This is a genomic window from Sphingobacterium sp. WOUb80 (genome assembly GCF_050058145.1).
Taxonomy (GTDB): domain Bacteria; phylum Bacteroidota; class Bacteroidia; order Sphingobacteriales; family Sphingobacteriaceae; genus Sphingobacterium.
In genome coordinates this window covers 6,113,172-6,170,842 of record NZ_CP165617.1, presented here as the reverse complement: position 1 = coordinate 6,170,842, position 57,671 = coordinate 6,113,172, and the positions used below count along the sequence as shown (strand labels likewise).

Annotated in this window: 32 protein-coding genes and 5 tRNA genes (2 of these 37 cut by a window edge); 21 read left to right on the top strand and 16 right to left on the bottom strand. The window is 39.5% G+C overall.

Annotated features, from left to right (window positions below; all coding sequences use genetic code 11):
• The 11 genes from rplA to AB1Z56_RS25435 all read right to left on the bottom strand — a co-directional run.
• A protein-coding gene (gene rplA / locus AB1Z56_RS25485) for a 50S ribosomal protein L1 (protein ID WP_046672240.1) crosses the window boundary here: on the bottom strand, nt 1–418 show its 5' portion. It extends 281 nt beyond the left edge of the window; the window shows 418 of its 699 coding nt (coding positions 1–418); the start codon lies at nt 416–418; the stop codon falls past the left edge of the window.
• A 22-nt stretch (nt 419–440) separates the two neighbouring features.
• Nucleotides 441–884 (bottom strand): 50S ribosomal protein L11, encoded by a 444-nt coding sequence (rplK, locus tag AB1Z56_RS25480; RefSeq protein ID WP_070566323.1) that lies wholly within the window; start codon nt 882–884, stop codon nt 441–443.
• A gap of 267 nt (nt 885–1,151) precedes the next feature.
• A complete protein-coding gene (locus AB1Z56_RS25475) occupies nt 1,152–2,735 on the bottom strand; it encodes a S41 family peptidase (RefSeq protein WP_426790468.1) in 1,584 nt (527 codons plus the stop codon).
• A gap of 70 nt (nt 2,736–2,805) precedes the next feature.
• On the bottom strand, nt 2,806–3,351 hold the full coding sequence (gene nusG / locus AB1Z56_RS25470) for a transcription termination/antitermination protein NusG (protein ID WP_046672242.1): 546 nt from the start codon (nt 3,349–3,351) through the stop codon (nt 2,806–2,808).
• Nucleotides 3,352–3,371: 20 nt separating this feature from the next.
• Nucleotides 3,372–3,566, bottom strand: a complete 195-nt coding sequence (gene secE / locus AB1Z56_RS25465) for a preprotein translocase subunit SecE (protein WP_028072657.1) — start codon at nt 3,564–3,566, stop codon at nt 3,372–3,374.
• Between the two features lie 23 nt (nt 3,567–3,589).
• A tRNA-Trp gene (locus tag AB1Z56_RS25460) sits at nt 3,590–3,660 on the bottom strand.
• Between the two features lie 163 nt (nt 3,661–3,823).
• Complete coding sequence (gene tuf / locus AB1Z56_RS25455) at nt 3,824–5,008, bottom strand: elongation factor Tu (RefSeq protein WP_075991174.1); 1,185 nt, start codon at nt 5,006–5,008, stop codon at nt 3,824–3,826.
• 72 nt (nt 5,009–5,080) lie between these two features.
• Nucleotides 5,081–5,152: transfer RNA gene (locus AB1Z56_RS25450), tRNA-Thr, on the bottom strand.
• Nucleotides 5,153–5,247: 95 nt separating this feature from the next.
• Nucleotides 5,248–5,320 (bottom strand) — tRNA-Gly (locus AB1Z56_RS25445).
• 50 nt (nt 5,321–5,370) lie between these two features.
• Nucleotides 5,371–5,451: transfer RNA gene (locus tag AB1Z56_RS25440), tRNA-Tyr, on the bottom strand.
• 26 nt (nt 5,452–5,477) lie between these two features.
• A tRNA-Thr gene (locus AB1Z56_RS25435) sits at nt 5,478–5,550 on the bottom strand.
• A gap of 326 nt (nt 5,551–5,876) precedes the next feature.
• Between AB1Z56_RS25435 and AB1Z56_RS25430 the strand changes: the two genes are divergently transcribed.
• Nucleotides 5,877–7,040, top strand: coding sequence for a polymerase (locus AB1Z56_RS25430; RefSeq protein WP_426790467.1), 1,164 nt, complete (start codon nt 5,877–5,879; stop codon nt 7,038–7,040).
• 197 nt (nt 7,041–7,237) lie between these two features.
• On the opposite strand, the gene AB1Z56_RS25425 is transcribed toward AB1Z56_RS25430, so the two are convergent.
• From AB1Z56_RS25425 to AB1Z56_RS25410, 4 genes are all read right to left on the bottom strand, one after another.
• Entirely contained in the window at nt 7,238–7,756 is a 519-nt protein-coding gene (locus tag AB1Z56_RS25425; RefSeq protein ID WP_286833220.1) for a hypothetical protein, read from the bottom strand.
• Nucleotides 7,757–7,880: 124 nt separating this feature from the next.
• Nucleotides 7,881–9,200, bottom strand: a complete 1,320-nt coding sequence (locus AB1Z56_RS25420) for a sensor histidine kinase (protein ID WP_426790466.1) — start codon at nt 9,198–9,200, stop codon at nt 7,881–7,883.
• 3 nt (nt 9,201–9,203) lie between these two features.
• Nucleotides 9,204–10,565: a sigma-54-dependent transcriptional regulator gene (locus AB1Z56_RS25415; RefSeq protein ID WP_286833225.1), complete on the bottom strand. Its 1,362-nt coding sequence runs from the start codon at nt 10,563–10,565 to the stop codon at nt 9,204–9,206.
• 32 nt (nt 10,566–10,597) lie between these two features.
• The gene (locus AB1Z56_RS25410; protein WP_426790465.1) at nt 10,598–11,977 is read right to left on the bottom strand and encodes a TolC family protein; all 1,380 of its coding nucleotides are present in this window, start codon (nt 11,975–11,977) and stop codon (nt 10,598–10,600) included.
• A gap of 589 nt (nt 11,978–12,566) precedes the next feature.
• On the opposite strand from AB1Z56_RS25410, the gene AB1Z56_RS25405 reads away from it, so the two are divergent.
• The 18 genes from AB1Z56_RS25405 to AB1Z56_RS25320 all read left to right on the top strand — a co-directional run bounded on the left by AB1Z56_RS25405 (nt 12,567) and on the right by AB1Z56_RS25320 (nt 54,092).
• Nucleotides 12,567–13,820, top strand: a complete 1,254-nt coding sequence (locus tag AB1Z56_RS25405) for an efflux RND transporter periplasmic adaptor subunit (protein WP_286833229.1) — start codon at nt 12,567–12,569, stop codon at nt 13,818–13,820.
• Between the two features lie 82 nt (nt 13,821–13,902).
• Nucleotides 13,903–16,278 (top strand): ABC transporter permease, encoded by a 2,376-nt coding sequence (locus AB1Z56_RS25400; protein ID WP_286833232.1) that lies wholly within the window; start codon nt 13,903–13,905, stop codon nt 16,276–16,278.
• Between the two features lie 30 nt (nt 16,279–16,308).
• On the top strand, nt 16,309–18,675 hold the full coding sequence (locus AB1Z56_RS25395; protein WP_286833235.1) for an ABC transporter permease: 2,367 nt from the start codon (nt 16,309–16,311) through the stop codon (nt 18,673–18,675).
• A 90-nt stretch (nt 18,676–18,765) separates the two neighbouring features.
• Nucleotides 18,766–19,443, top strand: coding sequence for an ABC transporter ATP-binding protein (locus AB1Z56_RS25390; RefSeq protein WP_286833369.1), 678 nt, complete (start codon nt 18,766–18,768; stop codon nt 19,441–19,443).
• A 44-nt stretch (nt 19,444–19,487) separates the two neighbouring features.
• Nucleotides 19,488–21,893: an ABC transporter permease gene (locus AB1Z56_RS25385; protein ID WP_426790464.1), complete on the top strand. Its 2,406-nt coding sequence runs from the start codon at nt 19,488–19,490 to the stop codon at nt 21,891–21,893.
• Between the two features lie 136 nt (nt 21,894–22,029).
• Nucleotides 22,030–24,405 (top strand): ABC transporter permease, encoded by a 2,376-nt coding sequence (locus AB1Z56_RS25380; protein ID WP_426790463.1) that lies wholly within the window; start codon nt 22,030–22,032, stop codon nt 24,403–24,405.
• 63 nt (nt 24,406–24,468) lie between these two features.
• A complete protein-coding gene (locus AB1Z56_RS25375) occupies nt 24,469–26,889 on the top strand; it encodes an ABC transporter permease (protein WP_426790462.1) in 2,421 nt (806 codons plus the stop codon).
• A 37-nt stretch (nt 26,890–26,926) separates the two neighbouring features.
• Nucleotides 26,927–29,398, top strand: coding sequence for an ABC transporter permease (locus tag AB1Z56_RS25370; protein ID WP_426790461.1), 2,472 nt, complete (start codon nt 26,927–26,929; stop codon nt 29,396–29,398).
• Between the two features lie 48 nt (nt 29,399–29,446).
• On the top strand, nt 29,447–31,855 hold the full coding sequence (locus AB1Z56_RS25365) for an ABC transporter permease (protein ID WP_286833246.1): 2,409 nt from the start codon (nt 29,447–29,449) through the stop codon (nt 31,853–31,855).
• A gap of 65 nt (nt 31,856–31,920) precedes the next feature.
• Nucleotides 31,921–34,302, top strand: coding sequence for an ABC transporter permease (locus AB1Z56_RS25360; RefSeq protein WP_313268262.1), 2,382 nt, complete (start codon nt 31,921–31,923; stop codon nt 34,300–34,302).
• A 32-nt stretch (nt 34,303–34,334) separates the two neighbouring features.
• On the top strand, nt 34,335–36,698 hold the full coding sequence (locus tag AB1Z56_RS25355) for an ABC transporter permease (RefSeq protein WP_426790460.1): 2,364 nt from the start codon (nt 34,335–34,337) through the stop codon (nt 36,696–36,698).
• A gap of 284 nt (nt 36,699–36,982) precedes the next feature.
• Nucleotides 36,983–39,304 carry an ABC transporter permease gene (locus tag AB1Z56_RS25350; protein ID WP_426790459.1) on the top strand — a complete coding sequence of 774 codons (2,322 nt, stop codon included), beginning with the start codon at nt 36,983–36,985 and terminating at the stop codon, nt 39,302–39,304.
• Nucleotides 39,305–39,336: 32 nt separating this feature from the next.
• Complete coding sequence (locus tag AB1Z56_RS25345) at nt 39,337–41,697, top strand: ABC transporter permease (protein ID WP_286833259.1); 2,361 nt, start codon at nt 39,337–39,339, stop codon at nt 41,695–41,697.
• 98 nt (nt 41,698–41,795) lie between these two features.
• Nucleotides 41,796–44,189 carry an ABC transporter permease gene (locus AB1Z56_RS25340; RefSeq protein WP_426790458.1) on the top strand — a complete coding sequence of 798 codons (2,394 nt, stop codon included), beginning with the start codon at nt 41,796–41,798 and terminating at the stop codon, nt 44,187–44,189.
• A 49-nt stretch (nt 44,190–44,238) separates the two neighbouring features.
• Nucleotides 44,239–46,629 carry an ABC transporter permease gene (locus AB1Z56_RS25335; RefSeq protein WP_426790457.1) on the top strand — a complete coding sequence of 797 codons (2,391 nt, stop codon included), beginning with the start codon at nt 44,239–44,241 and terminating at the stop codon, nt 46,627–46,629.
• A 33-nt stretch (nt 46,630–46,662) separates the two neighbouring features.
• Nucleotides 46,663–49,068, top strand: coding sequence for an ABC transporter permease (locus AB1Z56_RS25330; RefSeq protein WP_426790456.1), 2,406 nt, complete (start codon nt 46,663–46,665; stop codon nt 49,066–49,068).
• A 194-nt stretch (nt 49,069–49,262) separates the two neighbouring features.
• On the top strand, nt 49,263–51,668 hold the full coding sequence (locus tag AB1Z56_RS25325; RefSeq protein ID WP_426790455.1) for an ABC transporter permease: 2,406 nt from the start codon (nt 49,263–49,265) through the stop codon (nt 51,666–51,668).
• 27 nt (nt 51,669–51,695) lie between these two features.
• On the top strand, nt 51,696–54,092 hold the full coding sequence (locus AB1Z56_RS25320; protein ID WP_309364360.1) for an ABC transporter permease: 2,397 nt from the start codon (nt 51,696–51,698) through the stop codon (nt 54,090–54,092).
• Between the two features lie 144 nt (nt 54,093–54,236).
• Here the strand turns inward: AB1Z56_RS25320 and AB1Z56_RS25315 are convergent, their stop codons facing one another.
• Nucleotides 54,237–54,860 (bottom strand): hypothetical protein, encoded by a 624-nt coding sequence (locus AB1Z56_RS25315; RefSeq protein WP_313268239.1) that lies wholly within the window; start codon nt 54,858–54,860, stop codon nt 54,237–54,239.
• A gap of 196 nt (nt 54,861–55,056) precedes the next feature.
• On the opposite strand from AB1Z56_RS25315, the gene AB1Z56_RS25310 reads away from it, so the two are divergent.
• Both AB1Z56_RS25310 and AB1Z56_RS25305 read left to right on the top strand, forming a co-directional pair.
• Nucleotides 55,057–55,281 (top strand): helix-turn-helix domain-containing protein, encoded by a 225-nt coding sequence (locus tag AB1Z56_RS25310; protein WP_070566237.1) that lies wholly within the window; start codon nt 55,057–55,059, stop codon nt 55,279–55,281.
• A 204-nt stretch (nt 55,282–55,485) separates the two neighbouring features.
• On the top strand, nt 55,486–57,671 hold the 5' portion of the coding sequence (locus tag AB1Z56_RS25305) for an ABC transporter permease (RefSeq protein WP_426790454.1). The gene runs 256 nt beyond the window's last position; 2,186 of the gene's 2,442 nt are visible here — the first part of the coding sequence; it begins with the start codon at nt 55,486–55,488; the stop codon falls past the right edge of the window.

Below are 57,671 nucleotides of genomic sequence, written 5' to 3'. Positions count from 1 at the left end.
GGTTAGGCATCAAGTTTCTTGGACCTAAAATACGACCCAATTTACCAACTTTAGCCATAACACTAGGCATAGTAATAATGATATCAACGTCAGTCCAACCACCTTCAATTTTGCTGATGTAATCATCTAAACCTACGTAGTCTGCACCTGCCGCTTTAGCTTCTTCTTCCTTATCAGGAGTACATAAAACTAAAACACGAACAGTTTTACCAGTACCGTGAGGTAATGTTGCAATACCACGAACCATTTGATTTGCTTTACGAGGATCTACGCCCAAACGAACGTCGATATCCACAGAAGCATCAAATTTGGTCAATGAGATTTCTTTAACTAAAGCCGAAGCTTCTTTTAAAGAGTATGCTTTACCAGCTTCAATTTTGGATAGTGCCGCTTTTTGATTTTTTGTTAATCTAGCCACTTTTCTTAAATTGATTTCTTAATTAATTGTTCCAAGGAGCATTACCTGATACAGTAATACCCATACTACGTGCTGTACCAGCTACCATTTTCATAGCAGCCTCTACAGTAAATGCATTTAAATCAGGCATTTTATCTTTAGCGATTGTCTCAACTTGTTCCCAAGTGATAGCCGCAACTTTTTTACGGTTAGGCTCGCCAGATCCACTTTTTAATTTCGCAGCGTCTTTCAACTGAACTGCTACCGGTGGAGTCTTGATGATAAAATCAAATGATTTATCAGCGTAAACTGTAATGACAACAGGCAATACTTGACCTGGTTTGTCTTGCGTACGAGCGTTGAACTGCTTACAGAAATCCATGATATTCACACCTTTAGCACCTAATGCAGGTCCTACTGGAGGTGAAGGATTCGCAGCTCCGCCCTTAACTTGTAATTTTACTAACGCACTGACTTCTTTTGCCATTTTGTTTTGAATTTAATTTTGTTAAATGTCTGTTAGTAAGTTGGAAGCAAATAACGTAACATTCATCGGCCAGGACGTAACACCCCAACCGAGGTGCAAAGTTAATAAGAAGATTTGAATCCTGCAAGTATCTAACTTTTAATTTTTCAGGAATTTATGTTTTTTTTTATATCCTAGCCCAGATTACACATCTTCCTACAAAAAAATCTTTACACCTTTCTAAATCTTAACACTAGAATTATCGATTTTAACAAATTTACATCAGTTCTACTGTACTCTAATAGACTTCAACACCTTATCCAATACCTGATCCTTCCCTTTGATAACATCATCAACATTTCGTACAATGGAAACATCCGGCATAACACCCCGCCCGGCTTCGCTTACATGATAATAAGGCTTCACGTCCATTAAGCCAAAGCGCCACCTTAAATGGGAGTTTGGCAGTTTCAGTACAGGAAGAACTCCCGCAACCGTGCCACTAGCAGCCCCGCCAGTCTCTTCACCAAAGAAAACAGCACGTTTCCCAACTTTCAGATTTGTAGCAATTAAACTCGCCGCAGAAAAAGTCCCGCCATCGATCAATACAAATAAATCACCGCGATAGCGATTCGCCTTTGATTTTTCAATTTTGCTTCCCGTAAGATGGGTGTAATTTATTCCATCTTTGGAAAACGTCTTTGTCCAAGATACTACAGCACTTGGTATAATAAATGGTGATAAAATGGGATAAGACCAACCCGGCAATCCTTTTACCTGATAAAATGGTAAGTTGAATTTTGAGGTGATAACTGCCGGCTGAACAAATTGGAATTTATCCTCTTCCACTAAGTAACTGTATAATTCACGGACATCGGACAAACGTCCGCCCAAATTGCCACGAAGATCCAAGATCAGGTATTGTACAGAATTAAGCTCCAGTCGATCAAAAATTCTTCTATAGGCTTCTTTTGGACGCCCATACGAAAAGTCAACCACTTTCAATAAAGCAACACTACTATCGCCTTTGACAGGGAAAGAGAGCTGTTTACTCATTCTTTTTAGATTGGCATTATACCCAAAGATTTTACGCTGCTTTTTTAAATCACTTTTCTTCTGATCAGGTTGGCTCACTTTTTTCACAGCCTTGGTCGTTATCTCTGATTTAGCCTTTGTATCGACACTATCAAACCTTCTTACAACAGTCCGCTGGTACGTGCTATCGGCATCGGAAAACAAGATCGCAATAGAATCCCGATAGCCCAATTCCAATTGGTAATACCGCGGTAATAAACGCTCAAAAGCCTGATCTATAAATGTCGTATTATAGCCGTCCGATGTAAAGGTTGGACGATATTTTGTATACAGATTTTGTGGTTGTATCCCCTCAACGGCAAGAATTTTAGAACCTACTACCAAGGTCGAATCTAAGGTCCCATTTTTTGAGAGATAGAGTGTATTTTCTTGCCAATGAAATCCCAATTGTGAGAAAGGACCCTTACTTTTTTGGTAGCGTACTTTATCCTTACCTTTCGGATCAAATTTTGAAATAAGGGGACTCAGCGTCATATGCCCCTGCCGAACTTGGGCGAGTACGGATGCTAATGCCAGCTGAAACTGATTGGGCAATAATGGCTGGCGGATCGTTCTACGAAGGCTGTCGAACTTAATCTTTAACTGATCTTCCCGCACATATAGAAACAGGTCCGGATGCATCTTCCACAGGTTATGCTCAACATAGTTGATATCTTGCTGCATAGCTTCCACCGCCAGGGGAGTTTCAATAAATCGATTGTACTTCTCGACATTTGCACAGCTCAGCAATGTTAGCACATACATCAATACGAATAGATAAATAGTTGGCCTTTTCATTTGTAGTAAGATACAAAAAAAAGCCTTCCAATTTTCATGAAAAGCTTTTCTCTATCGTTAATTACTAATCTTACTCTTTTTCTACTTGCATGTAGTTTAGTTCAAGTGGCGTCTTACGACCGAAGACTTTCACCATCACAATTAATTTCTTTTTATCTTCGTGGACTTCTTCGATTTCTCCGGTAAATCCGTTGAAAGGACCATCGTTTACTTTCACTGTTTCACCCACATAGTAAGGAACGTTAATGGTTTCACCTTGCTCGGCCATTTCATCCACTTTACCTAGGATACGATTTACCTCTGCTTGGCGCAAAGGAACTGCATTACCTGCTTTATCTCCCAAGAAACCAATTACACTATTGATATTTTTGATGATGTGCTCTAACTCACCGTCAAGAGCTGCTTCCAATAAAACATAACCAGGATAGTAGTTACGCTCTTTAGCAACTTTCTTACCATCGCGCATCAAGTAGTATTTTTCCATTGGGATCAACACCTGAGGAATCAAGTGCTCAATACCTAAACGGCTAACTTCGGCATCAATATATTGCTTTACTTTCTTTTCTTTACCACTTACAGCACGAACTACGTACCACTTTAAACCTTGATCTGCCATAAATAAATACGATTGAAAAATTAAGAAGCAATACCGTACAAGAATTCTAACCCTACACTTGAAGCTTTATCCATTACAAAGACAACCAATGCAATAAGAAGAGAAGCAACAAGTACAATAACAGCTGAACTTTGTAACTGAGACCATGTAGGCCAAGTCACTTTCTCAGTGATCTCTACATAAGAGTCTTTAAAAAAATCAAGTACTTTTGCCATTTTAGTTTATCTGTTTTTATAAGCACGGGCACCAGGACTCGAACCCAGACCAAAGGTTTTGGAGACCTTCGTTCTACCTTTAAACTATGCCCGTGTATTTCTTATTTTGTGATGCAAATATAGTGTTTTAAACCACTTTCTGCAAATCTTTTTTCACTTTTTTTTATTTTAATCCGATAAATCGCTTATCGAAAAAATAAGCTAATCAACCTCAGTTGATTAGCTTATTCTATGTGATTCTAAATCTTTATTAAAGACTAGATAATTTCAGTTACCTGACCAGCACCTACTGTACGACCACCCTCACGGATAGCGAAACGTAGACCTTTTTCCATTGCAATAGCAGAAATTAATTTCACGCTGATTGTAACGTTATCACCTGGCATAACCATTTCAGTACCTTCTGGTAAAGAGATCTCTCCAGTTACGTCAGTTGTACGGAAATAGAATTGAGGACGGTATTTGTTGAAGAATGGAGTGTGACGACCACCTTCAGCTTTTGACAATACGTAAACCTCAGCTTTGAAATGATCGTGAGGAGTTACTGAACCTGGTTTACAGATAACCATACCACGTTTGATATCAGTTTTCTCAATACCACGTAACAATAAACCTACGTTATCACCAGCCTCACCGTAATCTAAGATTTTACGGAACATCTCAACACCTGTTACTGTAGATTTCAAGTTCTCAGCACCCATACCTAAGATCTCAACTGGATCACCAGAGTTGATTACACCTCTTTCGATACGACCTGTAGCAACTGTACCACGACCTGTGATCGAGAATACGTCTTCTACTGGCATCAAGAAAGGTAAGTCAGTCAAACGTGGAGGAATTGGAATGTAGTTATCTACAGCATCCATTAATTCCATGATTTTCTCAACCCACTCAGGCTCACCGTTCAATGCACCTAAAGCAGAACCTTTGATTACAGGGATATCATCACCAGGGAATTCGTAGAATGATAATAACTCACGAACTTCCATTTCAACTAAGTCTAACAACTCAGGGTCATCAACTAAGTCAGTTTTGTTCATGAATACTACTAACGCAGGAACACCTACTTGGCGAGCCAACAAGATGTGCTCACGAGTTTGAGGCATAGGACCATCAGTCGCAGCAACTACGATGATAGCACCGTCCATTTGAGCAGCACCAGTTACCATGTTCTTAACGTAGTCAGCGTGACCTGGACAGTCAACGTGTGCATAGTGACGGTTAGCTGTAGAATATTCTACGTGTGCAGTATTGATTGTGATACCACGCTCTTTTTCTTCAGGAGCAGAGTCAATTGAATCAAATGAACGAGCTTCTGACAAACCTTTATCAGCCAATACTTTAGTGATAGCAGCTGTAGTTGTAGTTTTACCGTGGTCAACGTGACCGATAGTACCAATGTTTAAGTGTGGTTTACTACGGTCAAATTTCTCTTTTGCCATGTTTATGCGAATTAGTAATTATAAATTATTTCTATTTGTTATATACTCTTGCTTAACTTTTACACAAGTACGAGCCAAAGATGGGATTTGAACCCACGACCTCTTCCTTACCAAGGAAGTGCTCTACCCCTGAGCTACTTCGGCTTACTAAAAAACCTTATTTACGTATTAATGCCCCCACCTTTAGATACATTATTATCAAAGAAGATAGAGACTAAATTTAATACTTGAAAAATTTGAGCGGAAGACGAGGTTCGAACTCGCGACCTATAGCTTGGAAGGCTATCGCTCTACCAACTGAGCTACTTCCGCTTAATAATTAGAAACTAGAGTAAATCTAACACCCTAATTAAAATAAAGTGTGGAGGGAGAAGGATTCGAACCTTCGAAGCCGAAGCAACGGATTTACAGTCCGTCCCATTTGACCGCTCTGGAACCCCTCCAGACCTGTAACTTTCGTTACATTTAGAGCCTCTTATCGGAATCGAACCAATGACCTACTGATTACAAGTCAGTTGCTCTACCAGCTGAGCTAAAGAGGCTTCTAATATCTTTATTTAAACTTACATTCTATCAACGTCTGACCAAGTATTTCTACCTTTTCAGCGAGTGCAAATATCGAATTTACTTTTGATTTCTGCAAGTTTATTTTTTATTTTTTTTCATTTAAAGAACTAAGCAAACTTTCGTTGTTTTGAACCGTTGTTCCCTTGTTTGCTGATGCAAAGATAGACACAAAACTCACTTTACAAAAATATTTGTCAAAAAAAAAAGACAGTTTTTGGCAATTATACTGATATGCAGCACAATAATTTTTCATTGCATATTTACCTATTTTGGTTATTTGGCTAATATACTATCTTTGGGCATGCAAATTTTACCGCAATCACTTTCAAAACTTACCCGATACTCCGTACTATTTACGGTACTTTTAATGGGATCGGCCGAATTGAAAGCTCAAAATATTATTCAAAAATTGAGTAAAAAATTTCTTTCCGCTGAAAGAGATTCTACACGTTCCGGTAGTTTTATGGTTTTACCGGCCGTTGGTTATGCGCAGGAAACGGGCGTCGAATATGGTCTGGCAAGTGCTTATAATTTTTATCTGGACAAATCTGATCCCAAAATCCGCACCTCCACGGTAATGGTCATGGGAACCTTTACATCCAACAGTCAGTCCAACTTTAAACTGCAGACAGACCTTTGGACTAAAAACAACGACTATCATCTGATTAGTGAAATACGCTACCGTAATTGGCCCTTTAACTATTATGGTGTCGGCATGGACACCTGGAAAGCAGATGAAGAACGCATTGATCAAAAATTATTTCGCGTTAAACTCGAAGCTGAGAAAAAAATCAGCAACAACCTCTATTCTGGTATCAACATTCAATACGATAACTTCACCATTCGTAGCGACAGCGCCGATCGCATTTTCAATCATTCCGATCTTATTGGAAAGGATGGCGGACAACAACTCCTCATAGGTCTATCGCAATTGTTTGATAATAGGGATAACGTTTCTTATACGACAAAAGGTTATTATGCCAAATTACGGTTGGCATATGCTCCCAAATTATGGACAAGTACTGATTTTACAGGGGCAAACCTCGATGTTGATCTCCGTGGCTTTATTCCTCTGCACAACCAGGTCACCCTGGCCCTGCAGGGAATCTTTCGTTCCACATTTGGGAAAACCGTTCCATTCTACAACTACCGTGAACTAGGCGGAGACATGATGATGCGCGGTTATTACCTCGGACGTTACCGGGACAAGAATTACCTGGCCTCACAGGCTGAACTGCGTTATCGCTTTCATCCACGCTTTGGCATCGTTGGATTTTCGGGCCTCGGATCGACCTTTTCCAAGGAAAATAGCAGCCGATATGTAGCCAGCTATGGTGGCGGTTTACGCTATTTCTTTAGTCTCGAACATAACAGCAGTATTCGCTTTGATTATTCCTTTGGTGAACAAAGACCTGGAGAAAAACGTCAATCGGGCTTCTACCTGTCCCTAAGTGAGGCTTTTTAATAAAAAAACATATCATAAAGAACAGCATCCATAATATCTATTGATGGATGCTGTTCTTTATTAGTAACAAACGAAATCGACTTTCCTATCCCTACTTCTTCTCAATTCCCACAAGTTTTAAATAAAATATTTTATGTCCAACGGAATGCTGTTGATGACTACCCCACCATCAACCAGGCAATGGTAGTAACTACAGTTTAAAATCGGATCAGAAAATTCTCTTTCCGCTGTTCTTTCCTAAAGTAAACCAAACCAATCCGGTATAGATCGATCGTAATCACAACACGATTATCCTTTTTCAGGTTATTCCAATAGGCTTCTCTTTTCGCTGATAAATGGGGCTCATTTATAATTAGTATATCCCGGTCTCGAACGTTTTCCAAAACTTTCAGGTCAAGATCATCCAGATCGATATAATAGATATGCCGGTATGCATAGCTTCCACACTGCTCCTGCAAAAGGCTCCGATAACTTTCGAGCGGACGATCGCCCCAATAGCTAAAATCATCGTAAGCAAATGTCTTTAATAATCGATCGATTAATGCATACTTTTTCTGTTCTACCTTGCTTTCGTTTTGAATAAATTGGGGTAATTCTGAAACACGCGCTTTGGAGGTCTTTTGATAGATCACCTCGTCAACCAATTTATAGACAAAAGGAGAATGGGTCCCATGGCGACTATGGGATACAAAATAATGCCGCCAATACTTAAGCATGTAGTTCATTTCGCTGCAAACATCGCTAAATTTTATGATTTTTCACATGGAACATGAGGTTTTTAGTACCAATGAATACATGCTATTAAATTAGAAAAGCGACAGGTCAGAGGGAATGATATCGCTAAAACTGGAGGACAAAAACACTTCCCTCTCCCTCCGTGCTATTGAGAAAAATAGTCCCTTTGTGCAATAACATGATCTGTTTGCTTAGGGTCAAGCCGACACCTGTACCCGTTTTCTTTGTCGTAAAAAATGGCGTGAAAATCTGTTCCTGGAGATCGGCAGGAATTCCGGCCCCATTATCTTCAATCCGGACCTGAACCTTACCGTCTACTTCGAGAGCAGATAAACTGATATAAGCCTCTTCCCTATTTTTTACTGCATCAATTGCATTCAGCATCAGGTTAATAATAACCTGCTCGATCAAATTGACATCTGCAGATAAAATTAACCGTGTATTTTTAAGGATAATATCTACGTCAATATTTTTCTGGATCAAGGTTGGTTCAAGCAGCTGATAGATATGCTCAAATAACTGCGAAATTTGGATCGGCGCTAGCTGAGGCTGATCGACCTTATTGATCATACGATAACTCTTCGCAAAATGTAAAAGTCCTTCGCTACGACGTTTGATGGTGGAAATACCTGTTTTTAGATCATCAATATCTTCAGCTCCTTTAAAATGGTCCAAACGACCGTTTAAGGTTTCAGCAAGTGAGCTGATCGGAGCAATAGAATTCATAATTTCATGTGTCAGTACGCGCAATAATTTGTGCCATGCCTTTGTTTCTGTTTCATCAATTGCTTCATTGATATTTTGGTACACAACAATGCGAAACAAAGCATCCTGTGTCTCAAAGCTTGAGCTTTGAATCAATAATTTAATTTTCCCTTTACTTGACTGAACGGACTCCATTTGTTGCTGCCCATTTTCAAGTAACATGGTTTTTTCATAGAGATCGTTATTTTTTTTCTTTAGCCCGGTAATGTTTCCGAGATGTGGTAAGTGAAACAGCTGCTTAAATGCTTCATTTACCCACATGACCTTACCACTATCCATCTCATAAAAAATGATCGCCGAATTCAGCATATTGATCACACGGTCCAGGTATTGATGCTGAATTTCCTGTTTAATGCTGATCTCTTTATAGGTCTCGTTGATCTGGTTAAAGGCGAGGAAAAGCTTTCCCTCTACTGATTTTGTATTTTTCACCAAAAAACGTCTGGTAAAATCGCGGTATTTTACCGCTTCTGAAAATTCAATCAACTGCCTGGTCAAAAAATTATATTGTGCATATAGATTAAAGCCCAGATAAAGCATAATACAAAAGATCAAAGACGCCTGGACGTATTCACGTTTTAGCAGCAAATAGGCACTCACAAGAGCTGCTGCCAGCAGTAATATAATCTTGATGGTATTTAAGATTTTCCCGTGCCTCATCGACTAAATATCATATTTCTCCAAACGTCTATAAAGCGCTGCTCTTGTGAGCCCTAATTCCTTTGCTGCTTTACTGATATTTCCATTGTAACGCTCAATCGCAGATTTGATTGCTTTACGTTCCAATTCTTCCAAATTTTGACTGCTGGGACTAGATTCGACAACGGGACTATCTACTTGTTGCTCGATAGGCGAGAAAAAGAGGTCATTTCCGGCAATGCTGAGCTGGTCTGCCATAATAACAGCGCGCTCGATACTGTATTGGAGTTCTCGGACGTTACCCGGAAAATGATAGGCACACATTTTCTTAACCGCATCCGATTCAAATCCTTCAATCCGCTTATTGTATTTCTTCGAATAGATATCGAGAAAATGATCAGCCAATAGTTTGATATCCTCTCCCCGCTCACGCAACGGGGGTACCTGAATTTCTACGGTATTGATCCGATAAATTAAGTCTTTTCGAAAACGACTCTCATCCGCGAGTTGTTTCAGCGGTACGTTCGTTGCTGAAATTAAGCGGATATCAACCGGGATTGGTTGATAGGAACCCAACGGTGTCACCTGTCTATTCTGCAGTACAGTCAACAATTTGGCTTGTTGCTGCAAAGAGATATTGCCAATTTCATCGAGGAACAATGTCCCTCCATTCGCCGCTTCGAATCGCCCTTGACGGTCTTCACGTGCATCCGTAAATGCCCCCTTCTTATAACCGAAAAGCTCGCTTTCAAACAATGTTTCCGTCAGCGCGCCGACATCAACCTTAACATAGGTCCGATCTGAACGTAGTGATCGTCGCTGAATGGCTTGGGCAATCAGGTCTTTACCTGTCCCATTTTCCCCTAATATTAATATATTGGCATCTGTAGGCGCTATTTTCTCCAACTTGTATTGCAGTTCATCCATAACAATGGAGTTACCAATCAAATCAGGGCTGTTCGCACTGCTGAGCAAGGAACTTTTACTTTTCTTTTCTTTATTTTTTGATTCTGCAAGCGCGCTTTCGATTGTTGCCAGCAATTGTTCATTTTCCCAAGGTTTGACGACAAAATCAGATGCACCTTGTTTCAGCGACTTTACAGCGAGATCAACAGCTCCATAAGCTGTAATCATAATCACATGTACCTGTGGAAATTTCTCTTTGATTCGTGACAACCAATATAGCCCCTCATTGCCTGTATTGATCGTGCTTTTAAAATTCATATCTAAAAGCACCAGATCATAAGGTGTTTTCTCCAGATGTGCAATTAGATTCTCCGGATTAGGTTCAACTTGAATATGACTGACTTTAGGTTTAAGCAAGATTCTTGCCGCAGTTAATAAATCCTGGTCATCATCCACGACTAAAATAGATGCTTTTTTCATACTTCCTGACTTCATTGAAGATACTAAGATAACTATAAATTCAACGAGCCTGCGTAATAATCATTGATATATTTTTGCAGCAGCCATTCATACTGCTTGACGACCAATTGAATCTGGCTGTTGTCGAATTTGTTTTTTGCTGTCAAAAAAATCACTGAATTACTATTTCCCAACTCGAAAACTACCTTGGCAATACGAAAAGATTCCGCGTAATTTTCATTTTGACTGCGCAATTGTACAATCATATTATTTGCATTCTCCAAATTAAATACAGCTTTAGAGGTTTCAGCACGTAGATTATTTAATTCCATCTCTTTCCGGAATTTTGCAGATTCCAAATCTAATTTTGCTAACTTAACTTGATTTAGGACCTGAAATCTATTAAAAATAGGTATAGAAAGCCCCAAAGAAATAGACTTCCCCAGGTTATTATTTACCTGATCCCAAAATTTATCTGTTTTCGTATTTGAAAAATTTGAATTCATTCCAGCTCCTAGACTCAGCGATGGCCAATATGCTGCCTTGGCCACCTTAATGTTCTTTTCTGCAGCCTTAATTCGCCAATCCAAAGCAGGAATATTCGGCAAAGCTTCCGTCGCAAGTTGAAAAAGCTGTTCGGAAGATAACCTCCGTCCATCTTCCACATATTCTGGTGGCTGCAAGTCTCCGAGCTGTTGTTCATCTATATTTAAAAAGTTCGCTAATTTAACTCGATAAGCATATAATAGCTGTCGATTATTCTGAATTGTGTTCATGTCATTGGCGAGTTGCCCCTTCAGATCAAAATAATCACCAGGACTAATCGCCCCTTCCTTATGCATGGCCTCAGCCCTATTTACCTGTTCTTTGGTCACTTCTGTCTGCATTTCAGACTGCTTAAGCACATCTTTAGCCGTAAGCACTTGGATGAAACAGGTAATAACATCTAAACGTAATGCGTTTATCTGTGAATCGAATTCAAGTTTACTGGCAGACTTTGCATCCGCCTTCATACGGATATCATAAAGCAAACCCAATCCTCTAAATAGCGGAATATTAGCATCGATACCATAACTTCCAAATTCACTATTACTATTCACATATTGTTTTGTCGATTCATCAAAGAATCTACCAAAACTAAACACATGATTCATATTTGCATTCATGTTTGGCAATCGATTCGCTTTAGCCTGTGCCAAATTCACCTCCGCACGTTTCACATCCAGTTCATTCTGCAGTAAGCTTGGATTGGCTTTTACAGCCAATTGTATACATTCAGCTAAGGTTCGCTTAGTCATTTGTTTATCGTCGCTCCTCGCAACTGTTGGTGTCCCCGTCGCTCTTTCCGATAGTCCTTGCTCAGCCTGTTGCGCTTCTGCGCCGGCATAACTCAATAAAAAGCATAAGGTAGTATATATATAGATTCTCTTCATATCCATTTTTTATTTTTTTGCTGACCATCGCCATGCCAAACAACTAAAACATTAAATATCAAATTAATACAAAAATTCAATTTTGAAAAATGTTCATTAATGGACAGTCGGTGTGCGTAGTTGGACAATTAAAATCAACAAGGGTATAAATAGTAGAATGACAGGGATCAAATTTGGCATTTATTCGTTTTTTTATCGAATATACATCGGTGCTTGTTCGGGTTTTATTCGGTTACAACCGAAGAAACACCGAACAAGCACCGAAGAAGCACCGACTAAAGTCCGAATAGATACTGCTGTTAAGTTACCATCTTAAAAGATCAATAGGACTACGAATAAGATCAGGGAAATACCGAGTAAGGATATTTTATCAAAAACCCTTAGACCTCACCACAACCTGTGGTTATAGTTATTCAGAGTGCCTCAGTTACCACAATAGATAGCAAAAAACGACAGTTGTACGTCTTCGTACAAGAAGTGTCCGCTATCGAACACCGATCGCTAAACAAAACAAAATAAACAACTATAAATCAGTATATTAAATTATTGGCACAGCTTTCATAGTTACATACGAAATTGATATTAAATTATGGACAGACCTTTAGAAAAGAAGAAGTGGAATAGCAAACGTATCATGACCATTGTAGGGGTTGCTGGTTTAGTTGGCTTAATCAGCGCCAGCTTTTATTTTACATCTGGTAAAAGCAAACTCAATGTAGAAGCTGACCGCATCTCTATTGTCGAAATAAAAAACGGTAACTTTCAAGAATTTATCCCCATAAACGGTACAGTACTTCCGATTAGTAGTATATATCTCGATGCTTCTGTGGGTGGACGTGTAGAGGAAAAATTTGTAGAAGATGGTGCTATCTTGAAAAAAGGAGATGCCATCATGCGCCTATCCAATACGGATCAGGAGCTCACTCTGGTTCAACAAGAAACGCAAGTTTTGAATTTATTGACACAGTCCCAGATTGCGCAAACCAATGCCCAACAAGCTTCCATTAATAACCGCAACCAAATGGCTGATGTGGAACAAGCCTACAGAGAAGCAGAACGTGTATATAACCTCAATAAAAAATTGCTCGCTGAAAAAGCGATTGGAACACAAGAATTCGAAAAATCAAAGAACGATTATAATTATCAAAAAGAGCGTGTCAGCTTGACCAAACAGATCCTGAAACAAGACGAAATCTCCAATGCGCAAAAAACCAATCAGGACAAACAGACTTATCAACGTACACAAAGCGCTTTGGAACTGATGAAAAGGAAAATTGGGGACTTAATCGTTAGGGCACCTGTTGACGGACAATTGACTGCCTTCGATGCCGAAATTGGACAAAACAAAAACGCCGGGGAACGGTTGGGACAAATCGACGTTTTGACAGGATTTAAAGTCCGTGCTGATATTGACGAACATTATATCAACCGTATTTTCCCAGATCTACAAGGTGAATTTTCCATCGGGGAGAAAACATATAAACTCCGTATCAAGAAAGTGTACACACAAGTCACCAATGGTCGATTCCAGGTTGACATGGAATTTATCAACGATGTTCCGAAAGGGATACGTCGTGGTCAAACCCTGCAAATACGTCTTGCATTAAGTGATGAAACAAAAGCTTTGCTGCTGGCAAAAGGTGGATTTTATCAACAGACCGGCGGTAACTGGATCTTTAAATTGGACAAAAATGGATCTACAGCATATCGTGTAGATATCCAGCTTGGAAGACAAAATCCTGAATATTATGAGGTTATCAAGGGCCTACAACCGGGAGATAAAGTTATCGTATCGAGCTATGAAACCTACGATAAGGTTCAAGAATTGAATATTAAAAAGTAACATCATATAGCGACTATCGAAGAGAAGGCGATTAAGAGCATCAAATCTTTTCGATAACCGCTGTGATCATATTAAAAGAACAATGATAAAGAACGCGATCAAAACTGCAATTCGTTCCTTACTGACGAACAGGAGGTTTACTCTTCTGAATCTAACCGGACTAAGCATTAGTCTGACAGTGGTTATTGTTATTGCACTTTGGATCACAGACGAATTGTCCTTTAATAAAGTCTTCCATAATGCGAATCAAGTCTATGAACTGTCAACAAACTTCGACAAGGAAAATGACCAATTCGTTCATGCTGCACCACCGCCAATTGCACTATACGGAAAATTAAAAATTCCGGCGATACAAGAAGCTTGCCGCATTAGTGCCGCACAAGGCATACAGTTCAATAAGAGCGAACTTATGGCCACCGAACATGGAGTTTATGTTGACAGTACTTTTAACAAAGTATTTGATGCTTCTATAAGAGAATTGACTCCCGACAAATTATTCCAGGGAAAACAGTCTATTGTCATTACAGAGAAGATTGCCAATAAATATTTTAAAAATGAAAATCCACTAGGACAAACGCTCTATTTAGAAGTTGACCCTATTTTAAAAACTGGTAAGCAACCTTTTTTAATTACTGCTGTTATTAGGGACTTTCCTAGCAATAGTTCCATTAAGGCTGATTATCTATTGCCATTTGAACTATTGTCCAGCCTTTCCAAAGAACCGCTGGATGAAAAATGGGGTAATTTTCAATATTACATCTATTTTTTGCTAAAGCCAGGTTCCAACCCCGCTCAGGTAGCACAGCAACTCACTGCTATTCAAAAAGGCAATTTTCAAGGAAATCCACTGTATACTAAATTTGCATTTTTCCTTCAGAAAATAACACAAACAAATCTATATACTCCTAAAGGTGATGATAGCGGTATGCAGTCCGTTTATATATTTTCAATCATTGCCCTTGTTATCTTACTCGTTGCCTGTATTAATTACGTCAATTTAGTTACGGCCCGAGTTACAAAAAGAATAAAGGAAATCAGTATTCGTAAAATTATTGGCGCCAAGAGAAGTCATCTATTTCTTCAATATCTGACCGAATCTGCGGTGGTGTTTCTAATTTCATTATGTACTGCTATCCTACTCGCTTACCTAACGATCCCATTTTTTAATTCCCTTGCTGAAAAAAACATTCAATTCAGCTTTTTTGCGTCCGAATTATGGTTTATCTTTTTACTCACCTTTGTCGTCACTGTAATAATCGCAGGGATCTATCCTGCAATACTTTTCTCAAGCAACAAGGTGTTGAGCCAGTTAAAAAATAATAGTACACTATTTGGCAACAAAAATAATCTACGAAAAGGCCTTGTTGTCCTACAATTTTGCTGCACGGTCATACTGATTATCACCACTTTTATTTTTGAGAAACAACTGCGCTATATGCGTCACAAGGATTTGGGATACGACAAAGAAAATGTCTTTTTATTTGAACAGAAAAACTTCTTGACGCATTATGACGCAATTCGAGACGAACTGCAGAATCAACGGGGTATTGTAGGAGTCACTGCGGCCAGCAATGACATCAGTAACATTGGGTCTGAAACCGCCGACATCGATTGGGATGGAAAAGACCAAGGGCAGTCCAATTTTTTCATTAGACGCGTTGCTATCGATCCAAATTTCACTTCTGTATTAGGTATTAAATTAGCAGAAGGAGATGGTTTTAAAAACAATCCCTCGGATAGCAGCCACGCGCTACTAAATGAAACGGCAATTAAGCAAATGGGATTAAAAAATCCGATTGGTAAAACCATTACTTTTCAGGGGAAACGGCTGATCATTATGGGGATTATGAAGGATTTTAATTTCAATGATCTTAAAACAGCCATAAAACCTTGCATCTTTTTTTCCGGCATGGGCTATGCACTTGGGGGAATGTATGTAAAAACGAGTCCCGGACATGAAGAACAGGCGATTGGTGCTGTCCAAAAGCTATGGAAAAAGTACAATCCTGAATCAACCTTCAATTATGCCTTTATGGACGAATCTTTTGATAAAATGTATAAAAGGGATATTATCCATGGAACGCTTGTTCAGTTGTTTGCCGCTATAACCATATTACTTTCCTGTGTTGGCCTATCCGGACTCGTCTTATTCAGCACAGAAGCTAAACTGAAAGAAATTGGAATCCGTAAAACCCTGGGTGCATCGACACAGGATATTGTCATGATGATCGGCAAAGACTATATGATCCCGGTAGTCGTATCATTCCTGATTGCTTTTCCTCTTTCCTGGATGATTATTTCGAAATGGTTGGATAATTATGTTTACCGCACATCAATAGATCCTTGGGTTTTCCTACTAGCAGCCCTAATAACTATTTTATTGGTTGTTCTTACGGCTGGATCGGTGTCGCTCAAAGCGGCAATGGTAAACCCCACAAAAATTTTGAGAGACGAATAGAAAAATAAAATACATAATACACGATATACGATGATTAAAAACTTTATTAAAACCGCACTTCGCAACCTCTGGAAAACCAAAGGCTACAGCTTTCTTAATATTTTCGGATTGGCGGTCGGCATCGCTGCGGCATCGTTGATTTTTCTATGGGTGGAAAACGAGTTGGGTTACAACGATAATTTCGCCAACAAAAAGGATATCTATATTGTCAAATCAAAACAGACATACGACGGTGCCACCTATGTTTTTCAATCTACCCCCGGACCATTTGCACAAAGCATAGAGAAAGAGATTCCTGGTATTAAACATGCAGTCCGTATGACTTGGGATACCCCGATGCTCTTTTCAGTCGGCGATAATAATTTGTTCCAAACAGGACTATATGCTGATGGTACCATTGCCGATGTACTGTCTTTAGAATTTTTAGAAGGCGATCGTAAAAGTGCATTCGATCAAGTGAATAATATTATCCTATCGGAGACAGGTGCAAAAAAATTGTTTGGGGACCGTCCCGCATTGGGAAAAACTGTCAAAACAAATAATAAGGAACCATTTATCGTAGCAGCTGTCATCAAGGATTTACCTAAAAACAGTAGTTTTAGTTTTCAATGGCTCATCCCGTTTAAGAAATACGAATCTGGACAAGATTGGCTGGAAACCTGGGGGAATAATGGCTTACAAACACTTGTACAGGTTGATGAAAACGCCAATGTAGATCAGATCAACAAACAGATGATGGATTTCGTCAAAAAGAAAACCAATGGTGATGTTACATTTTCGCAAAACTATCTTTATCCAATGGATCGTTGGATTACTTACAATCAGTTTGACAACAGCGGAAATGAAAAAGAAGGTGGTATTAAAAATATTCGCCTATTTACTTTTATCGCTTGGATCGTTCTACTAATTGCCTGCATCAACTTTATGAATCTTGCAACTGCCCGATCAGAAAAAAGAGCAAAAGAAGTGGGCATGCGCAAAGTTATTGGTGCTAGCCGTCAATCCTTGATTGCACAATTCTTGGGAGAATCGATCGTATTAGCAACAATTTCTTCATTAGCGGCGATTCTATTGATTTACATCTTTATCCGCCCTTTCAATACAATGATCGGCCAAGAACTACAGGTCAATATTTTCGAACCTTTACACATCGGCTTTTTACTTACTGTGACGGTCTTGTGCGGTTTGTTTGCCGGGAGCTATCCTGCATTTTTTCTATCTGCATTTAAGCCGCTTTCGAGCATTAAAGGTACAAAGCAAAAGACAGGTAGCGGTAGTCTTATCCGAAAAGGACTGGTTGTCATTCAATATTCTGCTTCAGTCGTATTAATTATCAGTACCATTATTATTTATCAACAGATCCAACACAACAAAAACAGAGATCTCGGATTCGATAAGAGTCAAGTATTGACAACAGCACTCCAAGGTGATATGGCTAAACACCTCCCTTTGATTAAAAGTCAACTATTGGCAACAGGAGCCGTCCAAGAAGTGGGTGTCAGTGATATGAGTATCCTTAATATTTATTCCAACAGCTCCGGCTTCAGCTGGGAGGGAAAAGATCCGAATGCAAGTATTTTAATTGGCATGTTACGTTCGGACGAAGGACTCATCCCGGCTTTAGATCTCAAGCTATTTGACGGGAGAAATTTTCATCAAAATTTCCTGGGCGATAGTACATCTGTCGTCATCAATGAAGCATTAGCGAAACTGATCCGAAAAGATGGTCACGTCGCCGGCGACATCATCAGCTATGGCGACGAGAAATTCACCATAGCAGGCGTTGTCAAGAATTTTGTTTACAACAACGTGTATGCTGATCCTGAGCCAATGTTATTCATACCAATGAACAGAGATAATGGCATCATGACAATCAAAACCAAAGCGGGAATAGATCTACCAAATGCGATCCAGCAAATCGAAAAGGTGATCGTCAAAAATAATCCGGGCTTCCCTTTCGACTATAAATTTTTAGATGATAGCTTCAACGCTAAATTTCAAGCCGAGCTTTTTGTACAGCGACTTTCTAGTGTATTCGCTATTATGTCCATCATTATATCCTGCCTGGGACTGTTTGGCCTGGCCGCATTTGCAACAGAGCAGCGTGCCAAAGAAATCAGTATCCGCAAAGTACTGGGGGCTTCAGTATCAGGGCTTATCCAGATGCTCAATCGGGAATTTGTTATTCTTGTGGCAATATCATGTATTATTGCCTTTCCAATTGCCTGGATCATTATGAGCAAATGGTTAACCAACTATGTACATCATGTGGAGATTTCCTGGAGTATTTTTATAATCAGCGCCTTTGCAGCAATTATCATTGCCTTATTGACTATTAGTTCACAAGCATTTAAAGCAGCAATAGCCAACCCCACCAAAACATTAAGAGATCAATAAAATTTAAACGAGTTTAATAATAAAAACAGTAACCGTCCAAAGCAATTTCGCTAAGGATACAAAAACATAAAAACCATGAGCACAAAAAATATGATCAAGATCACAAACCTTCAAAAGTATTACCGCACTGAAGAAGTGGAAACCGTCGCATTAAACAACCTAAACATTCATGTTAAAGAAGGGGAATTTGTTGCTGTAATGGGACCTTCCGGCTGTGGAAAATCGACATTACTCAATATCATCGGATTACTGGATGATTTGGATGAAGGAAGCTATCTATTCAATGACATTGAGGTTGCTAAATTTAAGGAACGTGGGCGTTCAGATCTTCGCAAGCATAATATTGGTTTTGTATTCCAGAGCTTCAATCTAATTGATGAACTGACTGTATTTGAAAACGTGGAGCTTCCACTTGTTTATACCAACGTTCCAGCCGCTGAGCGTAAAAAACGTGTAGAAGAAGTCCTTGAGAAGGTTCAGATCATGCACCGTCGCAATCACTTCCCTCAGCAGCTCTCGGGAGGTCAACAACAACGCGTGGCCGTTGCTCGTGCCGTCGTGAACAATCCAAAATTGATTCTTGCCGATGAGCCTACAGGTAACCTCGATTCCAATAATGGTAACGAAGTCATGCAGCTGCTTACCGAATTGAACGAAGCTGGTACAACGATTGTCATGGTAACACATAGTGAACATGATGCCAAATTTTCTGATCGTGTAATCCGCATGTTAGACGGACAAGTTATTATGGAAACAACTGCAATATAAAGAAATAACGTGGTGACTTAGCTATTAACCCGATAACCCTAATAATGATGAGCAGCATTAAGTTAATTTTTAGACAACTCTGGCGCAACCGCCTTTTTACATTTTTAAATGTAATTGGACTTGCCATTGGAATAAGTGCCTGTTGGCTTATTTTCCGTATTGTCAATTATGAATTTAGTTTTGACCAGCATCATCCCGATAGGGAATTGATTTATAAGGTACACAGCTCTTACGAAGAAAAGGATAAGCTGGATCACTTTGACGGTATTCCTGCGCCTTTACCGGCATATATCAAAGAAAACTTCGCAAACGTTGAACTTACAGTACCTGTATTCAAGCAATACTTCGAGCGTATTAGCAATACAAATCAAAAACAGAAAATCGAATTTGAAGATCAACCGGAAATTATCGGTACCACAGGAGATTACTTCAAAATGACCCCTTATGTCTGGCTGGCCGGTGATCAAAAAAATATACTGACCAGCAGTCACGAAGTTATATTAACCGAGTCTCGCGCAAAACTCTATTTTCCGGGCACACCAATAAACCAGATCATTGGGCAAACACTGTCTTATGATAGTACACTGTATAATGTCACCGGAGTGGTGAAAGATCTGGTCCATCCGAGTAGCTTTTTGGCCAAGGAATTTATCAGGATCCCTGAAAAGGAATGGAACAGCAGCAACTGGAACAATTCAAATTCAAATTGGCAGCTTTTTATAAAGGTAAAATCTTCCGCTTCACTTCCCAATTTAATAAAGGAAACCGACAAAAAGGCTTATGAGATGACACATGCTGAATTTGACAAGTTTGGATTTAAGATGCATCTCAATACAGTACCGCTAAAAGATTTGCATTTTACTTCTTTCGCTCAAAACAATGTAGACAAGAAAATCATGTTTGGACTTATCGGTATTGGTCTCTTTCTACTCTTGCTAGCCTGTGTCAATTACATCAATCTGGCTACAGCCCAAATTCCACAACGGGCAAAGGAAATTGGCATCCGAAAAACATTGGGTGAAAGCCAAAAAAGGATCACTAAGTCCTTTTTGCTGGAAACATTGTGCATAACAACATTTTCGGTTCTTTTATCTTGGCCCCTACTTATCCTTATTCAAACAATTCTAGCTTCCTATATTCCCAATCAGCTCAATTTATATCCAGACCCATGGGGTGTATTTTTCTTTTTGGCAGCACTTACAATTCTTATTACATTAATCTCTTCAGGTTACCCGATCCTATTAACTAATAAAATTAAGATTGTTGAAGTCATTAAAATTTCAAATACTCAAGGTACCAAATTTGGCAATCTATCTTTTCGAAAAATGCTCATCATCTTTCAATTTTTGATTGCGCAATTATTTGTTATTTCAACTTGCATTATTGGTTTACAGCTGAAGCACTCCTTGCAAAGTAATCCCGGTTTTGACAAGGATGCGATTATCACCATCAACTTTCCAAGTAAAAGTTATCAGGACAGTAAGGTTGATCCTTTCGTTTTTAAACAAGCACTTAGAAATATAACGGGTATAGAACAGGTATCCTTAGGTCATCTTCCGATGAGCAACGACCATTGGGGAAATGCCCTGTTTGTAAAAAGTGATACCGGACAAGTGCAGGCAGATGTGCAAATGAAATTTGCCGATCAAGATAACTTTAAGCTCTATAATTTCAAAATGCTTGCCGGTCGCCCGCTACAGCTAGCCGATACAAGTACAGGTATTGCTTTAAACTTAGCTGCCGTGCAAAAATTAGGGTTCAAATCTGCAGCTGATGCCGTTGGGAGCTTTGTTACGTTTACGGACAAACAGCGGCAAATTGTGGGTGTAACTGACAATTTCCATACAAAAAACCATCATGCCGCCATTCAACCTGTGGTTATGTTAAGCTCCGTGAAGAAATGGGAATTAAACAGATTAAGCGTGAAGCTGAATAACAATTCAGCGACCTGGCCAGAAACACTAAAGCACATTGAAAAAGAGTGGAAGAAATATTATCCTAAAGCTCCATTTAAATACGATTTCTATGATCAACAAATTAAAGAGTTATACAGCAGTGATCTAAAATTCTCAAAGATCATCAATCTCTTTACCTCAACAACGATTCTGATCAGTTGTTTGGGATTAATTGGGCTTGTCACCATAACAACAGCACAACGTACAAAAGAAATCGGTATTCGAAAAGTCTTGGGAAGTACAGTTTTGGGTATTATCGGTCTATTATCAAAAGATTACATCAAACTTATTCTCGTTTCCATATTAATTGCCTCCCCTATTGCCTGGTGGGCAATGCACAAATGGCTGGATGATTTTGCGTATAAAATTGATCTATCCTGGTGGATGTTTATGATTCCGGCAGTCGCGACTCTTTTTATCGCATTCTTTACCATGAGCTATCAATCCATCAAAGCAGCGCGTGCAAACCCGGTTAATAGTCTGAGAGATGAATAGAACAGTCAAGAAGCTCAATAGTGATCAAGGAGAATGATGGGAATCAGCAATGATCCCATCACAATCCTTGTTTTTAAAAGACCTGTACTGAAAAAACAAAAAATAGAATTGATTAATACAATAAACACCTGTCCTTATGATAAAGAACTATTTAATAACTGCCATTAGAGAATTAAGGAAACGGAAATTTTATACCGCTATCAATATTCTAGGTCTATCAGTCAGTCTTACGGCCTCTATATTAATTATCCTTTGGGTACAAGATGAGCAGAGCTTTGATAAATTCCATCCAAATTACGAGGATATCTATAAAGTCAATTCACATTTAGACCCCGAACACAATGGTTCGATATGGGGAGGATCTCCCGGCCCTATAGGAAACTATGCGCAAAATGTACCGGAGGTAGACTATGCAACGCGAGTTTCACAGGATTACGATGTCACCTTGGTCAACGATAAGCTGAAACGTCCGATAACTGACATGAACATCTACTATGTTGACGGTAATTTTTTCAAGATGTTTCATTTTCCCCTGCAAGAGGGTTCCCTTTCCGGTTTTCAGGAAAATTATAAACAGGCACTGATTACGGCATCGACAGCCGAAAAACTTTTTAGTGCTCAAAACGTCATTGGAAAAACTTTCCGTTACCAAAAAGATCTTTTCACTGTAGCGGGTATCCTGAACGATATCCCACAAAACTCCTCAATGCAGTTTGATGTGGTGATCCCATTAGGTTATCATGCACAGCGGTTTACAAACTGGGGCGGTAATGGTAAATGGAAAACAATCGATGAAGATATGGGCAACTACAGTTTTTCAACTTATATTAAGGTCAAACCTCATGCTTCAGCAGCCCTTGTCGGAAAATCTGTTACAGACACCTATACCAAAGCTCGTGACGGTGAAAACTCGACCATCTTTGTTTTAGATCCACTCAAAACCATGCACCTCATCGCTCCTGACGGAAATAAATCGACGCTCCGCATGGTCCAGATTTTTGGGGTCATCGCCATATTGTTGTTAGTGATCGGCGCAGTAAATTATGTCAACCTAAGTACTGCAAGAGCATTGGACCGGGCGAAAGATGTTGGTATCCGCAAAATAATCGGCGCCAATCGTTTCCACCTATTCATACAATTTATCACAGAAACTGCTGTTGTATTTCTTTGCTCGCTACTGATAGCTTTCATCCTCATCTTGATCCTTCATACAGGATATAATCAAATCGCGCAGAAATCGATCAGCCTTTCTTTCCATAATACGACCATATGGCTGTACATCGGGGCTGCAATTATAGGTACATTGGGACTTTCGAGTATATATCCGGCAATTCAACTCTCTTCGTTCAGTCCAATTAACTCATTGAAAGGAAAATCATTGAAAGGGGTTTCATCAAATACGATGCGTAAAATATTGGTGGTTTTCCAGTTTACACTCTCTGTAACACTTATTGTATGTACGCTGGTGATCCGAAACCAATTGGCTTTTATCCAAAAGATCAACCTCGGCTATGACAGAGATCATGTCCTAACACTTGGTCTTCCTGAGGAGGCTTACAAACATATGGACGCGATACGTGCCGAGCTCAAAAACAATAACGCAATACAGGGAGTATCCCTATCCAGTGTATACAACATGACAGATTTCGGAAATGCCACAGGCGATATAGACTGGCCTGGTAAGTCAAAAGATAACAAATTGATTGTTTCTCAGGCTACCATCGATAAGGACTTTATCCCATTGATGAACATGCAGTTTCTCGAAGGAAAAAACTTTAGCGGTATGCCCGCTGATTCGTCTGGCTACGTCATCAACGAGACCTTAGCGAAGCAAATGGGTTTAAAGCCGCCATATGTAGGATCCAATATGACTTTCCACGATTTTCCTGGACAAATCATCGGAGTGGTAAAAGATTTTCACTTCAAATCAATCAAGGATAAGATCGGTCCAATGGTCTTCTGGACACGCTGGGGAGGGGGCACGCTGTATGTTAAGACGAGTACGACAAAAGCTCCTGAGGCCATTAAAGCTTTAGAAAAAATCTATAACCGCTATCCATCAGATGCCCCATTTAACTATACCTTCATTGATCAGCAATTCGATAATCTCTATAAATCCGAGCAACGTACAGGCCTGTTGTTCAATATTTTTGCAGGCATCGCCATTTTTATATCCGCTTTGGGACTATTTGCATTAGCGACCCATGAAGCCCAAATGCGCATTAAGGAAATCGGTATCCGTAAAGTTCTTGGAGCGAGCACCTTTGGTGTCGTGCGTCTATTGGGGAAGAATTTCGTAATACTTGTGGCTATAGCCATTCTGATTGCCTGCCCTATTGCAGTTTACTTGATGAAACAATGGTTGAGCAATTTTGCCTATAAAACAGATCTCGAAGTGCAAACATTTGTCTTCGGTGGTATTCTGGCCCTACTGATTGCCATTATCACGGTCAGTTACCAGGCGGTTCGGGCAGCATTGTCGAACCCCGTCGATAGTTTAAGAGATGAATAAAAAGCTGAAATATAAGAAAGTAGATGATTGTTATCTATACACTAAAGATTAAGAAATAAAGCTATGATCCGCAATTATATAAAAATAGCCTGGCGCAATATCTCAAAAAATAAAGGATATTCGACCATTAATATCATTGGTCTGGCAATAGGCTTGGCCTGTTGCCTATTGATAGCAATTTATGTACAAAATGAATTGTCTTACGACAAATATCATGTAAATAAAGAGCGTATTTACCGCATCGTCCATGACTATAAAGATGTAAGCAGTACCGAGCAGCATCAAATCTGGGGCAATGGACCTATCGGAGAAGCCCTTAAGGAAGATTTTCCAGAAATAGAGAAAGTTGTTCAATTTTCAGGGCAGACTTCCATCCTACTTAAACAGGGCGATAAAAGATTCCAGGAAGAAAATGTGTTTTTTATGGATTCCACCGCTTTTGATGTGTTCAGCTGGAAAATTCTCGCTGGCGACCCTCATACGGCCTTAAAAAATGCCTATTCCGTGGTATTAACAGAAAGTACGGCAAAAAAATATTTTGGAGACCAAAATCCTATTGGTAAAACGCTCGAAGGTGGATTAGCCGCAGGCCGCGCCGATGCGGGACTGTACACCGTAACAGCCGTAATGGCCGATGTACCGGCCAACTCGCATTTTACTTTTGATGCACTACTCTCCATGACCACCTTCCGAAAAGCACTTCCAGGAGTCTTTGAAAAAGAAGGTTGGGATTATGTAGACTTCTATACCTACTTCCTGGCCTCAAAAGATTTCGATCCTGCAAAATTCAACCAAAAAATACCTGCGTTTCTAAAACGGCATCTGCCAACAAATGAAAACTCAAACGCAAGATATAATTTTCACATCGAGCCTATGCTCCAAGCCTATATGCACTCATCAGCAGATCGGCAACCGGGAGCTAACGGCAACTATCAAAATTTATATATATTCAGTATCATTGGTGGATTTATCTTACTTATCGCCTGTGTGAATTTTATGAATCTCGCTACCTCCAGGTCTATGGAAAGAGCGAAAGAGGTGGGTGTCCGAAAAACCATTGGTGCCAGCAAACGTAATCTCGTTTTTCAGTTCATGTCTGAATCATTGGTTCTAGTATTCGTCAGTAGTATTTTAGCGATAGTGTTAGTGGTGGCTTTTCTGCCTTTTTTGGAAGCATTTTCGGGCAAACACCTTAATTACTCGTCCTTGCAAAATGCAACGACCTGGGCAATATTCATCATAACGACCATTTTTACGGGCCTATTGGCGGCAAGCTATCCGGCCCTGATCTTAGCCAATTTTAAACCAATTACAGTACTCAAGGGCACTTATAGTACCAGCAAAGGGGGGACACTATTACGTCGCGTATTAGTTGTTTTTCAATTCTGTCTTTCCATTGCGTTAATTGCAGGTACTGTTGTGGTCTTTTCTCAACTCAATCAATTGCAACACCAAGATCTTGGATTCCAAAAAGATCAACGGCTTGTGATAGATTATAATTTTGATGATAAGGTAAACAATAACCTTGAAGCTATAAAGTCCACGCTTGCAAAAGATAAAGATGTCTTGTCTGTCACCGCATCGCGCACGGTACCGGGAACATTTTTTCCAAATGCGGGAACCGAAATCATGTCGGCAAACGGAACGATGACTCAATTTGCTCCTTTCCTATACGAAGTCGATGTAGACTTTATCCCTAATATAGGTTTACAGATGGCTGCAGGGCGTGCTTATTCGAGAAATTTCCCTGCTGATACCGCTCATTCGCTTGTTATTAATGAATCTGCAGCAAAGCAATGGGGCTATTCAAATCCACAGGATATTATTGGCAAGCAGTTCCGTCAATGGGGACGAGAAGGAACAGTTATCGGTGTGGTGAAAGATTTTAACTACCTCTCCTTACACCGCAAAATTGAACCCTTAGCGTTACGACTAGAACCAGGTAGCAGCCGCTATTTAACCGTGAATATCCAACACGGAGACCAAGCTGAGACTGTTGCCAGAATCGGCAAACTGTGGAATGAACTGATACCCAACCGACCATTTTTATATAGCTTTCTGGATGATAATTTTAATAGACAATATGAAGCTGACTTTAATTTCAGAAGACTTTTTACGGCTTTCTCTGGATTAGCACTTTTCATTGCCTGTCTGGGGCTGTTAGGTCTTGTTACTTACACAGCACAGCAACGTACCAAAGAAATCGGTGTACGTAAGGTACTCGGCGCATCACTATACAATTTAATCTTGCTGCTTTCTTCTGACTTCATCAAATTACTGGTTGTAGCTCTCCTCATTGCAACGCCGCTATCCTGGATGGCGATGAAAAAATGGCTGGACAACTTCGCTTACCACATTGAGCCGCAATGGTGGATGTTTGCCTTTGCTGGTTTTGCGGCAATCTTGATCGCATTATTTACAGTCAGCTATCAAACACTTAAGGCTGCCAGAATGAACCCTGTAGACAGCTTAAGAGACGAGTAATCAAGATAACACCTTATTCAATCACTATACTCCTGCTATGAACAATCTACTCTTAAAATCGGCAATCCGACAACTTTGGAAGAATAAACTATTCTCCTTATTAAATATTATTGGACTAGCTATCGGCATTACGTCATGTTGGGTCATATTTAAGATTGTCAATTATGAGTATAGTTTTGAAGCTGGAATTCCGCAGCTCGATCGAACCTATCGAGTCATTTCCCAATTTAAAAATGATGGCAAGGATAATTATAATGGAGGATTGGCAAAGCCTTTCTACCAGGCCATCCGAAAAGAAATTCCGGGTGTAGAGCTGGTTGCTCCGGTATTTCGCAATTATCAGATGGAGTCCGTCACAATCAATAAGGGGCAGGAAGATCAAAAGCTTGTGGAAGACTTTGACGAGGCGGACGGCAATGTGACCGAAACAACAAACGACTACTTTAAGCTCGTAGGCTACAAATGGCTGGCGGGTTCGCCTGAGAAGGCATTCTCGATGCCCGACAATATTGTATTGACAAAAAAAAGAGCAGCAATTTACTTTCCGAATCAAGCTGCAGAAGGACTGTTGGGCAAAACGATAGTGTATAACGACAGTATTCCTAAAACAATTTCGGGTGTTGTGGATGACCTTAATTTCAATACCGAATTTAATGGCACAGAGTTTACTCAGTTGAAAGAGCAGACCTATCCACTCAATGTATGGACCAATACCAATGGTACCGACCGCTTATATATCCGATTGGAAAATGGGGTAAAAGACCTTCCTATCCAAGCAGCTATCAATAAAATCGGGCAAAAAAAATGGTTGGCATTCAGTCAGGAAAAAAAATCGGAGTTTATCTATAACTGCAATGTAGTCACGATGCCCCTAAAAGATTCCCACTTTGCGGTTCAAATAAAAGATTGGTATGCTGAGCGAACCAGCAAAACTGTAATTTATGGCTTAATTGCCGTGGCTGCTTTTCTGATGATATTGGCTTGCATCAATTATATCAATCTCAGTACAGCACAAATTCCGGCACGGAGTAAAGATATAGGTGTCCGTAAGACGCTAGGAAGCAGTCAAGGCAAATTGGTTGTTCAAATTGTATTTGAATCACTATTCACCATTGCCATTGCCCTTGTATTTTCAATCTTCTTAACCAAAATTGCCTTTTTCTATTTTCAGGAGATGATTCCCGAGAAAGTAAAGGATTTTACAAGTTCGACGACAACCCTGTTGTTTATCGCAGTCTTATTGGTTGTGACGGTCGTGATTTCCTCCGCATATCCTTCTTGGTTAATCAAGAAAGTACAGCCTGTCAATTTATTTCGGGCTGGCAAGCAGTTTCAAATTGGAAAAACCCAAATAAACTTTAGAAAAACGCTGATTGTATTTCAATTCTTTATTGCTCAAGTCTTTACGGTTTCCGCACTCATTATTGGCCAACAGTTATCTTACACCCTCAATAAGGATATGGGATTTGACAAAGATGCCGTAGTGACTTTTGACCTTCCCTCCAAACTCATCAATAAGTTTTACGAGGAAAAACTGGATCAGCGTAAGAAACAGACGCTCTTGCACGAGATCCAAAAAATAAAAGGAGTTTCAGCGGTGTCAATTGGCAGCAAGCCTTTATCAAACAATTATTCGTCCTCTTGGTTTCATCGACAAGATCCCACGCTAAAAGATAAAATTTCATCCGATATTTTCTTTAAAAATGCAGATCCAAATTATATTGCCGTGTATGATATGAAGCTTATTGCGGGCAGCAATCTACCACAGTCAGATACGGTCAACGCTTATGTTATCAATGAGTCTGCTGTAAAAGCTTTTGGTTTCAAGTCGCCACAAGATGCCATAGGAAAATCTATCGGTCAGGAAGACAGCATGTTTCCGATAGTCGGTGTTATTAAAGACTTCCATGCCCAGGAATTCTACAAAGAAATTACACCTTTGGCGTTGCGCAGTTTTAGCCGTGGTGCATACACCTTCAGTATGAAGCTCTCCGGAAACAACAATGAATGGAAATCCAGTATTGAGGCGATTAACAAAGTGTACGCACAATTTTTTCCAGAATACCCAATAGAAATAAAATTCTACGATGAGACGATTGCATCGCTTTATCAAAAAGAGCAAAATCTAGCCAAACTGATTAACATGAGTACAATGGTCGCTATTTTAATTGGCTGTTTGGGTCTCTTTGGGCTGATTACCCTTGCAGCTTTCCAACGGAGCAAAGAGATCGGTATCCGTAAAGTTTTGGGTGCAAGTATTCCAAGTATCTTTCATTTATTAGCAAAGAACTTCGTACAACTCATTTTAATCAGTATCCTAATTGCCGCACCATTGACCTGGTGGACGTGTAGCAAATGGCTGGAAGATTTTTACTACCGCATCGATCTGACCGCGAGTCCATTTATTTTGGGAGCCGGTTTAGCCTTATTTGCAGCGGTACTTACCATTAGCTTTCAATCGATCAAAGCCGCAATCCAAAATCCAGTAAATAGTTTACGGGATGAATAGCGACACAGATCACGGTAACATGTAGGGTGAACAAAAAACGAAATAACTATGATTGTAAATTCTCTTAAAACAGCCTATCGTTTTTTAAAAAAACATAAGTTGATCACTTTCATCAATATCACCAGTCTCGCGATTGGCATTACCGCTACGCTGGTGATTTTCTTAATGATCCAATACGACTACAGTTTTGATAAGCATGTTCCCAATAAAGAACAAGTATATCGGGTTGTTAACAATGGTGAATTTAAAAATGCAGGTGTCTATGTGCCATTGGTCCGTACCATGGAATCGGAGCTACCAAACATAGAAGCCGTGGCTCCCATTTATCGAAGCCATGTTCAAAAACTAAAAGTTTCCGTGACAACAGATAAATTCCAAACTTTTCCAAAAGAGCAGAAGATAGTTTTCACCAACAGTCAATATTTCGACATTTTTCCTTCGAAATGGTTGGCTGGCAATGCTAAGGCCTTGAATTCTTCCGGAAATATTATCCTTACGCAGCAATCATTGGAAAAGTTTTATGGAAAAGAACTCCCAACAAATGTCATCGGCAAAACCATCATCTATGCAGATAGTATCCCACTTCAAGTCGCGGGTGTAATCGAAAATCCGCAACATAATTCGGATTTCAATTTTGATAGTTTCATAGCTGAGTCAACTATCCCGCAAGACAATAACTTAAAGAACATGTATACCTGGGATGCATGGAACAGCATATCTGATTCCCATCAGGTGCTCATCAAGACAAAAGCACAAAGCAACCCACATCTTCTGGAGCGTAATATTGCAAGCCTCCTTAAAAAATATAAAATCAAAGAGGGCCAAAAAATCACCGACAAACTCGAATTACAACCTTTGGCTGATGTTCATTTTGACACAAGATTTAATTACGACGCCACCCATCCCGAAGCTCTCCGTAACTTAATATTGCTGGCGTTCTTTCTTTTAGCGCTAGGTGCGGTAAATTTTATCAATCTATCCACGGCGCAATCCATTGAAAGAGCCAAAGAAGTTGGTATCCGCAAAACCTTGGGCAGTTCCAAATCTACCTTGATAAAACAATTCTTGCTGGAAACATTTCTGATCACCTTGTCGGCGACAGTACTCGCAGTGCTATTACTGCCTTTGTTTTTACATGTCTTTGAAGGATTTATTCCCAAAAATTTAAGTTTAGACCGTTTAGACAAAACCTTTATTATTTTATTCTTAATCGGACAGCTTATGACAGTCACTATTCTCGCCGGATTTTATCCTGCTTGGGTATTGACGGGTTACGCCCCTGTACTGGCACTCAAAAATCAATTAGGGAAAAACACCAACCTTTCCCGAAGTACATGGGTACGCAAAGCATTAACTATTTTTCAGTTTGTCATGGCACAGGCTTTTCTCATTTGTGTGCTCGTTGTTGTTCGGCAGATCAACTATGTCACTCATAAGGATATGGGATTTCAAAAGGACGCTATTGTGAATGTCTACATTCCGGGAGCTTTCCAAAATTCGGCAAAAGGTGTGGTCCTTAAAAATGAGCTCAAAAAGCTAACAGATATTAAGGCAATCAGTTTCGGGAACATTGCACCCGCGATGAACGGTTGGATGACCACAGCAATTACCTACGATCAATCAGCAGACAAAGAATCCTTGACTTTTGATAGCCGATCGGGTGATGAAAACTATTTAGATGTCTATCAAATTCCACTTCTAGCAGGAAGAAATGTCCGTTTACTGGATTCCACGAGTGAAATGTTGATCAATAGAAAAGGTCTTGAATTACTACATATCAAAAATCCGCAAGATGCCATTGGCAAAACCTTCGAAAATGGACAAAATATCATCGTTGGCGTAATGGAGGATTTTGATCTGGCCTCTGCCCGGCAGGCGGTTAAACCAGTGCTCTATACAGGTAGCAAACAAGGATATGTACTCCATATTGCATTGGATCAATCGCATCCCGAAAACTGGAAAAATGCCATTGATAAAATAACGTCAAGCTACAAATCGGTTTTCCCCGATGATGAATTGGACCTGCGGTTTGTGGATGAGGTAATCCAAAACTTCTATACACAAGAGAAGCAGCTGTCTAAGCTCTTATCCTGGGCAGTAGGACTTTCTGTGCTCATCGCTGGATTGGGTTTATTTGGATTAGCAATCTTTACGGCAAATCAACGTACAAAAGAGATAGGCATTCGTAAAGTACTCGGTGCATCTGTTTTCCAGATCACATTTCTACTCCTTAAAAATTTACTTTCGTTGGTTGCCATAGCCTGTCTGGTCGCCTTTCCCATTGCTTATTATTTTATGCATAACTGGCTCAATGACTTTGTTTACCGAACAACAATAAGTCCCTGGATTTTTGGACTCTCTGCCCTAGGATTGATTGCATTTGCGAGTTTTGTACTTTCAACCAAAAGTGTCTTTGCAGCAAAAGCAAATCCAATAAATAGTTTAAGGGACGAATGAATCTGTTCATAAAGCAGTAGGTTTATTATTATATAACATGTATTAATCACTTAAAACCCATAACAATGATAAAGAACTTCATCAAAACCGCATGGCGAAGTATTTTTTCTAATAAATTCTATAGTGCCATTAATATTTTAGGATTAACAGCAGGATTGGTTGTGGGGATATTCCTATTGCTCTGGATTCAGGATGAGCTGTCCTTTGACCGATTCCATAAACATCAGGGATCCATTTACAAAATAGGTATAGAAGGAGGAACAGGGATATCAAAACGAATCTTTGGATCCATCATTGCTCCCGTAGGGAGTTTTGCAAAAAAAGAGATTCCTGAAGTCCAAGATGCAGTACGTATTTTTAAGATTGGAGATGCTGCACTTAAATATAAGGAGAAGAGATTTAATGAAAAGAATTTTGCATTTGTAGACCCCAGTTATTTTAGTGTTTTCGATTTTCCGCTACTAGAGGGCAATCCAAAACAGCCTTTTCCTGACAACAATTCCATTGTAATTACACAGCGTACGGCACACAGATATTTTGGCGATGAAAATCCTATTGGAAAAACTGTAACATTAGGTATAGAGGATCTATGTGTTGTCTCTGGTGTCATTGCCGATTATCCAGAAAACTCCACTTTTCAATTTCAGGTTCTGCTTCCCATTTCGAGATTTAACGAACAGGCCTATATTAAAAATAAAACGACCTATGACAATAAGACCTTTCTATCGTCCATGGATGAAGATTGGTCCAGTTTTTCGTTTGAAACCTATCTGTTGCTAAGGCCTGATGCAAATCTTGCTGCAGTCTCAAAAAAGCTACAGGCGATACATGAAAGGAACAAACCTGAAGACGCCCCTGTTCCCTATGTTACACAAGCACTCGCAAAAGTGCATCTCTATCAAATGGACGGCAGCGACGGTGGCATTGGAAGTGTTCGGATTTTTATAGGTGTAGCAATTATGATTATTGTCATCGCAAGTATCAATTATATCAATCTTTCCACAGCACGCTCTTTATCCCGAGCAAAAGAAGTAGGAATTCGCAAAATAATTGGTGCGGGCAAAAAAGAACTTTTTTTTCAATTTATATTGGAAACGGCCATGCTATTTACCCTTGCATCATTACTAGCACTGGCGCTCGTATTTATCGGCCTTCCCTGGTTTAATAATTTCTCGGGCAAACAGATTTCTTTACAGCTCTTTAATTCCACGCTATGGCTAAGTGTGCTGATCATGCTTATAGGAACATTGGCACTTACAAGTGTATACCCGGCCCTGCTTTTATCAAAATTTGATCCGATTAAAGTGCTCAAAGGCCGATTTGTCCTCAAAAACTCCAGTGCAAGAAAGATATTGGTAGTCCTACAGTTTACCGTTTCTATCATCCTGATCACCTTAACAATCGTTATTGGCCGTCAATTGGATTATATCCGGCATAAAAACCTTGGTTATGAAAAAGATCATATTATTTCCGTTGCCATGGCCCCCAAAATGTCCAGTCATTTTGATGCAGTCAAAACTGAATTATTAAAAAATAAGGATATTAATGCGGTAATCCGCTTAGGACGAGATATGGTTTACGGCGGCGGTTCAACAGGAGATAACGATTGGGAAGGAAAACCCAGCAAATCAAATCTCTGGTTCAATATGACATACGCCGATCAGTCTGCGCTCAACTTTTTTAAGATAAAAATTACCCAAGGCCGTAATTTCACGGGTTCCATAGCCGATTCAACACATTTCATTATCAATGAAACGGCAGTACGGGAAATGGGGCTAAAAGATCCTATTGGCACGCGCTTACGCATTCGAACAGTTCCGGGAACTATTATTGGTGTTGTAAAGGACTTTAATTATGCCAGCGTGAGACAAAAAATCGAACCCATGGTATTTCAATATAGTCCAAAAGACTGTTGGCAGCTTTACGTTAAAACAACAGCATCCGGAACAAAATCCGCATTAAATACCTTACAGCAAATCTGGAAAAGTTATTATGATGATATGCCAATGAGTTATAGTTTTCTTGACGAAAACTATCAAAAGCAATATATGAATGAACAGAAACAAGGCACCTTATTCAACTTTTTTGCGATGATTGCCATTGTTATCTCCTGTCTAGGACTCTTAGGACTATGTACTTATACAGCACAGGTTAGAACCAAAGAAATTGGCATCAGAAAGGTCCTTGGTGCAACGGTATTCAACATCATACAATTACTAAATAGGGAATTTTTACTCCTTGTCATTTTAGCCAATGTCATCGCTATACCGATAGCTGTATATTTCAGCATAAACTGGCTCGATGGCTTTGCGTTTAGAACAACGCTCCCAGTTACTATATTTCTATATGCCGCCGGGATAACCATTGCGATTGCATTATTTACGGTAAGCTTCCAATCCATCAAGGCCGCATATGCCAATCCTGTAAAAAGTTTGCACGATGAATAGTTTATATTTGAGAACCAAAACAACAGCATAAAATGATCCGATTATTCCTAAAAACAGCGCTTAGAAATTTGAAACGCAGTCCCCTAAATACAACAATAAATATTTTGGGATTAGCACTAGGCTTTACTGTTGCCCTGATAAGTACGTTATGGGTGCTTAAACAGCTTTCTTTTGATAAGCACCACAACAATTATCAGCATATTTATCAGGTAATGATGACGGGCACTTTCAATGATGAGAAATCAACTGATCGCTCCACCCCTATTCCTCTGGTCAAAACGATCGCATCTGATTTCAAAAATGAGATGCCAGATGCCACTTTGATCACCAATATGGAAAGTAACAATCTGAAAGTAGGCGATAAAAAATTAAATGCTCCGGGGTTTTATGCCCTAGGAAAGTTTTCCGAATTATTCTCCCTCGAGTCTCTAAAAGGCAACAATGCTACTCCGACCAGTCCATCAACCATTATTATTTCCGAATCCTTGGCAAAACGACTGTTCGACCAGACAGACGTTATCGGAAAAATGCTTCAATTGAATGGTAAAGAACAGTATACTATTCAAGGTGTGTATAAAGATATTCCTGAAAACAGCACCTTTTATGGTTTGGATTATGTATTGCCTTTCGTCGACTATCTCGCTAAAGACCAAGGGGTAGAAGACAGCTGGTCCAGCTGCTTTTTTAGCACCTTCGCCAAAATCGACAATGCTGCCTTTGTTCCCGCTTTGGAAAATAAACTAACAAATATCATCAACAAAAAATTGACGGATATAAAACCTGAGATCCTATTACATCCCATGTCCAAATGGCACTTATACGATTCATTTAAGAATGGAAAGAACATAGGCGGGCAGATTCAATATGTATGGATGTTTGCCTGGATCAGCGTATTCATTATTTTATTGGCTAGTATAAATTTTATTAATCTGAGTACGGCAAGAAGTCTAAAAAGAGGGAAAGAAATTGGTGTTTTAAAATCTGTTGGTGTCAATCGCAGACAACTTATTGCTGGCTTTCTTGTGGAATCTACCCTCGCGGTAGCCTGTGCTTTTTTGATCGCTGTTCTATTCGCTACATTGCTGTTGCCTTGGGTCAATACAATCACCCATACAAGCTTACATATACCTTTTACAGATCTTCGATTCTATTGTTACTCTCTATTCGGAATACTTACTATTGGTGTTCTTGCAGGCATGTATCCGGCATTATTTTTATCGGCTTTTAATCCTATTCTTGCATTGAAAGGTAAGATCAACAGTAGAAAAGGTGGATCCCGAACGCGGAAAGCGATGGTCATTGTCCAATTTGCCATTTCTATTTTCCTGATGATATCTACCTATCTCGTGATCCAGCAACTGCGTTATACAAAGGATCGTCCTATCGGTTATAAAAGTTCCAATTTGGTGAATATCACATCCTCTAGCCCTACGATTGTCAAAAACTTTGACCTCCTCCGGAAAGAATTAATCGAGCAACGATTAATTCAGGATGCCGCACTTTCTTCCAGCTTTGTCAACCGTCTAACCTTGACAGGAGGTGGATTTAATTGGCAGGGTAACGATACAAGGGACGGTGCAATTATGGGTATCTTCACCATAGATGACAACTTTGCAGAGACTGTACAGTGGAATTTTATAAAAGGTCGTAATTTTTCAAAAGATTTTAAAACAGATTCAACGGCCGTTATTCTGAATGAAGCTGCTGCTAGATTTATGGGCGTTACCGACCTTAACAGTAAACAGCTTTCACGTGCGGGTATCGACTATCATATCGTAGGTATAATCAAAAATACACTTTCCGAATCGCCTTTTAAATCGATTACGCCAACAGCATATTTCCTCAAATTTTTACCGAAGAACAAAATCACACTTCAATTAAATGAAAAACAAGATCTTAAGCAGGACTTAAAAGCTATTGCGACAACGTTCAATCGCATAGATCCCGACCTGATTTTTGATTATACATTTACGGATCAGGAATATGCCAAACAGTTTCAACAAATGGAAATGATTAAGAGTTTAACAAGTCTATTTACAGGTCTTGCTATACTTATTTCCTGCCTTGGTCTCTACGCATTGGTTTCCTTTCTTACGGAGCAACGTGAAAAAGAAATAGGCATTCGTAAAGTATTAGGCGCATCAGAAGTTGGCTTGTGGCGACTACTTTCTACAGAATATGTTTGGCTTACGGGCATCGGCTTTGTACTTGCTGCTCCGCTAGCTTACCTCTTGATGGAATCATGGCTCGAAAATTATGTTTATCGCATATCAATTACATGGACGGTCTTTGCTACCACAGGATTAACCGCATTTGTCATTACCTTGCTGACAGTCAGTTACCAAGCGATTAAGGCAACATGGGCAAACCCTGTAAAAACCTTAAGGAGCGAATAATGTCAATTTGTTCGGGGGCGGACACTACACTGTCCGTTTCCGAACATTGACGACGTTCAAAAAATAACAACAAAAACCTAAAAATCAATACATTATATTTATGGCAAACGAATTGAACTAGCTGAATTTGCTATTTTTCATATAGCAATGCTTCTTTCTAAAGTGAGCTTGCGGAGATGAATATAGTCTAATTAATAGTCTAAATGCTCATGATCATGGTAAAGAATTATTTTAAAATCGCTTGGAGGAATATTAGAAAAAACAAAGGATTTTCTCTTTTAAATATGTTTGGACTTAGTATCGGAATAACATGTTTTCTATTGTTGGCAGCATATATATACCATGAATCAAGCTATGAGCGTTTCCTCCCTAATGCCGACCGTCTTGCCTATATCAGCCTCACCTACAAGTCGCCAAACAGCACGGAAGAAGTAAATTCTTCGGTAACACCAACAGGCCTAGCTCCGACCATACAAGCAGAATTTCCAGAGCTAGAACAGGCAACCAGACTTTACGGCTATACCAAAGGCAGTAAGATAGAATACAAGGAAGCGTTGATCACTGAAAAAGGTCTATTATATGCAGACCAAAATATTTTTAAGACATTAGGCTATAAATTTATTGAAGGGGATTCGAAATCAGCGTTAGCAGAGCCTAATCAAATTGTCCTAACAGAGAAATTAGCGGAGAAATATTTCCCTAATCAACCGGCGATCGGTCAGACGCTATCCATTGATAAAGTCAACTGGAAAATCACAGGCATTATTGCAGACTTGCCTACAAATACGCAGCTGAATTTCTCTGCACTTCTTTCCAACAAAGGATTAGAACGCTACAAAGAAATGGCTTGGTCATCTGCGAATGATATCAGCATAGCACTCTTAAAAAACAAAAATCAATTCAGTTTGATCCAGCAGAAATTAGATCAAATGGCAAAATCAAAATTTGCTGAAGCAACAAAACAAGGCTATCAATTTCGATTTGTCCTAGAAAAGCTGACCGATATCCATCTTCATTCCAAGGCTGCAGGTACAGGTAACATGACCTCTATCTATATTTTAATAGCCTTGGGTACTGCACTCATTATCCTAACCTGTATCAATTTTACAAATTTGGTCTTGGCACATGCCCTCGAACGAAAAAAAGAAATCGGGGTCAAAAAAGTTTTGGGTGCCGCAAGGAAAACAATATTCTTTCAATTCTTTTTTGAATGCAGTATCATGGTCTTTCTGGCTGTCGCTTTTAGTCTTCTGACGACAGTACTCCTGTTACCAGTATTCAGTTCATTTATGGGCGCCGAAATGAAATTGACTGTATGGACAGACCCTCGGTTCTACGCTACTTTACTTGCTTTCGTTGTCCTGTTGACACTCCTATCAGGTGGCTGGCCAGCTTATTCGATCGCCAGTTCAAAACCTATTTCTATTTTCAAACGAAAACTTACTGAAAAACAACATGGAATATCACTAAGCAAAGTACTCGTAACTTTTCAGTTCAGTATCTCTATATTCTTTATTATCTGCACCTTATTTGCCAGTAGACAGATGGACTTTATCCAGTCCAAAAATACAGGTTTGGATCGCTCTGATATGCTAGTCATTGATGGACGAGGATGGCAAGATAAAGAAAGACAATTGTTAAAAGACAAATTACTGCAGCTCAATAGTGTCCAAGGAGTGACTGCTTCGTATGATAACCCAGTCAATATCCAAGGCGGATATAGCATTAGTGAGGTAGAGGGGCAACCCAGTGATTTTGATATGAATGTTACTGCAATCCCGATTGAAAAAGATTTTGTATCCGTTTTTCGTATCCCAACTGTCGCTGGCGCACCGCTTTCAGATACGGATATCTTACGCGCACGGGATACCATCTCACCAGAATATGGTTTTGTAGTAAATACCCTCGCGGCATCGGCCATGGGGTTTACGCCAGAACAAGCAATTGGAAAGAAAATCAATTTAAACGGACGCAAGGGAAGCATCAAACAAGTTGTTGCGAGTTTTAATTTTGCTTCACTCCACAACGAAGTCAAACCAATCGTACTTTTTCCTGAGTATTACTATTTCGGCAATATTTTCGTTCGGCTCAATCCTACTACGCCTCTAAAAGATGCCCTGGCACAAGTAAAAGCTGTCATCAAAGACATCGACTCAAAAAACAGTTTTGAATATCATTTTCTCAATGACGACTATAACAAGCTATATCTCAAAGATCAGCAAACAACCCGTGTAATGCAGCTGTTTTCGATCATTACAATTGCTATCGCCTGTATGGGACTATTTGCGCTATCAGCATACGCTGTGCAACAGCGCTTCAAAGAGATTGGTATCCGTAAAGTATTAGGTGCCTCAACAGGCAAAATTGTCCAGATATTAAGTGTGGACTTTATGGCACTGGTCTTCTCCGCTGTCTTAATCAGTGTGCCATTGGGCTGGTATGCCATGCACCGTTGGGTGGAAAATTTTGCGTATCACATTACATTGGACTGGTGGGTATTTATCCTGGCGGCAACCAGCGCATTATTGGTATCATTTGTTACCATCAGTTTTCAAACTGTAAAAGCAGCAATTGTAAACCCGGTTGATAGTTTAAGGGACGAATAGAAGAATCTTATCACGATCATTACTCTATAACTATGATAAAGAACTACATCAAAATCGCATGGCGGAACCTATGGAAAAGCAAGGGGTACTCTGCGATTAATATCATTGGACTTTCTATCGGATTGGCAGCAGTACTGATCATCGGTATATGGATAAAAAATCAATTGCAATTCGACAATTTCTACAGCAATCAGGAAAACATATATAAACTTTGGAATAAATATGAAGATCAGCAAAAAATCTCCGTAAATGATATCACTTCGGCACCAGCATCTCAGGCTTTGCTAGCAGATTATCCGGAGGTTGAACGCGCTGCGCGGATGTATTGGAGCAGCACCGCCCTGATGTCTTTTGGCGATAAGAAGATCAAATCCAAGGGAAATGAAGTTGATCCAGCCTTTATTGAATTATTTGATTTCAAACTTCTTAAAGGAAATAGTAAGGAGGCTCTAAAAGACACAAAAGATATTGTTTTGACGGAAAGTCTTGCTAAAAACATATTTGGAAAGACTGATCCAATAAATAAAACGCTTCTTCTCGACAATAAAGAACTGTATAGAGTATCGGCAATTATGCAGGATCTCCCCAGTAATACAAGTTTCGACTTTACCTATCTGATACCTTTAGAAAAAGCCGAAACCTATTCATCCGGCTGGGGTTCAAACACTTTCTATACTTATATCAAGCTGAAAGAAGGAACGGATGTTGATCTTTTTAATAAAAAACTAAATAATATAGTCAACAGGAAAACAAACAATGAAATAAAAGGTTCCATGTTCCTTTATCCGATGTCCAAAATGCATCTGTATTCAAAATTTGAGCAAGGCATTGCTGTTGGCGGAAAAATAGATCAAGTTAAATTGGTAGCGGGAATAGGTCTATTAATATTATTGATTGCCTGTATCAATTTTATCAATCTCAGTACAGCCCGCAGCCAGAAAAGAGCAAAAGAGGTTGCAGTAAGAAAAGTTGTAGGAGCCCAACGCTTCCATTTAATCATACAATTTCTCTCCGAATCCTTACTGTTAACCTTGATTTCAGGTATATGCGCCATTGTATTGACAATACTGACACTTCCACTCTTTAATCAGGTTTTAGATAAGGCATTAATCTTTTCGTTTTCAGATTCGTCGATCTGGCTTTCTCTGATTGGTTTTATTTTCCTTACAGGGATACTGGCAGGGCTATACCCTGCTTTCGTGCTCTCCTCTTTCAAACCGATAAAATCGCTCAAAATATTTGGACGAACAAACAAGTTTTCCCTGAATTTTCGAGAATTACTGGTTGTCTTTCAATTTGGTGTTGCTATTATACTGATTATAGCAACCATTATCGTACGCAAACAGATTGAATATGCCAGCCAGCGTGAAATCGGCTATGAAAATTCGCAACTTATCGAAGTGCCCATTGAAGGCGGTATGGAAAAGAATTACGAGGCTATAAAGTCTGAACTGATCACTGCTAATATCGCCGAAGCTGTAACCCGTACAGGCTGGTCAATTACTAAAAATGGAGCCAGCTCCGGTGGTAGTTTTCTATGGCCTGGAGCTAATCCAGAACAAGCAAAAAAAATGGGATTTGAACTTGGACGCACGGAAAGTGACCTTGTTAAAACTCTCGGATTGAAGCTCATTGCTGGTCGCGACATCGACTATGGCAGGCTACCGGCAGATAGTGTTTCTGTACTGGTTAACGAAGCCGCTATCAAAGAAATGAAACTGGAGAATCCAATTGGAAGCTACCTCAAATGGGGCGATAAAACTTATACCATCGTTGGTGTAATCAATGATTATATTACGGGATCACCTTATAGTCCAATAACGCCCTTACTGATTTATCCTTCAAAAAATTGGATGTTGAATATGGTTATACGTACGAGTCCAAACAGAGCGATGGAAATGAACCTAAAGCAAATCGAGGAAATTATTAAAAAATTCAATCCAGCTTACCCCTTTGAGTACCAGTTTGTGGATCAAAAATTTGCAGCTAAATTCAACGATCAGCAACAGACAGCTCAACTTGCATTCATTTTTTCTGGATTAGCTATTTTCATCTCCTGCCTGGGCTTATTTGGGCTTGCTTCTTATATTGCTGAACTGAAGACTAAAGAAATTGGCATTCGTAAGGTACTTGGTGCATCGGTAAGTGGAATTACTGCCATGCTTTCCAAAGATTTTGTAAAGCTTGTCATTATTTCCATTCTAATTGCTTCGCCAATAGCTTGGTGGACGATGAACAAATGGCTACAGGATTTCTCGTACCGTATTGAAATACAATGGTGGGTTTTTGCATTAGCGGGAATTTCTGCCTTATTCGTCGCTTTCTTTACGGTAAGTACACAAGCCATAAAGGCTGCCAATAGTAATCCGGTAAAAACATTGAGAGACGAATAGCGATCAACATCGCGAGAAAGTCACCGTTATAAAATCAGAGACAATTGATTTATTTTTAAGCAATAAGGCCAGAAATTAAAAACGAAAGAGTAAAAATCATGATAAAGAACTATATTAAAATTGCATGGCGCAACCTGATGAAGAACAAATCCTTCTCATTGATTAACATCATTGGGTTGGCGATCGGTATGGCCGGAGCATTACTTATAGCACTTTGGCTGCAGAATATGTTGACCATGGATCGCTTTCATGAAAAGGGTGATCGCCTGTATGTATTGAGTAATCGTGACGAATTTCAGGGCGATAAATCAGCCTGGGCCTATACACCCAAAATATTGGCGCCCTCATTGGCAGCTGATTTCCCAGATATAGAGACTTTTACAAGATACAACGAGGGACATCAATTTTTAACAACTTTCAATGAAAAGAAATTAATTGCAAACACTGTTTTCATCGATCCCGGTTTTTTCAAGATGTTTTCTTTCCCATTTTTGAAAGGCGAACAGAATGTAAGATTTGATCATCCCAAAGGGCTTGTCCTCACAGAAAGTTATGCCAAGGCTCTATTTGGCAGCGAAGATCCTATCGGAAAATCTGTCAAAATAGATTCGGTTAATCAGGTCTCTGTACAAGCGGTGCTCAAAGATCTTCCCAGCAATTCAAGTTTTAAATTTGACATCCTGCTTCCCTTCGAGTATGCAAAAATAATTGGCTATGTAGACGACAACTGGAGCAATAACTCAATCAGCACTTATATTTTATTAAAAGAAGGTGTTTCAGTAACGGCATTCAATGACAAGATCAGAACCTATTTAAGAGACCATATCAATGCGAGCAACAAAGCTGAAGGTTATACTTCAGCCAGAAATACCGGTGAGATTTTTGCCTTTTCCTATCCCGATTCTTTCCTTTATAACAGTGGCAAAGGGGGGAATTATACTTCGGGACGTATTGATATTGTCAAGCTTTTTGCCTGGATCGGAGTTTTTATTTTATTGGTCGCCAGTATCAACTTTATGAATCTGAGCACTGCGCGTTCTGAACGCCGCGCAAAAGAAGTCGGTGTCCGCAAAGTAATCGGCGCAAATAAGACTAGTTTAATGGCACAGTTCCTGATCGAAAGCATATTAGTTAGCCTGATCGGCATGGTACTCGCGACTATTCTTGTTTTTATTGTCCTACCGTTTTTTAACGAGCTTGTCGGTAAACAGCTTAGCTTATCGTTATTAAGCTTCCCCACCTGGTTATTTTTAATTGGCTTTGCTTTATTTACAGGTGTTTTAGCTGGTACTTATCCCGCTTTTTTCCTTTCTTCATTTCAGCCTATCAAAACCTTGAAAGGGAAATTTGTTTCTAAAACCAAAGGTCTTAGTATTCGCTCCATTTTAGTGGTCATTCAATTCAGTCTCGCGATTATATTGATTATCGCAACAGGCATTGTGGCCAAACAAATCCAATATACCAAACAGCGCGACCGTGGTTATAATGAAAATGGGCTGCTTTACAGCAGTATCAAAGGTGACCTCGAAAAGAATTATAAGATTCTCAGAGACGAATTATTAGCCAGCAATGCTGTTGTTTCTGTATCGAAAAACATGTCGCCGGTCACAGATTTCTACAGCAATGGCTGGGGATTTACATCTGGTACACCAACGGAACAGGACAAACGTATTTCCTATAACCGATTTAGTACCGATGCCGATGCCGTAAAAAATCTAGGTCTAACTCTTACACAGGGGCGAGATATCGATATTTACAAATTTGCAACAGACAGTACTGCCTTGATTTTAAATGAGTCTGCAGTAAAAAGTTTACATCTCAAAAACCCGGTTAATAGCATTGTGGATGGCGATGGTACAAAATGGACCGTAGTTGGAGTTGTCAAAGATTTCATTATGGGATCACCTTTTGGAGACAATAAACCTATGGTGATACTAGGGCCGCAAGCCTGGTTTACAACGATTCATTATCGTTTAAATACAAACAACAACATTGCAGACAACTTAAAAACAATTGAGTCAATCTTTAAAAAGTTCAACCCAGACTATCCGTTTGAATATCAATTTATTGACAAAACATACGAAGAAAAATTTAAAGAAACAAAAGCTATAGGTACACTGGCCATGGTCTTTGCTGGACTGACGATCTTTATTTCCTGTCTCGGCTTACTGGCTTTAATTGCCTATATGGCCGAAACACGCATGAAAGAAATTGCCGTTCGTAAAGTTCTTGGCGCGAGTGCCACCCAAGTAACATCTCTACTTTCGACCGATTTTATCAAGCTTGTCGTCATCGCTATTTTTATCGCAACGCCTATTGCTTGGTGGGCTATGGACAAATGGCTACAAGATTACAGCTATCGGATCGCGATACAATGGTATTACTTTGTCATCGCTGGACTATTGGCTATCCTGATCAGTATGGCAACGATAAGTTATCAAGCAATTAAGGCCGCATTAAGTAATCCCGTAGATAGTTTGCGTGATGAGTAACCTAAAGTTTAACATTTTTTTTCGATAGCATTAAACCAGATAGAAGACTATGAATTCATTCAAACTTGCCCTTCGCAGCATTATTAAAAACCGGCAATATACTTGGATCAATGTCTTGGGGTTAAGTATGGGGTTCTCCCTGTGTCTTCTCGTATTTGCACTTGTCATTGAAGAAAATTCGTATGACAAAAGCTGGAAAAATGCAGATCATCTCTTTCGGATTGTTACCATGGATTCTACCGCTGGCCTTGAACGACAAATGTCGAGAACATTCGTTAATTTAAGTACAGAACTCATACAGGTATTTCCGGAGATTCAAAATGAGGCTCGTATAGAATCTAGAAAATACTATCTAAAACCGAATGCTAACTCAACACAGTCCATAGGCATACAAGCTTTGGAATCGGAAACAAACATCTTGGACATGTTGAGCATCAAGCTTCTTGAAGGTAATCCTAAGCAGCTGGTCCAAGGAAAAACAAACTTACTTATCGACAAAGAATTCAAAGAAAAATACTTTAAGAACGAAAATGTCATTGGAAAAGTCATCCAAAGTGCCGACCCCTATACTGACCAGCCATCTGATTATATCATTACGGGTGTTATGGATAATCTTCCTTATAATTCAACGCTCAGAGCTTCCGTCATTGCTTTAGTGCCAAAGATATCTATGGAATTAAGCAAAGATGGCTCGGGTTACTACACCGAACAATTTGTACAGCTAAAACCCGGGACACCAAGAGTAGACCTTGAGCAGAAACTAAATCACTGGTATAAAGGGTACCTCAGCCCAAATACAAAACATGTGACTTCCTTTCGCCTGCAGCCTATTCAGGACATATATATGGAGCCATTAGGCAGCGTAGAAATCAGTGGCAACCAAAAAACAACAAACATATTTGTAGGCGTTGCCGTTTTGGTCTTTATTATTTCCTGTATCAATTTTATTAATATCTATGCTGTAAGAACCGTTAAAAAATTAAGAACACTTCATATACATAAGATCCTAGGAGCCAGCCGCCCCCAAATGATCAGGCGAATGCTATTAGAAACAATCCTACTTTTTTTTATTTCCGCATTATGCAGTTTAGTCCTTTTTAAATTTGGATTGTCCCAACTGGAACACTTTATAGGCTATGATCTCGCTTATGTGGGATCCATACAGCTCCCCTTGCTACTGGCCTTTCTGACGATATCGATCATCATTGGCCTATTGATCGGTTTTTATCCTGCATGGCTGATCTCTGGGATTAAGAGTTCGGATGCCTTGAAGAATAAGCTGTCAAAAATCCCTAATGCCGAAGTATTTATTAAAAAAATACTTATTACAACACAATTTAGCATTGCTATTATCGTCATCATAGGACTTATAACAATCAAGTCACAACTTAGCTATATGCAATCAGCGCCTCTAGGAATGAAAATCAAAAATGTACTAAATATCGACTATTTCAACAAGGGCACACAAAATACAAATATAAAAGATCAAATTGGTCAACTTACTGGCGTTGAATCGGTCAGTGTCGCTGCCTGGACGCCGACAATCGGATCAGGCTACCTTGCCAAGACAGTCGTTGACAAAGACGATCCAGGGAAAAATATCCAAGTCAGTTTCATCGGCGGCGATGTCGATTTGTCCAAGACTTTGGGAATCCAATTGGTTAAAGGACGGCTATTAACTCCTGAAGATTATACGCATGTTGAAATGGGTGCAGGAGAGGACGGAGATGTCAATAATGCCCTTGTGACCGAAAGCACCGCAAGAAAGCTTGGGATAGACAAACTCGGTATCCTATATAAAGACCTTCAAATTATCCCCGTCGGGATCATTAAAGATTTTCATAGCGAGTCTTTTCGTCTCAAGATGGTACCGACTGTGATTTTAGCAAAAGATTTTAATGGAAGCGGCAATATTCTGATAAAAGTGGCGGAAGGACAAGAACAGCAAATCCTTCAATCGGTATCTAAAATCATTCAGCGTACTTACCCTGATAAACACGTTTCCTTTCAATGGATCGATGAGTTAATTGCAAAACAATATGAAAAGGAAAATAAACAAGTACAATTGTTTATTTTATTTAGTGCATTGGCGCTATTGATCTCCGCATTGGGTATTACGGGCTTAATTATGCAAAATCTTGAACAGCGTACCAAAGAAATAGGTATTCGCAAAGTCCTAGGCGCAACAGTGCTCGACATATCACATCTCTTTTCAAAAGATTATCTCATCTTAACGTCCTTAGCTATTTTTATTGCCTGCCCAATAGCCTGGTATTTTTCAAAAAAATGGCTTGAAGATTATGCCTACAATGTGGGAGTACAATGGTGGTTCTTTATCCTTGCAGCAGCTGCAACCTTTTTGATCAGTATGATTACTGTTAATATCCAGACAATACGTGCAGCGCTAAGCAATCCCGTAGATAGCTTACGAAACGAGTAAATATTCATTTATAATAATAAAGGGGGCCTCCATATGATCAAGAATAATTTAAAAATAGCATGGCGAAATTTAACCCGAAATTTGTCCACTTCACTTATCAACATAACAGGGTTGGCGATGGGAATTGCAACCTGTTTGCTGATCAGTTTATACGTAAGCGATGAATTTAGCTTTGATCGTTTTAATGCGCATGCAGATCGCATTGTACGTGTTGTTTTCCGAGGAACTGTTAAGGGCGGAACGATCAATGAGGCACATGTAATGCCACCTGTTGCTTCGACCATGAAGTCAGAGCTGCCCGAAGTTGAAGAAACGGCACGACTCAGAATCGGTGGATCCCCCCTATTTGTTGTCAACAATAAAGTTTTCCACGAAGAAAAAATGGCTTATGTGGATGCTTCGTTCTTTAAAATTTTCACACTCCCTTTTATCAAAGGAAATGTATCTACAGCAGTTTCTTCTCCAAACGCTGTCGTAGTATCCGCATCTACCGCCTTAAAATACTTCGGCACAACCGATGTTGTTGGTCGAGACCTTATTATCAAAGACAATCCAACTATTCTCAAAATCACCGGAGTAATCAAAGATGTTCCACAAAACTCCCATTTTCATTTTGATGTATTCACCTCTTTGGATGCACTGGAAGATTCACGGTCAGATTCATGGATGACTTCCGAATACTATACGTATGCGCTGCTTTCTAAAAATGCATCACATGAAAAGATCGAGAAAAACTTAGCCACCCTATTCGACAAACATGTTGCCACCCAATTTATGGCAGGTTTTGGAATGAGTTACCAAGAATACAAAAAAACGGGAAATAAGATCGGTCTTTACCTACAGCCGCTCACAGATATTCATCTACATTCGAATTTCAACTACGACCTCAGCCCCCCAGGAGATATACGGTACGTTTACATCTTCAGCGCTATCGCGCTCTTTATGCTATTGATTGCCACAATTAATTTCATGAATCTATCTACAGCAAGTGGTTTTAAACGATGTAAGGAAGTGGGGGTCCGAAAAGTACTGGGTGCCGACAAGCAAAACCTGATGCGACAATTTATGCTGGAGGGTGTCCTACTGACCTATATTGCTTTGGGAGTAGCCTTAGGAATCGTATTGCTTGCCCTTCCCTTATTTAATCAGATTTCTGGAAAAGAAATTGAAATTCAAAAACTTAATGCTTTTAAAATTATCCCACTCCTGCTGATTTTTGGTTTAGTGGTCGGTCTATTTTCCAGTAGCTATCCCGCGCTATATCTATCCTCATTTAATCCGCTACGCGTATTAAAAGGAAAGATAAGCCGTTCGACTAAAGGTCTGAATTTACGAAGTGGCCTCGTTGTATTTCAATTTATCATTTCCGTCGGACTTATCTTTGGGACCGTAGTCGTTGTCAGGCAATTGGACTACATGCGTCATATCAAACTTGGGTATAACAAGGAAAATGTACTTATTATACCGAGCTGGCCTTTGGGAAAAAACGAAAAAACATATTATAATTTATTGACCCAAGATAGCAGAATCAAGCATATCTCACATTCTTCCTATCTTCCTGCCGGAGAAAGTAACAACAATAATTTTTTCATCTACCCAGAGGGCAATACTGATCAATGGATCAAAACGATTCGTTACGACATCGATGAAGAATATATTCCGGTTATGGGTATGCAGCTTAAAGAAGGACGAAATTTCGCAAAAACATTTGGCAATGACAGCCTTTCTGTCATCATCAATGAAACCGCAGCCAAAGATCTAGGCTGGAAAGATCATAGTCTCGGCAAGATATTAACCAATAAAGACAACAAAAGCTATCGTGTCGTTGGTGTGGTTAAGGATTTCCATTTTCGCTCTTTGCATGAGCAGATCTCCCCGCTTGTTATGGTACTTAGTGATCAGGCAGGAAGTTTGATTCTCAAAACCCAAACAGCCGATATGGAGAAGCTTATTCAAAAACTAGCCTCTCTCTATCGTTCCTTTCCAACAGACATTCCATTTAGCTATTCCTTTTTGGATGACCGATACGCGCAAACCTACCAAGCAGAATTGAAAACCGGTAAGTTACTGAGCATCTTTGCGGGACTGACTATTTTTGTCGCCTGCCTTGGTCTATTTGGTCTAGCTATTTTTACCGCCAATCAACGCAAAAAAGAAATAGGAATCCGAAAAGTTGTTGGAGCTACAGTGCCCGACATTACACGCATGCTTTCCACTGAGTTCGTCAAACTCGTTCTAATTGCCATTATCATTTCTTCTCCACTTGCTTGGTGGATGATGCACAAATGGTTGGAAAATTTTGCCTACCGTATTGAAATGCAATGGTGGATGTTTGCACTAGCAGGTGCACTAGCCGTTTTTATTGCTTTAATTACTGTAAGTTCACAAGCGATACGCGCGGCCCTAACAAAACCTGTTGACAGTCTACGCGATGAATAAAAATAGAGGGGTCTGTTCAGCGATGGACAAAACACTGTCCGATATCGAACAGCAAGTAAAAGAATCATGAAGACAATCAACTAATCATCAATATGATAGCTACTTGGCAAAACATTTGCATTTTTTAATTTTCTAAGTCGAGCACGCAAGTTATCAGCAGCTCCACGACCGAAATAAATTCTTATTATTAGACAATGAACTTTACAAACTTTAAAATTGCCTGGCGAAATATTGGAAAGAAAAAAATCCAAAATTTGATCAATCTAATCGGATTGACTTGTGGTATTACCTTTCTCATGCTTGTAGGCGCCTATATATGGGATGTACATCAAGTTAATAGCAACATCAAAAATATTGATCGGCAATTTTTGTTGCAAAGTAAGTATAAGAAAGAAGGATTTGGTATTAACCTCACCACATTAGGAGCACTTCCTAAAGCCTTACAGGAAGAGTACCCCAACTTAGTCTCCAATTATTATCGGGTTGATGGATTGACCGGTATCGTAGCAAACGGTGCAACAATCCATGAAGAAGGCATGTCTCTCGGAGATCCTAGCCTATTGACGATGTTCGGTTTCCATATTTTAGCAGGCAATGCCAATACAGCTTTGAATAATCCATTTTCAGTTGTCATCAGTGACAAAGCAGCCATAAAATATTTCGGGCAAGTGGATGTACTCGGCAAATCGCTACAGATAAAAAATTTCAAGGGTGAAAAACATGATTTCGAAATTACAGCAATCATCAGATCCGACGTCCAAAATGCCATTATGGATCTCACAAAGAATATGCATGCAGACATATTTTTACCGATCATCAATGAGGAATTCTTTGGTCGATCTGTAGACAATTGGAATAATCCTTATATTGCCGGTTATATCGAATTGAAACCAGGTGTAAGCTTGGATCGAGTAGATGCTGCCATTGAAACGTTGGTAAGAAAAAATACCGATAGGGAATTTTCCAGTGAATATAGCCCCGATTTAAAGCCATTGAAAACCTATTATTTGGATGACAACCAAGGGGCCGTCCGCAAAATGATACAGACATTGATTTGGACTGCCATTTTTATCTTGATCATGGCTATCATCAATTTCATCAATTTTAGTATCGCTCAGCACATTACGCGATTAAAAGAAATCGGTGTTCGCAAGATGATGGGATCATCTCGAGTGCAGCTTATTAGACAACTGATGACTGAGTATATCCTGATCGTGGCCATAGCAGCATTGATCAGTCTGCCAATCTATATTGTCACAAGTCCAATTTTCGAACATATCTTGATGCGTAAGCTGCCTACATTAATCGAATTACCGATTTACTTTTTTGGATTATTGGGTATAGTGACGTTATTAATTGGTTTACTAGCGGGTCTATATCCAGCAATTAAACTTTCCAATATAGCGGTACTTCCTGCAGTCAAAAATCAGTTTTCGACGCTAGGAGGCAAACAGCTGGTGCGAAAAGTTCTTTTGTTTTTTCAATTTGGGGTAGCCTTGCTCCTGCTTGTCTGTACGCTAATTATTTCCAAACAAGTGGATCTATTTCTCCATAGCAATTTAGGCTACAACAAAGACTATTTATTAACTGTCCAAGTACCAAGAGACTGGTCCGAAAATGGCGTTCGCAAAATGGAGACCGTACAACAGGAACTCAGCTTGCAACCAGAAGTTAAATCAGTAAGCTTATCTTATGAAACACCTGGATTGCTGGGATCCAATATGCAGCCTGCATTCGGGACAACTTCCGAAAAAGAAATCCAGGTACAACGGATTACAAGTGATAGTCACTTTTTGGAGACCTATGAGATACCACTAGTTGCTGGAACTTTTCTCCCTAAAAACTATGTTGTGAATGCGAATAATAGGCCAGTTGTTATTAATAAAAAGGCCATGGATGATTTTGGTTTTAAAAATGCCGAGCAAGCTATTGGTCAGCAGATTGCTCTGGCTGATCCAAGTTACAAAATGACTATTGTAGGCGTTGCTGAAAACTTTGTAGCCAATTCACTTCACCAGGCCTCTCCGCCTATTATCTGGATAGATGTACAGGAAAGCTTACAATACCGATACCTTAGTATCCGTTTACAGCAGGGCTCTCTAGCTAACGCGCTGCAGAAATTAGAAAAAAAATGGAAAGCCTTGATGCCAGATGCTCCTTTCGAATATCAATTTATGGATGAACGCATCAAAAATTTATATGAAACTGAGCTGCAGCTGCATCGAGCATCACAGATGGCAACAGTTGTTTCATTGCTAATCGTGGCATTAGGACTTACTGGACTAATATCGCTTTCGATCCATCTGCGCAATAAAGAAGTGGGTATCCGTAAAGTACTCGGTGCATCGTTAGCACATTTAATGTTGTTATTTTCGAAGGAGTACTACGGAATATTCTTATTTGCGGCACTGACGACGGTTCCATTGAGTTATCTATTAATGCAGTACTGGCTTCAAAATTACATCATCCGAATAGACATCAATGCACTTACCTATCTGTTACCATTAGGTACGTTGATTGGCTTAATGAGTTTATTGGTTGCCATCATTGTATTTCGATCAACCCGATTTAATCCGGTTGAGAAATTAAGAGACGAATAATTTGAGAAACCAATCGACATAAACAATATGATAAAGAACCATCTTAAAACTGCTTGGCGGACGTTGATGCACAATCGGATCTATTCGCTATCAAACCTCGCCGGTTTAACCATTGCGTTGTTGGTATTTATGTTAATCAGTTCACTTGTCGTTGATGAGCTTTCCTACGACAGACAATGGAGCAACTCCCATGAGCTTTACCGAATGAGGGTCGTCCCCAAAGAAACGCGGGAAGGTGTCAAAAGCAATATTTCGGAGGCTCCTGAAGGTCTCTCAGCTGCCATGAAAACTAATTTTCCTGAGATACTAGGTTATACCACGATCAACAGTAGCTCGCGGAAATTAACAATCGACGGGCTGTCAAAACAACTCGCTGAAATCAGTACCTTAGAAATTGATAGCGGTTTTTTCAATCTTTTTGACACAAAAATAATTTCAGGCAATCCAAAACAAGTTATTGCAGGTGCAAAAAACATCACATTGACAGCCTCCGCTGTACAAAAATACTTCGGCGGAAAAGATGTACTCGGCAGCACATTCTACAATAAACCACAAGAAGGGGAACCAGAAGCGTATTATGTCAATGCCATTATTGAAGATATCCCTCATAATTCTTCCTTTCAAGCAGAAGCTCTCGTGCTGATGCCTAAGGTAATTGAATTCAATCCGACAGAGACTGGCTCATTGAAAACACAAATTCTGTTGCTCAAAAGCACAACCGATATTAATCGCTTTTCAATCAAAATAAACAAATGGTACAATGCACAAAAACTGAATGACTGGGCAAAAAGTTTTAATCTTTTTATTGAACCCATCAAGGATATACACCTACAAAGTATTACAGGATGGGAGAATCCCATGCAAGATATTTATCTACTGGTGGGCATAGCGATCCTTATTCTGATATTGGTCAGTATTAACTACATTAACCTAAGCTTTGCACATGCCATAAAACGTGCACAACAGATAGGCATCCGCAAAGTATTGGGGGCAAGCCGAAAAAATCTAATCTTACAAATGAGCATAGAGAGTACCATACTCTTTTCTGGCTCTTTTCTGATCGCATTTTTCGGTTATGTCCTTATCAGTCCTGCATTTGAAAACTATTTAGAGCATCCATTGACGATGAGCTACCAGCATTCCTTATTCATGTTTGTTGGACTACTAACCACCTGGATAATTCTGGGCTGGCTGTGCAGTTTACCTACCGCGTTGTCTCTGTCGAAAACGAAACCATCGCTGGAACTTCGGAAGCAGCTTTCTTTCTTCAGGCTTCCACTAAATATGACATTTACCAAAGTGCTGGTTGTTGTCCAATTTGCCATTTCCATCGTCGTAGCGATCTGCATGATGTCCATGCGGGCACAATTACATTATTTGTATAGCAAAGATCTTGGCTACGAGCCTAAAAATCTTTTAGCCATCAACTATACCTCGTGGGAAGGAAAGGATAAGGCCTTCAAACAGGAGCTATTAAGAAATTCATACATCACATCGGTTAGTCTCACAAGCTGGACTCCCTTTAGTGGAAGCGCAGATTTTAAAATAGTAAAAGATCCCGGTGATCCGAACAAAGAACTGGCTATTGTATTTGTCTATGCAGATTATGACTACATCAAAACAATGGGCATAAAGCTTCTTGACGGCCGGCCTTTGAGTGCGGACTATGCTCTGGACAGACCATTTACGGATTCGGTAAGCAACGGACAGCCGGTATTTACAAACATGCTCATTTCCGAAGGAACAGCCCAACGACTCCCTTTTAAACTCAATAAGAGTTTAGAACTCCTAAAAAATACACCAGTTGGCATATTTAAAGAGTTTAACGGTGCAAGCTTAAAGTTTCCGATCGGTCCTTTTGCAATTAAGGCAGGTAATGAATGGGAAGGGGGGTGCATGCTCATCCGGGTAGAAGAAGGTAAGAAAAAGGAAGCTTTAGCACTGGTAAACCATACATGGAACAAATTTTTCCCGAACCGGATCGCGCAGATCAACTGGCAGGAAGATCAGGTGCAGCATCAATATAACAAAGAAAAAAAGCAATACCAGCAATTGGCACTTTTTACCGGCTCCAGTATGCTAATTGCCATCTTAGGGATCGTAGCTATTGCCATTTATACGCTAGAACGAAGGGTAAAAGAAATTGGTATTCGTAAAGTACTGGGGGCTTCGGTAAATAAGATCACGTATATGATTTCCAAATCCTTTATCTTACTCCTGTTGATGGCGATTCTAATAGCTTTTCCTATAGCATGGTGGTTTACGCAAAAATGGTTGGAAAATTTCTTCTATCATATTGATGTACCGATTGCTCTATTTGTTTTCACAGGAATGTTTATAGGTTTGACGACCTTAGCGATTATTGCTACCCGGATATTCCAGACAGCCCGTATTAACCCTGTCAATAGTTTAAGAGATGAATAGAAAAATAAGCCGTAGGGTACGTTGACGTTCTATGTATCTATTGTTAACCAAATTTGGGTGTAGATCAGTTTATAATTGGTTCCCTACGGCTTAGGCACTTTGAAGCAATTTTTAGCTGTTCGTGTGTTGGACAGCAAAAATTGCTTATTTCTTTTCAGTCGACTCCGTGGGAGCAGCTAAAATATAACCGAATCCGTATTGAGATGCTTTCCGAATAATTTTGCGTTCATCAGACCGATTGAGCAAATCTTCAAGTACCTTCATCAGGTTTTTAGGATGTATATTCATTTCTAGTTTAGCACAACATAAGTTGTGTATTTCGTCAGGTCTCTTTTCTACATTAAAATATCCCATATCAATATTCTCATCCAAGAGAGTACTTATCTTTTTTACTTCTTCTATTGTCGAAATTTCATAAGGGTCGAGATCATGTCGAATATCGATTAACTTAAATTCGATTACTTTTTGATCTTGCTCTACATCAACTTTATACAGTTCATAAATAACGCGGTCACCCAATTTAGTTACATGCAATTCATATGTATACTTCTGTGACGACAAATCAATTCCGTAAGGCATCAATTCATTCATACTCTTTATTTCTAGCACAAGCTGCATGACAACCAAATCATGAACAAAAATTCTTTTCCTTTTGAATGTCTCGACTTTGTTTATAAAATCGAATGACTTTCCCATTAAAAAAGAAACTTCTTCGGGTGAAAGGTGCCGCGAAATACGTTGTAACAGCATACGATAATATATTTGCATGTTTAACTCTTCGCACCTTCGTTTATATACTTTTGTTTTTTGAATTTTCGCTGTTTTCATCATTGACACATTTGGAAGATATAGATTTTCAATACAAAAGAATAGAAAATATTCTAAAAATAAAAACATTTGTATAAATAAAAATAACATTATCTATATTTATCTATACAAAGAGAAAGAATACAAAATTATAATTATGACAAAACTAGGTGAATTTTTAGAGAAGAAATCCGTTAATAAATCGCGAATTGCGCGCAAAACAGGTTTAAGTAAGGCAAGAATCAATGAGTTAACGATGACCGAAACGGCTAAATTGCGTTTGGATGAAATGTACCTGATCGCATTGGCTATTGATACAGATCCAGCTAAAATGATGTTCGAATTATGTGATCATCTCCAGCTGAAAGAGATTGAAGAGTAAGCAATTCTCTATTTACCGTCGGCGCCTAGAACGTCTGTGCGATACTGAACGCCCAACTGTTCGATATCGTACAGACGAGTTTTTCAAATTAAACACAATAAACTAACTATCAATGTATTAACAAAATGGCAACGCAATTGATTTCAGCTTAAACGTCTGTTTTGATTATAACTATCAGTCATTCAGGCGCTAAAAATATCTGCTATGATAGGAAATAATCTCAAAATAGCTTGGCGGAATATGGCAAAAAACAAGCTGTATTCATTCATCAAGATTGGTGGCTTTGCCTTTAGTATTGCGATCTGCATCCTCATTGTTTTATATATCAAACATGAGACCAGCTACAATAAGTTTTATCCGGATATGGATAGAATTTACCGCCTGGTCATTCAGTTACCCATTGAGAATAAAACCGAGCGCTGGGTTTCACTTTCTGCGCCGGTAGCGCCAACCCTAAAAGCAGAAATACCCTCCATTGAGCAAACGGGGCGCATCCTACCTAATCCGTTATTCGGTGCGGGCAGCAACCAATTGTCATTAAATAACAGCCCAGATAGCCATTACGATGATGGATTTGTCTATGTCGACCAGTCCATTCTCGACATGTTTCCTATGCCAATGGTTTCGGGTCAGCTGTCCCATGCACTCGATAAGCCCAACACATTGGTTATTACCAGAAGCAAAGCCAAAAAATACTTTAAAAATGATCCAATTGGGCAAACGATCTATCTCAACAACAATAAATCGAAGGCCTATACCATCACTGGGGTCATTGAAGATATGCCCAACAATTCGACCCTTGCCGGTTATAGTTTTTTTATGTCGCTCGCTGGAGAACCTTTTTATCAAGGCGAACAGACAGCTTGGCTCAATAACAATTATACCGTTTATGTCAAATTAAAACCTAATGTATCTATTGCACTGGCAGAAAAAGAAATTTCAAAGAATTACTTAGAAATACATTATCTCCCTGAATATCTAAAATCAGGACGTAAACTTAATCCGCTTTTCAAGCAGGCAAAAATAACTTTACAGAATGCACTCGACATGCATTTAAAATCTGCGGATATAAGCGACGATAAAGTCAGTACATTGAACAGGGGCGATATTCGCATGGTTTGGACCTTCGCAACAGTAGCCTTATTTATTTTGTTCATTGCTTGTATTAACTTCATCAACTTATCGACAGCAAATGCAGCAACGAGGGCAAAAGAAATTGGTATCCGTAAGACTATTGGCTCCTCCAGGAAGCTGCTTGTTGGACAATTCCTTGTTGAAGCAATTTGTTATAGTGTATTGTCACTGATTATTGGGTTATTTCTAAGCTGGTTACTACTACCCGTATTCAACCATCTAGCCAACAAATCCTTGACCATTCCTTGGATAGCGACATACTTCTTTCCTTCTCTTTTGGCGGCCATATTGGTGATCGGTCTCCTTGCCGGGATCTACCCAGCACTGTACCTATCCAAATTTAAACCAATCACCGCACTGAAAAACAACGTCGTTGGCTCCAAATCTTCGCTGTTTAGGAATAGTTTAGTTGTCTTTCAATTCGCCACCTCAATTATCCTTATCGTTGGCGCATTGGTGACCAATAAACAGATAAACTACATATTGGACAAAGATTTAGGATTTGACAAGGAACAAGTCATTGTTCTTCGCGGCATTGGTACATTATCGAAACAGCTTCCAAGTTTAAAAAATGAACTAAAAAGTCTCCCCAATGTTGCTTCAGTTTCCATGGGTGATTTTCTTCCAGTCCCCATCGATGGTGCCAAACGAAATGGGAATCCGTTCTGGGTCGATGGCAGAAAAGATCTTGATATGGCTACACAGGGCCAATTTTGGGAAATCGATCAGGATTATCTAAACACATTCGGTCTTCATTTAAATAAAGGGCGAAATTTTGATCCCACCAGAGCCACCGATAGCAGTTCGGCTATTATCAATCAAAAATTGGCCGACGAGCTTCATCTGAAAGATCCTATTGGTGCGAAAATCACCAATGGCAATACATGGACGGTCATTGGCGTAGTAGATGATTTTATTTTTGAATCGTTAAAGGATAAGGGGTATGCAGGACTTTGTATGACATTACAAGGCAATCCTTCCCTACTCTCAATTAAGGTAAAACCGCAACATCTCAAAGAGACGCTCGCCGATATTACAGCAGTATGGGACAAATTTGCCCCAAATCAACAAATTAACTATAGCTTTTTGGACGAAGGATTTGAGTCCCTTTATCAAGATGTGGAAAGGACCAAGAATATATTCACGTGTTTTGCACTTGTTGCCATTTTTGTTGCAGCACTCGGGCTTTTCGGTCTCGCAACTTATGTGACACAACAACGAACCAAAGAAATTGGTGTACGTAAGGTCCTTGGAGC

What these genes read in the sequence shown, in the direction of transcription:
- AB1Z56_RS25395 (WP_286833235.1), top strand. Translation starts at nt 16,309, where the DNA reads ATGATTAAAAACTTTATTAAAACCGCACTTCGCAACCTCTGGAAAACC.
- AB1Z56_RS25430 (WP_426790467.1), top strand. Translation starts at nt 5,877, where the DNA reads ATGCAAATTTTACCGCAATCACTTTCAAAACTTACCCGATACTCCGTA.
- AB1Z56_RS25370 (WP_426790461.1), top strand. Translation starts at nt 26,927, where the DNA reads ATGAACAATCTACTCTTAAAATCGGCAATCCGACAACTTTGGAAGAAT.
- AB1Z56_RS25315 (WP_313268239.1), bottom strand. Translation starts at nt 54,860, where the DNA reads ATGCAAATATATTATCGTATGCTGTTACAACGTATTTCGCGGCACCTT.
- AB1Z56_RS25345 (WP_286833259.1), top strand. Translation starts at nt 39,337, where the DNA reads ATGATAAAGAACTACATCAAAATCGCATGGCGGAACCTATGGAAAAGC.
- AB1Z56_RS25400 (WP_286833232.1), top strand. Translation starts at nt 13,903, where the DNA reads ATGATAAAGAACGCGATCAAAACTGCAATTCGTTCCTTACTGACGAAC.
- AB1Z56_RS25350 (WP_426790459.1), top strand. Translation starts at nt 36,983, where the DNA reads ATGTTTGGACTTAGTATCGGAATAACATGTTTTCTATTGTTGGCAGCA.
- AB1Z56_RS25420 (WP_426790466.1), bottom strand. Translation starts at nt 9,200, where the DNA reads ATGAGGCACGGGAAAATCTTAAATACCATCAAGATTATATTACTGCTG.
- AB1Z56_RS25325 (WP_426790455.1), top strand. Translation starts at nt 49,263, where the DNA reads ATGAACTTTACAAACTTTAAAATTGCCTGGCGAAATATTGGAAAGAAA.
- AB1Z56_RS25390 (WP_286833369.1), top strand. Translation starts at nt 18,766, where the DNA reads ATGATCAAGATCACAAACCTTCAAAAGTATTACCGCACTGAAGAAGTG.
- AB1Z56_RS25310 (WP_070566237.1), top strand. Translation starts at nt 55,057, where the DNA reads ATGACAAAACTAGGTGAATTTTTAGAGAAGAAATCCGTTAATAAATCG.
- AB1Z56_RS25330 (WP_426790456.1), top strand. Translation starts at nt 46,663, where the DNA reads ATGATCAAGAATAATTTAAAAATAGCATGGCGAAATTTAACCCGAAAT.
- AB1Z56_RS25340 (WP_426790458.1), top strand. Translation starts at nt 41,796, where the DNA reads ATGATAAAGAACTATATTAAAATTGCATGGCGCAACCTGATGAAGAAC.
- AB1Z56_RS25375 (WP_426790462.1), top strand. Translation starts at nt 24,469, where the DNA reads ATGATCCGCAATTATATAAAAATAGCCTGGCGCAATATCTCAAAAAAT.
- AB1Z56_RS25425 (WP_286833220.1), bottom strand. Translation starts at nt 7,756, where the DNA reads ATGCTTAAGTATTGGCGGCATTATTTTGTATCCCATAGTCGCCATGGG.
- AB1Z56_RS25335 (WP_426790457.1), top strand. Translation starts at nt 44,239, where the DNA reads ATGAATTCATTCAAACTTGCCCTTCGCAGCATTATTAAAAACCGGCAA.
- AB1Z56_RS25320 (WP_309364360.1), top strand. Translation starts at nt 51,696, where the DNA reads ATGATAAAGAACCATCTTAAAACTGCTTGGCGGACGTTGATGCACAAT.
- tuf (WP_075991174.1), bottom strand. Translation starts at nt 5,008, where the DNA reads ATGGCAAAAGAGAAATTTGACCGTAGTAAACCACACTTAAACATTGGT.
- AB1Z56_RS25365 (WP_286833246.1), top strand. Translation starts at nt 29,447, where the DNA reads ATGATTGTAAATTCTCTTAAAACAGCCTATCGTTTTTTAAAAAAACAT.
- AB1Z56_RS25355 (WP_426790460.1), top strand. Translation starts at nt 34,335, where the DNA reads ATGATCCGATTATTCCTAAAAACAGCGCTTAGAAATTTGAAACGCAGT.
- secE (WP_028072657.1), bottom strand. Translation starts at nt 3,566, where the DNA reads ATGGCAAAAGTACTTGATTTTTTTAAAGACTCTTATGTAGAGATCACT.
- nusG (WP_046672242.1), bottom strand. Translation starts at nt 3,351, where the DNA reads ATGGCAGATCAAGGTTTAAAGTGGTACGTAGTTCGTGCTGTAAGTGGT.
- AB1Z56_RS25380 (WP_426790463.1), top strand. Translation starts at nt 22,030, where the DNA reads ATGATAAAGAACTATTTAATAACTGCCATTAGAGAATTAAGGAAACGG.
- AB1Z56_RS25385 (WP_426790464.1), top strand. Translation starts at nt 19,488, where the DNA reads ATGATGAGCAGCATTAAGTTAATTTTTAGACAACTCTGGCGCAACCGC.
- AB1Z56_RS25475 (WP_426790468.1), bottom strand. Translation starts at nt 2,735, where the DNA reads ATGAAAAGGCCAACTATTTATCTATTCGTATTGATGTATGTGCTAACA.
- AB1Z56_RS25415 (WP_286833225.1), bottom strand. Translation starts at nt 10,565, where the DNA reads ATGAAAAAAGCATCTATTTTAGTCGTGGATGATGACCAGGATTTATTA.
- AB1Z56_RS25410 (WP_426790465.1), bottom strand. Translation starts at nt 11,977, where the DNA reads ATGAAGAGAATCTATATATATACTACCTTATGCTTTTTATTGAGTTAT.
- AB1Z56_RS25405 (WP_286833229.1), top strand. Translation starts at nt 12,567, where the DNA reads ATGGACAGACCTTTAGAAAAGAAGAAGTGGAATAGCAAACGTATCATG.
- AB1Z56_RS25360 (WP_313268262.1), top strand. Translation starts at nt 31,921, where the DNA reads ATGATAAAGAACTTCATCAAAACCGCATGGCGAAGTATTTTTTCTAAT.
- rplK (WP_070566323.1), bottom strand. Translation starts at nt 884, where the DNA reads ATGGCAAAAGAAGTCAGTGCGTTAGTAAAATTACAAGTTAAGGGCGGA.